Below are 56,282 nucleotides of genomic sequence, written 5' to 3' on the forward strand. Positions count from 1 at the left end.
ATCGACGTGATGCGGGCGAAGGGCGATGTGACGTCGGCCCGGATCTTCGAGGAGATCCTGGAGGACGAGGAGCACCACATCGACTACCTGGACACGCAGCTGGAGCTGATCGAGAAGATGGGCGAGGCGATCTATTTGGCCCAGCAGATCGAACAGCCGGACAGCTAGGACAGCCGAAGGCTAGGCAGCCAAAGCCTCATCATCAACGGCACCCGCACCGGCACCCTCGACAACGCCGACAACCCCACCCCGCCGCGGCGCACACCCCCCGCGCCCGAGCAACGCCTGTATCCGCCGCACGCACGACCCGCAGTCGGTACCGGCCTTGCAGGCGGAGGCGATCTGCCGCGGGGTGCAGGCACCGCCCGCGGCGTGCTGCTTGACCTGGTCCTCGGTAACTCCGAAACAGTTGCAGACGTACACGCGGGTTCACCTCCCGGTCGGGGTTCACAGGCATTGCCGCCCCGCCTGATCGGTGAGGCAAACCTAACCTTACCCGTCCGACCGGAAGCGCAAAAGCGCCGTGGGGCGCGGATCGCTGTGATCCGCGCCCCACGGCGTTCTACGGCGTTCTCCGCATTCGGCGCTTTACTGATCCCGGTACATCTCGGCGACGAGGAACGCGAGATCAAGCGACTGGCTACGGTTCAGCCGCGGGTCGCAGGCCGTCTCGTATCGCTGATGCAAATCATCGACGAAGATCTCGTCGCCACCGCCGACGCACTCGGTGACGTCGTCACCGGTGAGCTCGACGTGGATGCCGCCCGGGTGCGTACCGAGCGCCTTGTGGACCTCGAAGAAGCCCTTGACCTCGTCGAGCACGTCGTCGAAGCGACGCGTCTTGTGCCCGGAGGCCGCCTCGTACGTGTTGCCGTGCATCGGGTCGGTGATCCAGGCGACGGTGGCGCCGGAGGCGGTGACCTTCTCGACCAGCTCGGGCAGCTTGTCCCGGACCTTGTCGGCGCCCATGCGGACGATGAAGGTGAGCCGGCCGGGCTCGCGGTCGGGGTCGAGGCGCTCGATGTACTGGAGCGCCTCCTCGGCCGTGGTGGTCGGACCGAGCTTGATCCCGATGGGGTTGCGGATCTTGGAGGCGAACTCGATGTGGGCACCGTCGAGCTGCCGGGTGCGCTCACCGATCCAGACCATGTGGCCCGAGACGTCGTACAGGTTTCCCGTACGGGAGTCGACACGGGTGAGGGCCGACTCGTAGTCGAGGAGCAGCGCCTCGTGGGAGGCGTAGAACTCGACGGTCTGGAACTCGGCCGGGTCGGTGCCGCAGGCGCGCATGAAGTTCAGCGCGTTGTCGATCTCGCGGGCGAGCTGCTCGTAGCGCTGCCCGGACGGGGACGACCGCACGAAGTCCTGGTTCCAGGCGTGGACCTGGCGCAGGTCGGCGTAGCCGCCGGTGGTGAAGGCGCGCACGAGGTTCAGCGTGGAGGCGGAGGCGTGATACATCCGCTTCAGGCGGTCGGGGTCGGGGACCCGGGCGGCCTCGGTGAACTCGAACCCGTTGACGGAGTCGCCGCGGTAGGTCGGCAGGGTGAGCCCGTCGCGGGTCTCGGTCGGCTTGGAGCGCGGCTTGGAGTACTGGCCGGCGATGCGGCCGACCTTCACGACCGGCACCGAGGCGGCGTACGTGAGCACGGCGCCCATCTGGAGCAGGGTCTTCAGCTTGTTGCGGATGTGATCGGCGGAGACGGCGTCGAAGGCCTCGGCGCAGTCGCCGCCCTGGAGCAGGAACGCCTCTCCCTTGGCGACGGCCGCCAGTCGGGCGCGCAGCTGGTCGCACTCGCCCGCGAAGACGAGCGGCGGATACGACTCGAGGTCCGCGATCACATCGCGCAGAGCCTCGGCATCGGGGTACTCGGGCTGCTGCGCCGCGGGCAGGTTTCGCCAGGTGTTGCCAGCGCTGGCGCTGGTCTTAGCGTTCACGGTCACCTCGACAACATTACGGGGTCATGACGGGCGTCCAGGCCCCCGCTCATCTTTTGAGACAGGTGAGAGCCGGCCGCCCCACATGAGCCGGGGTTCGGGTACGGTTGCGCCCATGTTCGCGCAAGCGCTGACCCGCACCTGGTGGTGGACCGCAGATCCGGCGGCCCACTGACTGCGCGTTTCCGAACCGCGAAGGCCGCCCGAGGGGCGGCCTTCAGTCGTTGGTGACGCGGGCTGTTCCTCTCTCAGGAAGGAACAGCCAGCCCCATGTCCGTACTGCACGACATCATCGACGACACACGCCCGTTCGCCCTGCTCCGCAGGCGTGCGCCCGGCCATGACCACGACACGGTCGAGGTCCTGATCGGCCGGACCCGGGAGTACGACCGGCTCGCGGACATCCCGGAGGGCCTGGCCCTGGTCCCGTTCCGGCAGATCAGGGAGCGCGGCTTCGACGTGCGGGACGACGGCACCCCGCTGACGGTGCTGACACCGGAGGAAACACGGGAGATTCCCCTAGAAGAAGCGCTCGCCGCGCTCCCCCGCCACGACGTGACCGTCCGGGACGGCGCGTTCGACGTCGACGACGCCACGTACGCGGAGATCGTCGGGCGTGTCCTGGACGACGAGATCGGCCGGGGAGAGGGCGCGAACTTCGTGATCCGACGGACGTACGAGGGCGAGATCCCGGGTTTCTCACGGGCGGACGCGCTGGCGCTGTTCCGCCGCCTGCTCGACGGCGAGCGGGGCGCGTACTGGACGTTCGTCGTCCACACGCGCGACAGGACACTGGTGGGCGCGAGCCCGGAGGTCCATGTCCGCATGTCGGGCGGCACGGTGGTGATGAACCCGATCAGCGGCACGTACCGCTACCCGGCGTCCGGCCCCACCCCCGACGACCTGCTCGGCTTCCTCGCCGACGGCAAGGAGATCGAGGAGCTGTCGATGGTGGTGGACGAGGAGCTGAAGATGATGTGCACGGTCGGCGACATGGGCGGTGTCGTCGTCGGCCCGCGCCTGAAGGAAATGGCGCATCTGGCGCACACCGAGTACGAGCTGCGGGGGAAGTCGAGCCTGGACGTGCGCGAGGTGCTGAAGGAGACGATGTTCGCGGCGACGGTCACCGGGTCGCCCGTGCAGAACGCGTGCCGCGTGATCGAGCGCCACGAAGTCGGCGGCCGGGGCTACTACGCGGGGGCGCTGGCCCTGATCGGCAGGGACGCGGGCGGCGCGCAGACCCTGGACTCCCCGATCCTGATCAGGACGGCGGACATCGACGCGGCTGGCCGCCTCCGGGTGCCGGTGGGCGCGACGCTCGTACGGGGTTCGGACCCGGCGGGCGAGGTGGCGGAGACGCACGCGAAGGCGGCCGGGGTCCTCGCCGCGCTCGGCGTCCGGCCGGGGCGCCCGCGCGAGGAGTCCGCGCGGCCCGCGCTCGCCGACGACCCGCGCGTACGGGCGGCGCTCGACGGGCGCCGCGCGGCCCTCGCCCCGTTCTGGCTGCGGATGCAGGAGCGGGACGGGGAGCTGAGCGGGCACGCGCTTGTGGTGGACGGCGAGGACACGTTCACGGCGATGCTGGCGCACGTGCTGCGCTCCTCGGGTCTTGAGGTGACGGTGCGCCGCTACGACGAGGAGGGCCTGCGCGACGCGGTCCTCGCGCACGAGGGCCCGCTCGTGCTCGGCCCGGGCCCGGGGAACCCCTCCGACCTCACCGACCCGAAGATGCGGTTCCTGCGGTCGCTGGCGGCGGACGTGATCGCGTCGCACCGGCACGGCGTGCTCGGCGTCTGCCTCGGGCACGAGCTGATCGTGGCGGAGCTGGGCCTGGAGATCGTCCGCAAGGACGTGCCGTACCAGGGCGCGCAGACCGGCATCGACCTGTTCGGCCGGCCGGAGACGGTCGGCTTCTACAACAGCTTCGTGGCCCGCTGCGACGACGACGCGGCGCTCGAGCTGGCCGCGCACGACGTCGAGGTCAGCCGGGACGAGGCCACGGGCGAGGTGCACGCCGTACGGGGTCCGGGCTTCGCCGGGGTGCAGTTCCACCCGGAGTCGGTGCTGTCGCTGCGCGGCGCCGGGATCGTACGGGAGCTGATGGCTCAGCTCGCCACGGACGGCGCCTCGGCCGGGACGAGCACGTTCTCGGAGCGGCGCCCCGCGAGGTAGTCCAGGACGTTGCTCACGGTGGTCTCGACGATCTGCCCGACGGCGTCCGCCGTGTAGTACGCCTGGTGCGAGGTGACCAGCACGTTCGGGAAGGTGACGAGGCGGGCCAGGGTGTCGTCGTCGACGATCTCCAGGGACTTGTCGAGGAAGAACAGGCCCGCCTCGGCCTCGTACACGTCGAGGCCGACCCCGGTGAAGCGGCCCTCGCGCAGTTCGGCGACGAGGGCCTTGGTGTCGACGAGGCCGCCGCGGCTGGAGTTGACGAGGATCGCGTCGTCCTTCATGGCGCGCAGGGCGGCGGCGTCGACGATGTGCTCGGTGGAGGGCAGCAGCGGGACGTGCAGGCTGATCAGATCGGCCTCGGCGAAGAGCCGGTCCTTGTCGACGTACTTCATGCCGAGCCCGACGCACTCGGGGTTCTCGGCGACGTCCCAGCCGAGCAGGTTCATGCCGAAGCCGTGCGCGATGCGGGTGAAGGCGGCGCCGATCTTGCCGGTGCCGAGGACGCCGACGGTGCGGCCGCGCAGGTCGCGGCCGAGCAGCCCGTCGAGGCGGAAGTCGAAGTCGCGGGTGCGGTTGCTGGCGCGGACGATGCGCCGGTTGACGGCCATCGCGAGGGTCCAGGCGAACTCGGCCACCGAGTACGGCGAGTAGTACGAGACCCGCGCGACGGTGAGGCCGAGCCGCTCGGCGACCTCCAGGTCGATGTTGTTGAACCCGGTGGAGCGCTGGGCGATCATCTGCGTGCCGCCCGCGGCGAGGGTCTGGAGCACGTGGCGGTTGAGGGTCGCGTTGACGCTGGTGCAGATGACCTCGTAGCCGGCGGCGATGGGCGCGGTGTCCTCGTTGAGGAAGACGTCCAGGCAGCGGACGTCGTGGTGACCTTCGAACGCCTTCTCGATCAGCGGCTTCTCATCGGACTGCACACCGAACGCGAGGATCTCCATGGCGCGAGTGTATGCAGCGTCAGTTGGGACGGCACGTGGAAGCCCGCACCCGACTCCCCGCACCCGGCTCCTCTCAGCCGAAGAAGACGCCCACCTCTTCGTACAGCGCAGGATCAACGGTCTTCAGCCGCGCCGTCGCCTCCGCGATAGGCACCCGCACGATCTCCGTCCCCTGCAACGCGACCATCTTCCCGAAGTCCCCGTCCCGCACGGCGTCGATCGCGTGCAGCCCGAACCGGGTCGCCAGCCACCGGTCGAACGCCGACGGAGTCCCCCCACGCTGCACATGCCCGAGCACCGTGGTCCGTGCCTCCTTCCCCGTCCGCTTCTCGATCTGCTTGGCCAGCCACTCCCCCACGCCGGACAGCCGCACGTGCCCGAACGAGTCGAGGGACTCATCCTTCAGAACCACGTCCCCGTCCCGCGGCATCGCCCCTTCCGCGACCACCACGATCGGCGCGTACGACGACGTGAACCGCGAGGTCACCCAGGCGCAGACCTGGTCGAGGTCGAAGCGCTGCTCGGGGATGAGGATGACGTTGGCGCCGCCCGCGAGGCCGGAGTGCAGGGCGATCCAGCCCGCATGGCGGCCCATGACCTCGACGACGAGGACGCGCATGTGGGACTCGGCGGTGGTGTGAAGGCGGTCGATCGCCTCGGTCGCGATACCGACGGCGGTGTTGAAGCCGAAGGTGTAGTCGGTGGCCGAGAGATCGTTGTCGATGGTCTTCGGTACGCCGACGGCCTGGATGCCGTACTCGTCGGTGAGCCGGGCGGCGACGCCGAGCGTGTCCTCGCCGCCGATCACGATGAGGGCGTCGACGCCCTGTTCGGCGAGGTTCTCCTTGACGCGCCGGATGCCGTCCTCCGCCTGGAGGGGGTTGGTGCGCGAGGAGCCGAGGATGGTGCCGCCGCGCGGCAGGATGCCGCGGACCGCCGGGATGTCGAGCCGCACGGTGGCGTTCTCCAGGGGGCCGCGCCAGCCGTCCCGGAAGCCGACGAAGTCGTAGCCGTACTCCTGCACGCCCTTGCGGACGATGCCCCGGATGACGGCGTTGAGCCCGGGGCAGTCGCCGCCGCCGGTCAGTACTCCGACCCTCATCGCGTAACTCCCTTGTCACGGTGAGCAGTTGGAGCAACTGTCCCGCGCGGGGTCACTCGTCGTCCAGACCCCGTTCGATGGCGTAGCGGACGAGTTCGACCCGGTTGTGGAGCTGGAGTTTGCCGAGGGTGTTCTGTACGTGGTTCTGCACGGTGCGGTGGGAGATGACCAGGCGCTCGGCGATCTGCTTGTAGCTGAGGCCCTTGGCGACCAGGCGCAGCACCTCGGTCTCGCGGTCGGTCAGCTCGGGCGCCTTCGGCTCGTCGGTGTCGGGCGCCGGGGCGGGCTCGGAGGCGAGGCGCCGGTACTCGCCGAGGACGAGTCCGGCGAGGCCGGGCGTGAACACCGGGTCGCCGACGGCGGTGCGGCGCACGGCGTCGGTCAGCTCCTTGGTGGAGGCGGACTTCAGCAGGTAGCCGGTGGCGCCGGACTTGACCGCCTCCAGGACGTCGGCGTGCTCGCCGCTGGCGGAGAGGACCAGGACGCGGAGCGAGGGGTCGGCGCCGACCAGCTCCTTGCAGACCTGGACGCCGGGCTTGGCCGGCAGGTTGAGGTCGAGGACGAGGACGTCGGGGCCCGCCGCCCGCGCGCGGCGCACCGCCTGTTCGCCGTCGCCCGCGGTGGCGACGACGTCGAACCCGGCCGCGTCGAGGTCGCGGGCGACGGCGTCGCGCCACATGGGGTGGTCGTCGACGACCATGACCTTGATCGCGGGCCGCCCGTCGCCGCCGTTCCTGGACTGCTGCTCGTTCATCGCTCCGGCCCTGCCTTCCCCCGTGCTGTCACTACTGGTCACCACTGCTCACCACTGCTCACTACTGCTCGCTGCTGGTCACTTCTTCTTCGGCACGGTCAGCTCGACCTCCGTGCCCTGTCCCGGTACCGAGATCAGCTCGGCGGAGCCGCCGATGTCCCGCAGCCTGCCGCGGATGGACAGGGCGACACCGAGCCGCCCCTCGCCCTCGGCCTGGGCGAGCCGCCCCTCCGGAATGCCGGGCCCGTCGTCCCGTACGGTCACGATCACCGCGTCCGGGTCGTCCTCGACGAGGATCCACGCGTTCGCGTCCGCGCCCGCGTGGAGCCGCACATTGTCCAGCGCGGCACTGACGGCGGCGGCCAGTTCGCGGGCGGCGGCGGGCCGCATCAGGACCGGGGCGCCCGGCTCGGAGAAGGTGACGCGGGCACCCGCGTGCCCGGCGAGCAGGGGCCGCAGGTCACGCGGCTCCCCGGCGTCGGCGCCGCCGTCGTCCCCGGCCCGCTCGGGTTCGTACACCGTACGGACGACGGCTCCTCGCGCGGCGTCCTCGGAGGCGCGGGAGGCCGGGGCCAGACCGCCGGCGACCAGGGTGCGCAGGGCGACCTCCTGCTCGCCCGCCATCCGGCCGATCTCGGCGGCCTCGCCGCCCAGGGCGTTGCCGCGCCGCTGCACCATGGCGAGCACCTGGAGGACGCCGTCGTGGATGTCGCGGGCGAGGCGCTCCCGCTCCCGTGTCGCCGCCTCTATCTCCAGGGCACGGGCGAGGGTGCGCTCGGAGGCGCGGGCCACCTCGACCACGTAGCCGATGGCGATGGACGCGATGCAGACGAGCAGCACGTTGTGCAGGGTGCTGCGGCTCAGGACGCCGCGCTGGACCACATTGGCGACGCCGACGAGCAGGGACGCCGAGGCCGCCCAGCGCCAGCCGCCCTTGAGCGCCCAGGCGAGCACCGCGCCCGCCGTCCATATCGACGGCAGGGTCGAGCCGCCGGTGACCGCCCGCTCGTGGCCCGCGACCGGTGAGAGCACGATGCCGGCGACGGCGATCGTCAGGTCGGCGGCGAGGAACCGCTTGGTGCAGCGCCCGGCGCCCGACACCTGCGGCAGCGTCGCGAGGGTCCACACGGCCATGACGGCGAGGTAGCCGACGGCGACCCAGGGCCGCTCGTACACCTCGTACGCGCTGGCGAAGAGGCCGATCGCGTACAGCATGGTGAGGACGCGGTAGCCGAGCAGGGCGCGCCACAGCGGCTGCTCCACCGACATCCGTACGACCCGTTCGCGCCTGACCGTGCTCCCCATGATCCCTGCCCCCCGTGCACCGCTCGAACGGCGAGCGGCTACGCGCCGCCCCGCTCCTTCTGCGCATCCTTGTGCGCATCGTTCTGCGCATCCTTGTGCGCTTCTTTCTGCGCTTCCTTCTGTGCTTCCTTCTCGGCCTTCGCGGCCTCCGCGATCTGCCGCTTCGCGGCCGTCGCGTACATGTCGACGTACTCCTGGCCGGAAAGCTTCATGATTTCGTACATGACCTCGTCGGTCACGGCCCGCAGCACGAAACGGTCGCCCTCCATCCCCTGGTAGCGGGTGAAGTCGAGCGGCTTGCCGATGCGGATGCCGGGGCGCATGAACTTCGGCATCACCTTGCCCGGCGGCTGGATCTTCTCCGTGTCGATCATGGCGACGGGGATGACCGGCGCACCGCTGGCCAGCGCCACGCGCGCGAGGCCGCCCGGCTTGCCCCGGTAGAGGCGGCCGTCGGGCGAGCGTGTGCCCTCGGGGTAGATACCGAACAGCTCACCGCGCGCCAGGACCTCGAGGCCGCTCTTGACCGCGGCCTCGCCGGCTCCGCGCGACCCCGAGCGGTCCACGGGCAGCTGGCCGACGCCCTTGAAGAAGGCGGCCGTCAGCTTGCCCTTCACGCCGGGCGTGGTGAAGTACTCGGCCTTGGCGATGAACGTGACCTTGCGGTCGAGCATCGCCGGCAGGAAGAACGAGTCGGAGAACGAGAGGTGGTTGCTGGCGAGGATCGCTGCCCCCTCGGCGGGGATGTTCTCGATGCCCTCCACCCACGGCCGGAAACCGAGCTTCAGCGGCCCCCCGATGGCCACCTTCATTGCGCCGTAGATCAACCCACTGCCTTCCCTCGTCCGAGGTTCAGACCTTAACCCGCGGGGCCGCCCGGGGGCCCGACGACCCTGGTCGGTGTCAGTCCGGTCGCGTACGGTGAGGAGCACCTCTTTCCCTTGCTTCCACGCATTTCACGAACTGGAGACCGAAGGTGCCGGTCCTTCCCGGAGCCGAGCCGTACCGCCATGACGGCGGCGAGGTCGGCGTCCTCCTCTGTCACGGTTTCACCGGATCACCCCAGTCACTCCGCCCCTGGGCCGAACACCTGGCCGGGCGGGGCCTCACCGTCTCGCTCCCGCTCCTTCCGGGCCACGGCACGCGCTGGGAGGACATGGCGGTCACCGGCTGGCAGGACTGGTACGCGGAGGTGGACCGCGCCCTGCGCGACCTCACGGAGCGCTGCTCACAGGTGTTCGTCGCGGGCCTGTCGATGGGCGGCGCGCTCGCGCTGCGCCTCGCGGCCCGCCACGGCGACCAGGTGGCGGGCGTGGCCGTGGTCAATCCGGGCAACAAGGTGCACGGGCTCGGCGCGCACGCCCTCCCGGTGCTTCGGCACCTCGTCCCCTCGATCAAGGGCGTCGTCGACGACATCGCCAAGGAGGGCTCGCACGAGCTGGGCTACAGCCGGGTGCCGCTGCACTCCGCGCACCAGCTGCGCCGCTTCTTCCAGGTCGTGGACCGTGAACTGCCGCAGGTGACCCAGCCGTTGCTGCTGCTGCACAGCCGGGTGGACCATGTGGTGCCGCCCGCCGACTCCGCGCGCGTGCTGAGCCGCGTCTCCTCCAGGGACGTCACGGAGATCGTGCTGGAACAGAGCTACCACGTCGCGACGTTGGACCATGACGCGGACCGGATCTTCGAGGAGAGCCATGCCTTCATCGCCCGGCTCGCCCCCAGTGTCGGCAAGATCCCCAGCGAGGGCGTGAGCGGGCCCGGCGAGGGCGCGGAAGGGACGGCCAGCAGTGGCTGAGCAGGAGCGGCGGGAGCCGGGGAGCCCAGACAGCGCGGACAGCGCGGATGACTCGGGCAGCCCCGGCAGCCAGGACGGCGGCAAGGGGCAGGAGAGCGAGACGGCCGGGGAGTCCGGGCAGTCCGGGCGGGCCGAGGAGGAGCAGAGCGCGTTCCCGCTCGACGAGGACGCCGTGTGGGCGCAGATCGTCGCGGGGTACGGGGAGGAGCCGCCGGACCCGCCGGGCGCGAAGCCGTTCAAGTCGGTGGAGGACCTGGCGCTCCTGGAGCCCGACACGAACACGACCCCGTCGGCGGCCCCCGGCACGGCGGCCGAGGACGAGGCGGACGGACGTCCGAAGAAGGACCTGAAGGCAGGCAAGGACCGCAAGGACGCGGGCGACGCCAAGGGCCCGCTCGGCTCCTCGGTCTCCTTCGCCCCCGGCGTCGGCGGCGCCATGCCGGGCCCCCGCGACCACACCCCGGCGGAGCCGTCCGACGGCGACTTCGACGCGGACGACGAGGGCCACTTCGTACCGCCGGAGCCGCCACCGCTCCCGGAGACGGACGTGACGGCCCGGTTCGCCTGGCTGGCCGTGGTCGGCGGCCCGGTGCTGCTGCTCCTCTCGGTGCTGCTCGGCTGGTCGATGACGTGGTGGCTGGCGACCCTCTGCATCGGCGGCTTCCTGGGCGGCTTCGCCACCCTGGTCGCGCGGATGCAGTCGGACGACGACGAGGACGACGACCCGGGCCGTGGGGCCGTGGTCTGAGATCAGACGACCGCCGGAACTCTGAGGGCGGCCAGGACCGGCAGATGGTCCGTGGCCGCCCTCAGCTCGTCCTCGGGCAGGTCCGCGGGCACCCCGCAGCCGAGCACCTCGATGCCCTTGGTGGCGAGGATCGCGTCGATCCGCTGATGGGGGTCGGCCGGGGTCGAGGTGTACTCGCGCCCCCAGGGCCGGGTGGCCCAGGCGTCGTTCAGGGCGGCGGCGAGGCGCCGGAAGGTGCGTCCGTCGGGGCGCTCGTTGAGGTCGCCGCCCGCGACGACGTGCTCGACGCCCGCGTCCCGCATCGCCTCGACGCGGTCGAGCAGCAGCCCGCCCTGCGCGTACCGCTCCTCCTTCGACAGGCTCAGATGGCAGCTGACGACGCCGATCCTGGCGCCCCCGAACCGGACGACGGCGGTGGCGAAGCCGCGCCGGTGCAGTCCGGGGGTGAGCGGAAGCAGCACGTCCTCCGTGCGCTCCACGGTGGCCCGCAGCGAGCACAGCAGGGCCGGGCCCGCCGCACTGCCGCCGCCGGAGAGGTACACCAGGTCGGAGGCGCGGGCGAGCCCGGCGAGCTGCTTGCGCCAGCGGAAGAAGCGCGGCGCCTCCTGGATGAGGACCAGGTCGGGCGCGCACGCCTTCATGACGCGGGCCAGGGCGACGGGGCTGTCGCGCATCGAGCGGATGTTGTAGCTGAGGACGCGGATGACGGCCGAACCGTCGGGTTCGGTCCGGGAGTTGGGCAGCGTGCCGGAGTCCATGAAGATCAAGATACGCCGGTGCCCGCCGTCCCCGGAGGGAACGACGGGCACCAAAAGGCCGTGCACACGGTCGTGCGGGGTGTCACATGACGGGATCGGGCTCCCGCGCCAGGTCGGCGGCGCCGACCATGCCCGCCTTGTTGCCGAGCTGGGCGGCGATGACGTCGGCCACCGGGCGCCAGTTCCCGCCGACGAGCCAGCGCTTGTAGCTCTTGCGGATCGGGTCGAGGACCAGCTCGCCCTCGTCCGACAGGCCGCCGCCGACGATGAACGCCGAGGGGTCGAAGAGCGAGGCGAGGTCGGCGAGGCCCGCACCGGCCCAGCGGGCCAGCTCGCGGTAGGAGTCGACGGCCACCGGGTCGCCCTCGCGGGCGGCCGTGGAGATGTGCTTGCCCTCGATGTTGTCGGGGGTGCCGTCGCCGAGCGAGAGCAGGTACTCCGCCCGCTCCGGCGTCGCGTTCGCCCGCTGCTTCGCGTAGCGGACGAGGGCGCGCCCGGAGGCGTACTGCTCCCAGCAGCCCTGCGAGCCGCAGCCGCACAGCAGACCGTCCGGCACCATGCGGATGTGGCCGAACTCGGCGGCGACGCCGAAGTGACCGCGGCGCAGCTTGTTGCCGATGATGATGCCGCCGCCGAGGCCGGTGCCGAGGGTGATGCAGATGACGTTGCGGTGGCCCTTGCCGGCCCCGAACTTGTATTCGCCCCAGGCCGCCGCGTTCGCGTCGTTCTCCACGACGACGGGCAGGCCGACGCGCTCCTCGACCTTCGCCTTCAGCGGCTCCTGGCGCCAGTCGATGTTCGGCGCGAAGTACACGGTGGAGCGCTGACGGTTGACGTAGCCGGCGGCGCCGATGCCCACGCCCACGATCTCGTGCCCGGCCCTGGCACCTTCCACGGCCGAGGCGATCGCGTCCACGATCCCGTCAGGCGTGGAAGGCGTCGGCACCTTGAACGTGGAGAGGATGTTGCCCTCCTCGTCGACCACGCCGGCCGCGATCTTCGTGCCGCCGATATCGACGCCGATGGTGAGTCCCATGAATCCCTCAGTTCGGTCGAGCCCCGCTAGGGCCCACCGTACCTGAGCGGTGTTCAGTCGAGGTCGATGTGCTCGCCGCCGGGGCCTTCTTCCGTGGGCTTCCGCGGGGCCTGCGGGCCCTTCGCGTCCTCGGGCCCCTGCGGCGTCCGCGTCCCCTGGGTCCCCTGCGTCCAGCGGCGCTCCTGCGTCTCGACGGCGGAGCGGTACGCGGCGAGCAGCTCGGACCCGGCGGCGGCCAGATGGTCGAAGACGTCGGAGTTGCGCTCGATGACGGGCTCGACGACGGAGCGGGCCTGACGGACGAACTGCCGGGCGACCTGCTCGGCGGTGCCTTGCGCGACGGCGCCCAGGAACGGGGCCTGTATCCCGGACAGCTTGTCGGTGACCGCGTCGACGAGCTTGCGCAGCTCCTCGGCGGCCGAGCCGGGCGGCGCCCCGTACTCGGCCTTGCGGCGGGCCTTCTCCGCCGCGAGATCCTCGGCGCAGGCCTGCTCCCAGGCGTCGGCGTCGACCCGGGGTGCGGACTGCTCGGTGGCGTCGCTCATGACGGCTGACTCCTGCGGCAAGCGAAGACGTGACGGAAACGCTGACACCGTCGACGGTACCCGAACGGGTGCGGGCCGTTCACCGGTCGCGCGGCCACAGATCCGGGTCGGGTGCGAACCGCACGCGCAGCTCCCCGTCGACGAGCCCGGCCCCCGCGACGGTGCAGCGGCGCAGCGCCGAGGGCAGCGGAACGATACGGCGGAACGCTCCCGCGCCGACGACGATCTCGTCCCCGCGCCGGATCAGCGTCAGCTCCTCACGCACGGCGCCCGGCAGCGGAATCCGCCACACAAGCACCCCGTCACCGGCGATGCGATCCTCCACGGGCCAGGGGCCACGGGGGCCGGGGGCGCCCGGGGGCGGCACGTCGAGGGCGTCGAGGTCGGCCGGGCCGCCGGGGTCGTGACCGAGGTGAGGTATCTCGTACGCGCCCGGCCACTGGCCGGCGATCTTGCGCTGCCGGGCGGCGGCGTCGGCCAGCCACGGGTCGGTGGACCCGTCGGGCAGCATCCGGTTGGCGAGCAGCGCCTCGGTGCGCAGCCCGAGCAGGGCGAGCCCGGTGCCGGTGGCACGCAGGGTCTCGGCGGCGGCGAGGGTGGGTTCGGCGACCAGGCGGACGGAGGTGGTGGCGGCGTCGATCACGGCCTGCGCGGCGGCGAGCTCCGCGTCCCAGCGGGCGGCGGCCTCGTAAAGACCCTCCGTCGGCATCGGCACCCCGGCGAGCCGTCCGAGGACGGGGCGCAGGGCGCGGGCCGCCTGGCGCTCCGCGGGCAGGAGGCGGCGCAGGTAGCGGCGCAGCTGTTCGGGCAGGGCGAGCGCGGCGACGGCGCGCGGGGCGGCGGGCATGTCGACGACGACCAGGTCATGGTCGCCGTCGGCGCTGTCCCGCAGGGCGCGCAGCAGCGCGAGTTCCTCGCTGCCGGGCAGCGGGGTCAGTTCGTCGGCGTCCAGCTTGGCGGCCCCGAGCAGATCGAGCGCGGACCCGGCCCGCTGCTGGAGAGCGAGCAGGTCCTCACGGAACCGTTCGGAGGGGACGAGCCGGGTGACGGTGACGCCGGGCAGGTCCTGCCCCGGCAGGTCGTCCCCGCTGATCAACCGCGTACGCAACCCCCCGCGAGCGCCCTCCAGGGCGGTGGCCACGGCAACGGTGGTACACCCGGAACCACCGGGCCCGGTCACGAGAAGGGTGCGCATGACCCCTGAATCTACCTGGGCGTCAGCCCACCCAGGGGCGCGAGGAACCGCGCACCCGAACCGCAGCCGGCCCGCACGGAATCAGCGAACCCGCCGCAGACCTACGCCGGCCCGCCCGACTCCACCCGCTTCTTCAGCCCGGCCAGCGCCCGGTCGATGATGACCTTCTCCGCCTTGCGCTTGATCATTCCGAGCATCGGGATCTTGACGTCGACGGTGAGCGAGTACGTGACCTCGGTCCCGCCCCCGGCGGGCTTCAGCACGTACGACCCGTCGAGCGACCGCAGCATCTGGGACTTCACGAGCGTCCAGGACACCTCGTTCTCACCGGCCCAGGTGTACCTCAGCGTCTGGTCGTCCTTGATCGCCCCGGCGTCCATCACGAGGCGGACCTGCTCGGCGCGCCCGGCCTCGTCCGTCGCGAGGACCTCGGACTCCTTCACCTCGCCGGTCCAGTCCGGGTAGCGGGCGAAGTCGGCGATGACCCTCATGACATCGGCCGGCGCCGCCTCGATCGTGATGCTCGAGCTGGTGTGTTCCGCCATCGCGGTGGCTCCTCCAGATGCGGTCCGGCGTGCGGGCGTGTGTCTCGCACAGGTGCGGTGCAGTGCAGGTTATCGCGCGGGGAAGGCCCCGCCGTCACCACTCCAGGGCCCAGGGCCGCCCCGTACGCGCGAAGTGGCCGACATTGACGCACTCCGTGGAGCCGATCCGCATGCGCCGGACGAGCGGCTGGTGGACGTGGCCGAACAGCGAGTAGCGCGGCTTGGTCCTGCGGATGGCCTCCAGGACGGCCCGGCTGCCGCGCTCGAACCGCCGCGCGACCGTGTCGTACACCAGTTCCGGCACCTCCGGCGGGATGTGGGTGCAGAGCACGTCCACCTCCCCGACGGCCTCGATCTTGGCGGCGTACTCCTCGTCGGAGATCTCGTACGGGGTGCGCATCGGGGTGCGCAGGCCGCCGCCGACGAATCCGAAGACCCAGCCGCCGATCTCCACCCGCTCCCCGTCGAGCACGGTCGTGCCCGGGCCCGCGTACTCACTCCACAGCTGCGGCATGTCGACATTGCCGTAGGTGGCGTACGTCGGGGTGGGGAACGCGGCGAACATCTCCGTGTACTGCTTGCGGACCGCTTTCTCGATGGCGGGGCGCCGGTCGATGCCCGCCCACAGTTCGGCCCCGAGGGCGCGGGCCTCCTCGAAGCGGCGGGCGGTGCGCAGCTCTACGAGCCGGTCGGCGTTCGCCTCGCCGAACAAGTCGGGGAAGATGCCGCGCGAGTGATCGGCGTAGTCGAGGAAGAGGACCAGGTCACCGAGGCAGACGACGGCGTCGGCGCCGTCTCCCGCCCGTGCGAGGTCGGTGGAGTTTCCGTGCACATCGCTGACCACATGAACGCGCATGTGATCACCCTAGGACGATGGGCGGACCACTCGAAAGTGGGTGGGCGGATGTGATCACAAGGCCCGGACCTGCGGTTACTTCCGAGTCGTCGGACACGTGGACTAGTCTGCGCTGAGCACCGCCGTGACGTGTGACGCAGCGAACATCTGGCTCGGACCCCCTACCGAAAAAGCAGTACTGGTGGGTAACGTCCGGGCAGTCCAGTCGTGCTCAGTTCAATCAACGAGTCGTCAGACCGACCGATCAGTCTGTCGGCGTCTTCAGGTGAGGCACTGAGCACCTGCCCGATCTTGGACCGCACCGACGCATCGCACAGAGTCGTGGCGCCGGCGCCTTATGAGGAGCAGCAGTCTTGCGCGAGTTCAGCCTTCCGGCTTTGTACGAGGTCCCTGCGGACGGCAATCTGACCGATATCGTCCGCAGAAACGCCGCGCAGCATCCGGACGTCGCCGTCATCGGCCGCAAGGTCGGCGGCGCCTGGCAGGACGTCACCGCCGTCGAGTTCCTCGCCGATGTGCGGGCCGCCGCGAAGGGCCTGATCGCCGCGGGCGTCCAGGCGGGCGACCGGGTCGCCCTGATGTCCCGTACGCGCTACGAGTGGACGCTGCTCGACTTCGCGATCTGGAGCGCGGGCGCGATCACCGTCCCCGTGTACGAGACCAGCTCGGCCGAGCAGATCCAGTGGATCCTCGGCGACTCCGGCGCCGTCGCGATCGTCGTCGAGTCCCCGGCGCACGCCGCGTCCGTCGACTCCGTACGCGGACGCCTGCCGGAGCTGCGGCACGTCTGGCAGATCGAGGGCGGCGGCGTCGACGAGCTGCGCCGCGACGGGGCCGAGGTCTCCGACGCGACCGTGGAGGAGCGCAGCGGCGTCGCGAAGGCGGACGACCCGGCCACGATCGTCTACACCTCCGGCACCACGGGCCGCCCCAAGGGCTGCGTGCTCACCCACCGCAGCTTCTTCGCCGAGTGCGGCAATGTCGTGGAGCGCCTGAAGCCCCTGTTCCGTACGGGCGAGTGCTCGGTGCTCCTCTTCCTCCCGGTCGCGCACGTCTTCGGGCGGCTCGTCGAGGTGGCGTCGCTGATGGCGCCGATCAAGCTCGGGCACGCGCCGGACATCAAGAACCTCACCGACGAGCTGGCGGCGTTCCGTCCGACCCTGATCCTCGGTGTGCCGCGCGTCTTCGAGAAGGTCTACAACTCGGCGCGGGCCAAGTCGCAGGCCGACGGCAAGGGCAAGATCTTCGACAAGGCCGCGGACACGGCGATCGAGTACAGCCGGGCCCTTGACACCCCGAAGGGCCCGTCCTTCACGCTGAAGCTCAAATACAAGACGTTCGACAAACTGGTCTACAGCAAGCTGCGCGCGGTGCTCGGCGGGCGCGGCGAGTACGCGATCTCGGGCGGCGCCCCGCTGGGCGAGCGGCTCGGCCACTTCTTCCGCGGCATCGGCTTCACGGTCCTGGAGGGCTACGGCCTCACCGAGTCCTGCGCCGCGACCGCCTTCAACCCGTGGGACCGGCAGAAGATCGGCACGGTCGGGCAGCCGCTGCCGGGGTCCGTCATCCGCATCGCCGACGACGGCGAGGTCCTGCTCCACGGCGAGCACCTGTTCACCGGGTACTGGAACAACGAGGGCGCCACGGAGGAGGCCCTCGCCGACGGCTGGTTCCACACCGGTGACATCGGCACGCTCGACGAGGACGGGTACCTCCGGATCACCGGGCGCAAGAAGGAGCTCATCGTCACGGCGGGCGGCAAGAACGTCGCCCCGGCGGTCATCGAGGACCGGATCCGGGCGCATGCGCTGGTCGCGGAGTGCATGGTCGTCGGGGACGGGCGGCCGTTCGTCGGCGCCCTCGTCACCATCGACGAGGAGTTCCTCGGCAAGTGGGCCACGGACCACGACAAACCGGCGGATTCCTCCGTGGCCTCCCTCCAGCACGACGCGGATCTGCTGGCCGCGATCCAGACGGCGGTCGACGACGGCAACGCGGCGGTGTCCAAGGCGGAGTCGGTCCGCAAGTTCCGCATCCTGGGCACGCAGTTCACCGAGGACTCGGGCCATCTGACCCCCTCGCTGAAGCTGAAGCGAAACGTTGTGGCAAAGGACTACGCGGACGAGATCGAGGCGATCTACCGGGGGTGACCGGGTAGCCGCCCACGCGCCGTGGGCGACTCCGCCCGCCGAGCGGCCACCGCTCTCGTCGTGGTTGGTCGCGCAGTTCCCCGCGCCCCCGAGATGCGCACTGCGTGCGCCATCTCAGCGCCCCTGGGGCTGCGGCGGAGCCGCATGCTCCAGGGGCGCGGGGAACTGCGCGCCCAGCCACGACGAGACCCGCACCCGTAAGACGGGACCCGTAAGACGGGAGGAATGCCGCACGAAGTGCGCATTCCAGGGGCGCGGGGAACGGCGCGACCAGCCACGACGGCGGCGCGCCCGGGAGCGTTACAACAGCCCCCGCAACCTCTCCGCCAGCAGATCCCACCGCCACCGCTCCTCCACCCACGCCCGCCCCCGCGCCCCCATGCGCCCGCGCAACTCCGCATCCGACAGCAGCGCCACAATCCGGTCCGCCGCCTCCTCAGGCACACCCCCGCGCACGACCCACCCCGTCTCCCCGTCCAGAACCGCATCGGGCGCGCCCCCGGAGTCCCCGGCGACCACGGGCAGCCCCGTGGCGGACGCCTCCAGGTAGACGATCCCGAGCCCCTCCACGTCCAGCCCCCCACGCCGCGTCCGGCACGGCATGGCGAACACGTCACCGGCCCCGTAATGCGCGGGCAGCTCCGCCCACGGCACCGCCCCCGTGAACCGCACGGAGTCCGCGACCCCGGTCGACTCCACGAGCTCCCGCAGCTCCTTCTCGTACGGCCCCCCGCCCACGATCAAGAGCACCGCATCCGGCACAGCGGCCAGAATCCGCGGCATCGCGAGGATCAGCGTGTCCTGCCCCTTGCGCGGCACGAGCCGCGACACACACACGACGACCGGCCGCTCCGAGAGCCCGAGCCGCGCCCGCACCTCGTCCCCACCGGACCCCGGGTGGAACGTCTTCTCGTCGACGCCGGGAGGCAGTTGCACCATCCGCCCGGCCGCCGCGGACGTCAGCGCCGCCGCGATCCGCGACCGCGTGTACTCCCCGAGGTAGGTGATCGTGTCGGTGGACTCCCCGATCCGCCGCAACAGCCCGCGGGAAGCGGGCAGTTGCGCCCACCCCGCCTCGTGCCCGTGCGTCGTCGCGACGATCCGCCGCGCCCCCGCCCGGCGCAGGGCGGGCGCCATGAGGCCGAGCGGCGCGGCGGCCCCGAACCACACCGACGTACAGCCGTGCTCCCGCAGCAGACCGACCGCGCGCCGCGTCACACGCGGCGTCGGCAGCAGCATCGTCGTACGGTCGCGTACGACGGTGAACGGCTGCTCCGCGTCGAACGCGGCGGTCGCCTCGGCCCCCTCCCGGCCCCGCTTCCACGTGGACGCGTAGACGACGAGCCGCTCGGGGTCGAGGCGCAGCGCCATGTTGTGCAGGAACGCCTGGATGCCGCCGGGCCGGGGCGGGAAGTCATTGGTGACGACGAGCGTCTTGTTGTGGTGCATCGCCGCCGACAGTACCGAACGGCCCCCGCGCGCACGCCACGCCGTCCCGCTCCATGGCCTCCGCACAGTTCCGCCCGGCATGATGGTTCGAATGAAGACGCGAAATTCCGCGGCGGCCCTCGTCGCCTGGGCGCTGACCAGGACGCTGTTGCTGCTGTGCGTCTTCAAGGTCGTGGTCGTGCCGGGCCCGGACGTGACGAGCGACGTGTCCGTCATCTACCAGGGCTGGTACGACGTCCTGCGCACGGGGACGTTCCCCCTTGACGACGTCACTTGGCAGTACCCGCCGGCCGCCGCGGTCGCGATCCTCTCCCCCGCGCTGCTGCCGTTCCTCGCCTACCCCTCGGCCTTCTTCCTCCTGGCGTTCCTCGCGGACGCGGCGGTCCTCCTGATGCTGCTGCACGTCACCGAGCGGCGCGGCATGGACCGGCGGGGCCTGTGGGTGTGGGTGGCGGGCCTGCCGCTGCTCGGGCAGACGGTGTACGCGCGCTACGACGTGATGGTCGCCGCCGTCGCGGTCGCGGCGCTGCTCGCGGCGGCCCGGCATCCGAAGGCGGCCGGTGTCGTGGCGGCGGTCGGCGCGATGCTGAAGGTGTGGCCCGCGCTGCTGCTGCTCGGCGTCCGGCGCGGCCGGGCGACCCGGGAGGCGTGGGGCGCGGCGGCGCTGACGGCGGGCGGGCTCGCGGTGGCGTTCGCCGTCGCCATGCCGGGCGCCTTCGCGTTCCTGACGTTCCAGCGGGACCGGGGCACGGAGGTCGAGTCGCTCGGCTCGCTCGTGTTCCATGTGGCGCGGTGGTTCGGCTGGTCGGGGACGGTGCAGCTGAACTACGGCTCGGTCGAGTTCCTCGGCCCGTACGTGGACGTGGTGAGCGCGCTCGCGCAGGCGCTGACCGTGGCCGCGTGCGCCTGGCTGGTGCTGTGGCGGCTGCGGGCGCGGTCCTGGCAGCCGGCGACGCTCGCGGACGCGGCGCTGACGGCGGTGCTCCTCTTCACGACGACGAGCCGGGTGATCAGCCCGCAGTACATGCTGTGGCTGGTCGCTCTCGCGGCGGTGTGCCTGCTGTTCCGCGACAGCCGGATGGCGCTGCCGGTGTGGCTCGTGCTCGCCGCGACGCTGGTGACGTTCCTGGAGTTCCCGATCTGGTTCGCGCACGTGGTGGCCAGCGACGCCCTGGGCGTCACGCTCCTCCTCGTCCGCAACGGCCTGCTCGTCGCCGCCACCCTGACCGCCTGCCACCGCCTGTGGCGCGCGACGGTGACCGAACCCCGCCGGGCCGCCCACCCGGCTCTCCCGCCTCAGCCGTCCCGCGCCGGCCTCGGCGACGCGACGTCCGCCTCCCCGTCCTCCTGAGGAAACTCGGCGCCTAGGCTGCCAACTGCGTCCGTACATACGTCCGCCAGCGCGCCACGAAGTCCTGCTCGTCGATGCCGAGAACGTTCTGGAGGGCGCCGTCCACCGCGCCCGCCCGCTGCTCGCGCTCGCCGACCGCGCGGTAGAAGGCGTTGAGCTTCGCCTCGCCCCACCGCTCCGCGATCATCCGGCAGGCCAGCCACCCGGACTCGTAGGCCTGCGCGAGCTTGCTGGAGTCGCCGCTGAACCCGAAGTCGGCGTCCTCGGGCAGCGTGGCGGGCGGTGTGCCCTCCTGCACGGCCCGCTGGAGCTCGGGCGCGGCCTGTCCGGCGGTGCGGCCGGTGGAGCGGTAGCCCGTCCAGTCCGCGTACCCCTCCGACAGCCACAGCGGCGTCGCCGGTGAGGTCACGGCGCGGGTCGCCACGTGCGCGGTCTCGTGGGTGAGGACGACCTGCTTGCCGAAGGCGCCGAGGACGCCGTACGCCTCCGGGTTGATGATCACCCGGTCCGCGGGGGCGCTTCCCGAGCCGCCCGCCTCGCCCGTGGTGACCGCGGCGATGCCCTGGTAGGCGGAGGCGGGCGAGCCGAGGAGCCCGCCCATGCCCTCAAGGCTCTTGGGGACCAGGACGACGACCTTGCGGGCCCAGCCGGTCCCCCAGGCGTCGGTCACCGCGGGCACGGCGTCGTCGGCGAGTCCGGCGTAGGAGGCGAGGACCGACCGCTGCTGGCCGACGCCGAGCACGAGGCTGTGCGCGCCCTTCACGGCCGTGACCCTCCCCTGCTCCCACAGCTGCTGCCCGGACTTCTCGGCGGGCTCGTCGTCCACGACGCGCCAGCGGCCGTCCTCGCGCGTCAGGGTCAGCGTCCGGTCGGCGACGACCGGCGCCTTGTCGTACCCGCCGACGCGGTAGCGCAGCTCGGCCGAGGCGCTGACCCGCGCCCCCGACCCGTCGAGCCGCGTGAGCTTGTACGTCCAGGAGTCCAGCGGGACCGCGGCCAGGTCGAGCAGCAGGTACGGGTCGGCGCCCCCGGTCGCCCGGTACGCGGCGGAGTCCTTCGCCAGGACGGCGGCGGCCCTGCGGTCCAGGACCTGCTGCACGGCGGCCGTACGGGTGTCCGTGGGCGCGGGGTCCGCACCGCATCCGGCCAGCCCGGCGAGCAGGGCGCCGAGGGTCACGAACCACCCCGCCCTGCTCACCGCACGCCGTCGACCAGCCATCTTCCCGATCGTACGGCGTGCGGGGCGGACCCGGCGCGGCGCGATTCAGACCCGGGTGACCGAGGAGACCGGCATCATGCCCACGGGGTCGTAGCGCACGGGGGCGCCCGGGTAGGGCGCGTGGATGACCTGGCCGTTGCCCGCGTAGATGGCGATGTGGTGGGCGTCGGAGCCGTAGGCGACGAGATCGCCGGGGCGCGCCGCGGAGAGCGGCACCTGCTGCCCGGCGTACCGCTGGGCCTGCGAGGTGCGCGGCAGGCCGACCCCGGCCTGCCCGTACGACCACTGCATCAGGCCCGAACAGTCGAAGCCGGTGGGGCCGTTGGCGCCCCAGATGTAGGGCTTGCCGAGCGCGGACTGGGCGGCGGCGAGCGCGGCCGCGGCGCGGGACGAGGAGGCCGGTCCCGCGCCCGCCAGGTCGGGCCGGTCGCCGCCGCGCGAGGCCCGCTCGTACGCGGCGCGGTCGTCGTCCTTCATCGAGTTGAGCACCCGCCGCGCCTTGGCCAGCTTCGACTCGACGGTCCGCTTGTGCTTCGCCACCGACTTGCGGCTCTCGACCAGCTGGGCCAGCTGACGCCCGGCCTCGGCGCGCTTCTGGGCCAGTTCGCGCTGCGCGCCCTGCAGTTCGGCCAGGTCACCGGCCTGACGGGCGCTGATCCGGTCGATGGCGCTGGCCCGCTCCAGGTAGGACTCCGGGTCGGAGGAGAACATCAGGGCGAGCGAGGGGTCCATGCCGCCCGAGCGGTACTGGGCCCCGGCGACCATGCCGAGCGCGTGCCGCATCCTGCTGATCCGCTCCTGGCCCCGGGCCACCTGGTCCTGCGTACGGGCCAGTTCGGCGTGGAGCTTGTCGGCCCGCTCGTCGGCCTTGTTGAACGCCTCGGTGGCGTTCTCCGCCTGCTCGTACAGGCGGTCCACCTCGGCCTTGGTGCCGGCCGGCCGGTCCTGCGGCGCGGCGTCCGCGGGGACCGCGCCGAGGGCGGCGGCGGCCGAGGCGGCGGCCACGGTCAGGACAGTGGCGCGGGTGCTCCGCTCGGGACCCGCAGGACCGGGGTGCGCGGTGCGGCGATGGGACCCCACAGGCAGCCGTCTCCCTTCCGCTGGCGAAAGCGCTGATGAGCGCGGTCGGAGCGCGGACGCCCCTGGCGACACGCTCGCGATCCCCGTGGATCGGGGAATGCGCGCCGACAGTAGCCGCGCGATCACCGGGCGGCCAACGGCCGTTCGGGGGCGCACAACCCGACGCCCCGCCTATGACGCAGGTCATGGGCGGGGCGCGGGGTCAGCGGAGGGAACCTGAATTCGCCCGAACGGGCGCGTTTTCAGGTGGCGTCGGCGTGGGCCGACAAGAAGGTCAGATGCGGACGCCGAACTGGAACGAGCCGATCGTGCTCATCGACTCGTAGCGGACGACGGCGCCCGGGTGCGGGGCGTGCAGCACCTGGCCGTTGCCCGCGTACAGGCCCACGTGCGCGAGGCTGTTGAAGAAAACGAGGTCGCCCGGCTTGAGCTGGCTCATGCCGATCTTGGGACCGTCGTTCTGCTGGGTGTAGGTGGTGCGGGTGATACCGACACCGGCCTGGTTGTACGCCCACTGCGTGAGGCCCGAGCAGTCGTACGAGTTGGGGCCCGTGCCGCCGGACACGTACGGCTTGCCGATCTGGGTGGCGGCGGCGCTGAGGGCGGCGGCGCCGCGCTGGGAGGCGGGCACCTCGTTGCCGAGGTCGACGCGGCTGGAGGCGCTGCGGCTGGCGCGGGCGTCGTCCTCGGCCATCTTCTGCCGCTCCTGGGCGGTCAGGGTGTTGAGCAGCTTCTGCGCGGCGCCGAGCTTGCTCTGGACTTCCTTCTTCTTCTTGCCGAGCTCCGTACGGGTGTCGGCGAGGTCCTTGAGCTTCTCGGACGCCTCGGCGCGCTCCTGGGCGAGGGTGCGCTGCTTGTCCTGGACCTTCTTGAGCGACTGCAGCTGCTGGGCGCTGAGCGAGTCGATCGTGGACGCCTTGTCGAGGTAGTCGTCCGGGTCGGAGGAGAGGAAGAGCTGGAGGGAGGGGTCGATGCCGCCGGAGCGGTACTGCTCGCTGGCCATCGTGCCGATGCCCGTGCGCAGCTCGTTGAGGTCCTCCTGGCCGCGGGCGACCTTGTCCTGGAGCTCGCCGATCTCCTTCTCGAGCTTCTGCTGCTTCTCCTTGGCCCCGTTGTAGAGGTCGGTGGCCTTCTCCGCCTCTTCGTAGAGCTTGTCGACCTTGGCCTTGACCTCGGCCTTGTCGGCCTTCGGAGCGGCGTTGGCCGCCTGCGAAGTGAGTGCCACGGCAGCGGCGGCGGTCGCGGTGAGCACGGTCACGCGGGTGCGGCTCGGCTGCTTGGGTCGACGGTGGGACGCCACGGAGGCGAGCTCCTTCTTCCTCCAGCCGCCCACGAACCCCCGGTGGGCGGTGCCCCTCCGCCGTCACACACCTCATGTGAGTGATCACCCGAGCGGAGGTTCGAGGCCTGACCCTAGTGATGTTCTTGTGATCAGTTCAAATCCTGACGAGCAAAATCTCGGTCGCTCGCTGAGTTCTTTTCCACACAACTCACGTGCAGTGATGTCGTTTTGACGCTCGGTTGCGCAAAGGTTTCACCAATCCGGGCATAGAGCACGGAAGTTACGGGTGACACGTATGGGACGCGAGGGCGCCAAGCACGTCAACCGCGCGAGAGCCGCTTCAGGAGCATGACGGACGCAACCGGACGCGCGCCCGCCTTCGCGACGCCGTCGGCGACCTCGCGGTCCGTGGAGGCCACGATCACGGGCCGGCCCGGCGGCTCGGCGCGCACGAGCTGGCGAATCAATTCGTCAGCCGTGACGCCCGCCTTGGAGAACAGCACCCGCACCCCGCGCGGCGGCGCGAGCAGCACGGGCGCGGCCAGCTCGGCCCCGTCGAAGACACAGGTCACCTCGGCGCCGGTCTGGGCGGCGAGCTGGGACAGGGAGCCGAGAAGCCGCAGCCGCTGCTTCTCCAGCGGCATCGTGGGATAGCCGGTCTTGGTCACGTTGTACCCGTCGACCACGAGGTGGGCCTGCGGCAGCGCCAGCAACTGGTCGAGGATGGCCGGGTCGTGCTCGTGCAGCGCCCGCGCCGCGATGTCCTTCGGCGTCATCCGGCCCGGCTCGACGGCGTCCACGGAGTCGGCGGGCCGCGCGGAGACGGGCGGCAGCGCCAGCTCCCTGCGCAGCCCCTGAGCGGCCTCCAGAACGGTGTCGAGGAGCAGCCGTACGCGCATGTCCTCGACGCTGCGCCCTTCGCGGGCCGCCCGGCGCGACGCCTCCAGGTTCGCCTCGGCCTCGCCGAGCCGCGCCTTGAGCCGCCGCGTCTCGCTCTCGGCGGCGGAGACCTGCGCCTGGCTCTCGGCCCGTACGGCGTCGGTCTCGGCCTGCGCCTTGCGCACGGCGGCCTCGCCGCGCTTGACGTCGCTGAGCGCGGCCCGCAGCTTGCGGTGCACGGCGTCGGTCTCGCGCTTGGCGGCGTCCAGCTCGGCGCGCAGCCGCTCCGTCTCGGCCTTGGTGCTCGCCTGCGCCTCGGCGAGCCGGTCGCGCAGGGCCTTGAGCTCGGCCCGGGTCTCCTCGTCGATCCGCTCGGCGTCGGCCCGCTGGGCCTCCTCGCCTGCGGCGGCGACCAGCTTCACCCAGCCGACGGGGCGCAGCACGTACGCGGCCGCGGCCACGTCCAGCGGGTCGGCGGCGGGCGGCGGCGACCCGGCGTCGAGCGCCTGGCACAACTCGGGCTGGGCCTCGCGGAACCGCTCGGCGATCCGCTGCCGGAAGAGCGTCTCACTCTCCACGGCCGCGGCCATCGCGTTCCCGGCGAACTTCATCCGCCGGGTCGGGGTGAAGCGCGCGTACTGCCGGAGCTGCGGCGGGAGTTCACCGACCGTGAGACCGCCGAAGCCGTCCGAGACGATCTGCACGACCCGCCGCCGGACGCCCTCGGGCAACGGCCGGTCGAGCACCTCGGCGGCAGGCTGCTCGGCGTGCCCGGCCTCCCCGCCCGTGCTCTCCACCATCCGTCACCCCAAAGTCGCTGTGGGCCGCTCCGTTCAGGAGTCGGCGCCCGGCCTGTCCACGAGTTCCACCTGGTCGACCGCGTTGCACCAGCGGCAGCGGACCGACTCGATCGTCTCACTGACCACGTCGCGCTCCTCGACCTTCGGCTCACCGGCCAGGTCCAGGTGCACGTACTCCACGACCTGTGAGGAGCGGGTCACGTCGAACCGCGTCAGGTTGCCGCAGAGCGTGCAGCGCCAGCGGGTGGTGGCGGTCGGCAGGGGAACCGTCATCGGACTGTCGCCTCCGTGGTGCGTGATGCTTGGCTTTATTGCCCGTAACCCTACGGCCTGCCGTGCACCGCCCGCTCCCCGCCTTGCGTCATGCTCTCCTTCATGATCGGCAACGGACGCGGCGTGATCGGCAGAGCGACCGCTTTCCTCAGAGGACATCCGGCCCCGGTCACGTACGCGCTCATCGCCGTCTGCTGCGTGACCTTCGTGCTCTCCCCGTCGTCGGGGCTCAACCCGTCCTACGGCACCGGCGACCATCTGCTCACCGCGCAGGCCGCCTACTTCGAACGCTGGGGCGTCCTGCCCGCCGAACTCTTCACCGGATCACCCCGGGCCGCCCTCACCCCGGCCACAGCCCTGTTCGTGCACGGCAGCTGGGTGCACCTGCTCGGCAACATGCTCTTCCTCTACGTGTTCGGGGCGATGGTCGAGGAGCGCATGGGCCATCTGCCGTACCTGCTCTTCTACCTGGTCAGCGGCTACCTGGCACTCCTCGGGTACGCGATCGCGCACGCGGGCTCCGAACAGACCCTGGTCGGCGCGTCCGGGGCGATCTCGGCGGTGCTCGGCGCGTTCTTGTACCTCTTCCCCGACGCGCGCGTGACGAGCGTCTTCCCCTTCCTCCTCTTCCTGCCGCTGCGCTTCCCGGCGTGGGTGGTCCTGCCGTTCTGGGTCGCGCTGCAATGGGCCGCCGCCTACCAGGACAGCCAGGGGCCCGGGGTCGCCTACCTCGCCCACCTCATCGGGTTCTCGCTCGGGTTCCTCTACGCGTGGGGGCGGTATCGGGGCCCGGCTAAGGTGAAGGTTGCCCCAGCCACGGCCACCGAGGGAGACAGCCAGCCGTGATCACCGCGATCGTGCTCATCAAGACCAGCGTGGACCGGATCCCCGAGATCGCCGAGTCGATCGCGGCGCTCGACTCCGTCAGCGAGGTCTTCTCCGTCACCGGCACGTACGACTTGATCGCCATGGTTCGGGTGGCCCGGCATGATGATCTTGCCGAAGTGATCCCCGGCAAGATCAGCAAGATCCCCGGGGTCGAGGGCACGGATACGCATGTGGCTTTCCGCACGTATTCCCAGCACGATCTGGAGGCCGCCTTCTCCATCGGGCTGGACAGCTAAGACCCCGCTCAGGGGCGCGGGGAACTGCGCGACCAGCCACCGAAAAGCCGCGGACGCGTCTGCTCGTGTCATGAGCAGACGCGTCCGCGGCTTTCGTCGTGGTTGCTCGCGCAGTTCCCCCCGCCCCTAGGCGGCTGGGACGCAGCGGCCCTGTTCCGTGCGGTAGGTCCACTTGGCGCCGTCCCGGACGAGTTCGGCAACAGCCCCGATGAAACGCTCGACGTGCTCGTCAGGCGTACCCGCGCCGAAGCTGACCCGGATCGCGTTCAGCGACTTCTCCCCCGGCGCCGCCTCAGGCGCTCCGCACTCGCCCTGGGTCTGCGGGTCCGAGCCGAGCAGCGTCCGCACCAGCGGGTGGGCGCAGAACAGACCGTCCCGCACCCCGATCCCGTACTCGGCGGAGAGCGCCGCGGCGAAGTGCGAGGAGTTCCAGCCCTCGACCACGAAGGAGAGGACGCCGACGCGCGGGGCGTCGTCCCCGAACAGCGAGAGCACCTTCACCTCGGGCACCTCGGCGAGCCCGTCCCGCACCTTCTGGATCAGGTGCTGCTCGCGGGCGACGAGGCTGTCGAACCCGGCCTCGGTCAGCGCCTTGCAGGCGGAGGCGATGGAGTAGACGCCGATGACGTTCGGCGAACCGGCCTCGTGGCGGGCGGCGCTGTCGTGCCACTCGACGTCCACGCCGCCGTCGACCCGGCGGGCGACCTTGCGCGAGGCGCCGCCACCGGCGAGGTACGGCTCGGCCGCGCGCAGCCAGTCGGAGCGCCCGGCGAGCACGCCCGAGCCGAAGGGCGCGTACAGCTTGTGGCCGGAGAAGGCGATCCAGTCGACGTCGAGGTCCTGGACGGAGACGGGGTGGTGGGGCGCGAGCTGGGCGGCGTCGAGCACGATGCGGGCACCGTGCGCGTGAGCGGCCGCCGCCAGCTCGCGCACCGGCCAGAGTTCACCGGTGACGTTGGAGGCACCGGTGACGCAGACGAGGGCCGGACCGTAGGGGTCGCGCTCGGCGAGGGCACGTTCGAGGGTGTCGACGGCCTGGGCCGGGGTGCGGGGCGCGTTGAGGTAGGTCACGCGGGCGTCGCGCCAGGGCAGCAGCGAGGCGTGGTGCTCGGTCTCGAAGACGAACACCTGGCAGTCGGCGGGCAGCGCGGCGGCGAGCAGGTTGAGCGAGTCGGTGGTGGAGCGGGTGAAGACGACCTGGTCGTCGGCGCGGCAGCCGAGGAACTCCGCGACCGTGGCGCGGGAGTTCTCGAAGAGGTCGGTGGAGAGCTGGGAGAGGTAGCCGGCGCCGCGGTGCACGCTGCCGTAGTAGGGGGCGTAGGCGGCGACGTCGTCCCACACGCGCTGCAGGGCGGGCGCGCTGGCGGCGTAGTCGAGGGCGGCGTACGTCACCTCGCCACCGGTGACGAGCGGCACGGTGACGTCGCGGCCGAGCACGGGCAGCGGCGCGCCGCAGGCGGGGTCGGCGGCGGACTCGGCGGGAACGGTGGTGGCGGTGGCGGTGTGAGCGGGCATGGCTGTCTCCCGGCAGGACAAGTCAGGGCGTGGCGAAGTGGCGTACGGGCCCGCACGGCAGCCGTCAACAACGGCTTTGCGGCGTACGGGAGTTGACCTCAGCGCACGAGAAACGTGCGGAGGGTGTTGGAGATACCGAAGAAGGGGCCGACAGGCCCTAGCACATTCGCTGGCTCACGAGACTGCTCCCTCAAACGACCCAGGACCCCTGGAAAGTTCGCGAGGGGTCCGCGCTTGCCGCGAGCCTTGCTGCTCGCGGCCTGGTCTTCACCCGGGGCACCCCGCCACGGACGGAGGGTTGCCGGACAGCCGGCCGGGGCCGATCACGCTGTCACTCATGACCTTGAAAAGCATCCTGCCACATGTTCCGGATACGGCAAGAGCGCGGTCCGCTTCCTGAGACGGGCCGCGCTCCGTGCCACCGGCTTCCTAGCGGTTGGTGGCCGCCACCCACCGCTCAAGCGTCGCCTTCGCCGCGCCCGAGTCGATGGACTCGGCCGCGCGGTCCATGCCGGCCCGCAGCTGCTCGGCGAGCGTGCCCGTGCCGGGGCGTACGGCGACGAGGGCGGCGGCCGAGTTGAGGAGCACGGCGTCGCGGACCGGGCCGCGCTCCCCGTCGAGCAGGCGCCGGGCGACCTCCGCGTTGTAGGAGGCGTCCGCGCCGCGCAGCGCCTCCACCGGGACCAGGTCCAGGCCCACGTCGCGCGGGTCGAAGGTCTCCTCGCGCACGGTGCCGTCGCGGACGACCCAGACGCGGGAGGTCGCGGTGGTGGTCAGCTCGTCGAGGCCGTCGTCGCCACGGAAGACGAGCGAGGAGTTGCCGCGCTCGGCGAAGACACCGGCGACGACGGGCGCCATGCGGGCGTCGGCGACCCCGACGGCCTGGGCGCGCACCCGGGCCGGGTTGGTGAGCGGCCCGAGCAGGTTGAAGACGGTGCGGATGCCGAGCTGGCCGCGCGCGGCGCCCGCGTACCGCAGCGCCGGGTGGAACTTCACGGCGAAGCAGAAGGTGATCCCGGCCTCCTCCGCGATCTGCGGGACCCGGGCGGGCGTCAGCTCCAGGTTCACCCCGAGCTTCTCCAGGACGTCGGAGGCGCCGGAGGCCGAGGAGGCGGCGCGGTTGCCGTGCTTGACGACCTTGACGCCCGTACCGGCGATGACGATGGCGGACATCGTGGAGATGTTCACCGTCTTGGCGCCGTCGCCGCCGGTGCCGACGATGTCGACGGTCTCCCCCGGCACCTCGATCACGTTGGCGTGCTCGTACATCGTCCGGACGAGACCGGAGATCTCCTCGACGGTCTCGCCCTTGGCGCGCAGCGCGACGACGAACCCGGCGATCTGCGCCTCGGTCGCCTCCCCGCGCATGATGCGGTCCATCGCCCAGGCGGTGTCGTCGGCGCTCTGGTCGCGGCCCTCCAGGAGGCCGTTGAGTACGGCGGGCCAGGAACGGCCCGCCGCGGTGTCGCCTCCAGCGGGGTGCAAAGCGCTCATGGCCGCTCCAGTTGTGTCAGTGGGATTACGCGGCTCCACCTTATCCAGCGGCGGAGACGGCAAAGAGCCCCCGTCCAGTGCCTGGACGAGGGCTCCTGCCGTGGCGGACAGCTGTCGGCTCAGCCGATCAGGGATCAGTGGTGGCCGTGGCCGCTGGTGATCTCCTTGTACTCCTCTGCCGTGGGCTTGGGGATCTGGTTGTTCTCCCCGTAGAAGCCCTTCGACAGCTTGGCGCGGGTCTTCTGCAGACGCGACTGCTTGCGCTCCACGCCGTTCTCGTCGACCGTCGGGCCGAGCTCGAGCGGCTCGTACTGCTCGTGCGCGGTGAGCGCGTGCAGCGACTCCTGGTCGAGCGGTTCGTGCACCTCGATGAACTCACCGTGCGGCAGGCGCTTGATGATGCCGGACTCGCGTCCGTGCAGCACCTTGTCCTTGTCGCGGCGCTGGAGGCCGAGGCAGATCCGCTTGGTGGCGATGAAGGTGAGGACCGGCACGACGAAGAAGCCGATGCGGACGAACCAGGTGATCGCGTTGATCGACAGGTGGAAGTGCGTGGCCCAGAGGTCGTTGCCACCACCGACGAGCAGGACGAAGTACCAGGAGATCCACGCGGCGCCGAACGCCGTACGCGTCGGGACGTTGCGCGGGCGGTCCAGGATGTGGTGCTCGCGCTTGTCGCCGGTGACCCAGGACTCGATGAACGGGTAGACCGCGATCGCGACCAGGACCAGCGGGAAGATGACCAGCGGGACGAACACGCCCAGGACGAGCGTGTGGCCCCAGAGGTTGATCTCCCAGCCCGGCATCGTACGGATCAGGCCCTCGGAGAAGCCCATGTACCAGTCCGGCTGGGCGCCGGTGGAGACCTGGTCGATGCGGTACGGGCCGATGGCCCAGATCGGGTTGATCGAGGCGATGGCCGCGACGACCGCGATGACACCGAAGACCAGGAAGAAGAAGCCGCCCGCCTTGGCCATGTAGACCGGGAGCAGCGGCATGCCGACGACGTTCTTCTCGGTCTTTCCGGCACCCGCGAACTGCGTGTGCTTGTGGTAGAAGACCAGGATCAGGTGGGCCACCATCAGGCCGAGCATGATGCCCGGCAGCAGCAGGATGTGGACCGAGTAGAACCGCGCGACGAAGTCGCCGCCCGGGAACTCGCCGCCGAAGAGGAAGAACGACAGGTACGTGCCGACGATCGGCACGGACAGGACCGCGCCCTCCATGAAGCGGACACCGGTGCCGGAGAGCAGGTCGTCCGGGAGCGAGTAACCGGTGAAGCCGGTGAACATGCCGAGGACGAACAGCAGGAAGCCGAACAGCCAGTTGATCTCACGCGGCTTGCGGAACGCGCCCGTGAAGAACACGCGCATCATGTGCACGAACATGCCGGCGAGAAAGATCAGCGCCGCCCAGTGGTGGATCTGCCGGATCAGCAGACCACCGCGCACATCGAAGGAGATGTGCATGGTCGAGTTGAACGCCTCCGACATCAGCTGCCCCTGGAGCGGGACATAGCTGCCGTGGTACGTCACCTCGTTCATGGACGGGTGGAAGAACAGCGTCAGGTACACACCCGTGAGGATGATGATGATGAAGCTGTACATGCAGATCTCGCCGAGCATGAAGGACCAGTGGTCCGGGAAGATCTTGCGCATGTTGGACTTGGCCAGGGAGTAGATCCCGAGGCGGCCGTCCGCCCAGTCGGCGACACGCTCGCCGGCCGGTGCCTTCTCACGAGAAGGCGCGTCATTGGTGGTTGCAGTACTCATCCGCGCTCCCAGAAGGCAGGACCGACGGGCTCGGCGAAGTCGCCCTGCGCCACGAGGAAGCCCTCGTCATCGACGTCGATGTGCAGCTGCGGCAGTGCGTGACCGGCGGGGCCGAAGATGACCCGCGCACCGTCGGAGAGGTCGAAGGTGGACTGGTGGCACGGGCAGAGGACGTGGTGCGTCTGCTGCTCGTACAGGGAGATCGGGCAGCCCACGTGGGTGCAGATCTTCGAGTACGCGACGACGCCCTCGTGCGACCACTCGAGCTCGCGCTTGTCCTTGATGTTCTCCGGCTGGATCCGGACGAGCATCAGCGCGGCCTTGCCCATCACCTGCTGGAAGTCCTCGTCGTGCTCCTCCACGCCCTCGGGCTTGGCGAAGGTGAGCGAGCCGACCGTGATGTCCGAGGCACGGAGCGGCTCGTTCGTGTTCATGTTGACGAGCTTCTTGCCCTTCTTCCACGCCGTGTGACGCAGCTTCGTCTCCGGCAGCGGGCCGAGGTCACGAAGGAGGACGACACCGGAGAGCGGCACCAGGGCGAGGGCGCCGAACAGGGTGTTGCGGATCAGCTTGCGGCGGCCGAACTGCGACTCGCGCGCGCCGTCGGCGAAGTCCGCCAGGACCTGCGCCTTGACGTCGGGGGCGGCCTCGATCGGGTGGCGCTCGGAGGCGACCTCGACGTCCGACATCAGGGTGCGGGCCCAGTGGACCGCGCCCGCGCCGATGCAGAACAGCGCCACACCGAGGGTCATGCCCAGCGCGAAGTTGAGCGCGCTGATGTGACCGAGCGGGAAGATGTAGACGCTCTTGTCGACGTCGATGGTGACGTACGAGGCGATGAAGCCGACGGTGGCCAGCATCGAGATCGTGAACAGCATCGCCACGACGCGCTCGGACCGCTTGGCGGCCCGCTCCTCGATGTCCTGGATCCGGTGCTCGTGCTCCGGCAGCCCCGGGTCGGCGAAGGGGTTGTCCTTCACCGCTACCGAGCCGTGCCCGGTCTCCTGCTCGGTGGGCAGGTTCTCTTCTGGAATGTCTTGGCTACTCATGACTTCTTGGCCTTTGCGGTCCGAGCGGCGACCCAGATGGCGACGGCGATGAGGGCACCGAGACCGAAGATCCAGGCGAACAGACCCTCACTGACCGGGCCGAGCCCGCCCAGCTTGAGGCCGCCGGGGCTCTCCGACTTGTCGCCGTTGACCGCGTCGAGGTACGCGATGATGTCCTTCTTGTTCTGCTTGGTCATCGTCGTGTCCGGGAAGGACGGCATGTTCTGCGGGCCGGTCTGCATGGCCTCGTAGATGTGCTTCGGCGAGACGTCCCCGAGGTTCGGCGCGAACTTGCCGTGGGTCAGGGCGCCGCCCTCACCGGTGAAGTTGTGGCACTGCGCGCAGTTGGTGCGGAACAGTTCACCGCCCTTGGCGATGTCCGCGCCTTCCGGGTTGTAGTCCTTGGAGGTCGGCGTGACCGGACCGGCACCCAGCGAGGCGATGTAGGCCGCGAGCTGGTCGATCTCGGACTGCGTGTAGATGACCTTCTTGCGCGGGATCTGAGCGCCCGGCTGCTGGGCCGGCATCCGGCCGGTGCCGACCTGGAAGTCGACGGCGGCGGAGCCGACGCCCACCAGGCTCGGGCCGTCAGTGGTGCCCTGACCGCCGGTTCCGTGGCAGCTGGCGCAGCCGACGGAGTAGAGCTTCTTGCCCTCGTCGATGGCGAGGGACTGGGCGGTTTCATCGGCCTGCGCCTTGCTCGCGGGCGCGAACGCGGCGTACAGCCCCCCGGTGGCCGCCAGCGCGAGGAGTAGGACGACGACCGCCGCCAGCGGATGGCGTCGTCGTGCGGAGAGCTTTTTCACGGATTACCCCGGTGTCAGGATCTTCTGCGTCGGTGCTGCGGGAATGTGTCGGGTTCTGCGCCCGATGCTGTGATCTTCGAACTACTTGATCAGGTAGATCGTGGCGAAGAGGCCGATCCAGACGACGTCCACGAAGTGCCAGTAGTAGGACACGACGATGGCGGCGGTCGCCTGCTCATGGGTGAACCTCCGGGCCGCGTACGTCCTGCCGAGGACGAACAGGAAGGCGATGAGCCCGCCTGTCACGTGCATGCCGTGGAAGCCGGTGGTCAGGTAGAAGACCGAGCCGTACGGGTCCGAGGAGAGCGAGAGCCCGTCCTTCTTGACCAGCTCGGTGTACTCGTACACCTGACCGCCGATGAAGATCGCACCCATGATGAAGGTGACGATGAACCACATTCTGAGCTTCTTCACGTCGCCGCGCTCGGCGGCGAACACGCCGAGCTGACAGGTCAGAGAGGAGAGCACCAGGATCGTGGTGTTCGTCGCCGAGAACGGAAGGTTCAGGCTCTCGGCCATTTCCTTCCAGTGCTCCGGTCCCGTCACCGATCGCAGGGTGAAGTACATCGCGAAGAGGGCCGCGAAGAACATCAGCTCGGAACTCAGCCAGATGATGGTTCCGACGCTGGTGAGGTTCGGTCGATTGACCGACGGGTGCGCGTGCCCGGTTTCTACTGTCGTTGCTGTCGCCACGACCGACATTATGTCGGTCGCTTATCTCGCCCTCACTCCGGGGGGTGCCGTTCGGAGTGTCTGAGGGGTGTGTCCAGCCCATATGGCCCATCGGGAGCGTGTACGAACCGGTGTTGACGGGCTGTCGGGAGGGGTAGGCTCCGCGCCAGGTACGCCCCTTGGACGCCGAAGTCTCTCGGAGGAACGATGCAGTCGACCGCGACGGTCCTGGTCTACAGCGACGACGCCAACACGCGGGAGCAGGTCCGGCTCGCGACCGGCCGGCGCCCCGCGGCCGACGCGCCCGAGGTGCGGTTCGTGGAGTGCGCGACGCTCCCCGCGGTCCTCAAGGAGCTGGACAAGGGCGGCATCGACGTCTGCGTCCTGGACGGCGAGGCGGTGCCCGCGGGCGGCATGGGCGTGTGCCGGCAGATCAAGGACGAGGTGTTCGACTGCCCGCCCGTGCTGCTCCTGATCGGCCGCCCGCAGGACGCCTGGCTCGCCACGTGGAGCCGGGCCGAGGCCGCGGTGACGCTGCCGGTGGACCCGGTCGAGTTCGCGAACGCCCTGGCCGGGCTGCTCCGCGCGCGGAAGGCCGTCTCCGCCTGAGCCGCGCTGTGGGGCCGGCTCAGACCGCTGGGCTGAGCCGGGCCTGGACCGCCGGGTCGGCCTTGCCCTCGGGGGTGAGGGCGCTGCCCGCGCGCCACTTCTTCCAGCTGAGGTTCCAGTCGCCGAAGCCGTTGCCGAACGGGTCCATCTCCTGGCCGTAGCTGTTGACGACCTTGACGATGTCGCCCTCGCGGACGGTCTTGAAGAACCAGGCGGCGTTGGAGGTGCTCATGCCGGTGCAGCCGTGGCTGACGTTGGCGGCGCCCTGCGAGCCCACGGACCAGGGCGCGGCGTGCACGTACTCGCCGCTCCAGGTCACCCGGGTGGCGTAGTACACCGGCAGGTCGTAGGAGTCCGAACTGCCCTCGGAGATGCCGATGCTGGTTCCGCGCATCCGCACGAAGTACTCCTTGCCGAGCACGACCTTGACGCCGTTGCGGGTCTCGAAGCCGGCCTTGCCGGTGGTGACCGGGATCTCGTTGATGGCCTCGCCGTTGCGGTAGACCGTCATGGAGTGCGAGCCCGCGTCGGTGATCGCCTCGATGCGGTCGCCCGTGGAGATGGTCAGCGCCTTGCTCGCGCCGCCCCAGAGGGTGTCGGTGACCTTCAGCCCCTTGAGGTTGCTGCGCGCCGTGATGGTGGCGTGGGCGGGCCAGTACTCCTTCGGGCGGTAGTGCAGCGTCTTGCTGTCCACCCAGTACCAGGAGCCGCCGTCCGCCTTGGGCTTGGAGTCGACCGTCAGGGCGCGCTCCACGATGGCGCGGGACTTGTCGTCCTTGACGGCCTTGTTGAGCGTGGCGGTGATGGGCTGGCCGACGCCGTACGTGCCGCGGTCCGGCCCGAACGTGACCTTGAGCGCCTTCTCGCTGCTCGGGTTGCCCGTCTCGAAGGTCAGGACCTTGCGGCCCGGCGCCCCGTCCTCGTCCTCGGTGCTGACGCGGACCGTGTACTGGGCCTCTGCGGCCAGCGGGGAGGTCGTGTGCCACCTGCGGCCGTCGGCGGAGAGTTCGCCCGCCACGTAGCGCCCCATGGCGTCTGTGGCGGTCACGTCGGTGATGCGCCCCTCGTCGCCCTGTGAGGTGACTTCCAGGGGCTTGTCCGGGTTCGCCTTCCGGCCCTTGTCGGGGCCGCTGAAGGAGATCTGGCTCGCCGCGTCGTACGGCTTGGCGGAGAGCGGGTGGCCGGAGCTGCCGCAGGCCGTGACGCCCGCACCGAGCGCGGCCACAAGGAGGGTGCAGCCCATGACCGTACGGGTGCGCGGTGAGTGGTCCATACGGCCACGGTAAGAAGGTTCGGCGCGTCCGGCGCGGCGGAGTGCGCCGCTCGGGGCACGGGCGCGACACGCCGAAGGGCCCGGACCCTCCCTCAGGAGTGTCCGGGCCCCTCACGTGCGGGGTTTCAGGAACGCGGTGTCACTGCGTCCGGTTCTCGCCGCGGTAGTACTCGAAGACCCAGCCCCACAGGCCGAACAGGATGATCGGGGCCGAGAAGTACAGCAGCCACCAGCCGAAGACGACGCCCATGAAGGCGAGCGCGCCACCGACACCCAGGGAGAGCGGCTGCCAGGAGTGCGGGCTGAAGAAGCCCACCTCGCCGGCGTCGTCCGCGACGTCGGCCTCCTTGTTGTCCTGCGCACCGGTGTCGACACGCCGGGCCGTGAAGGCCAGGTAGTAGCCGATCATGATGCAGAGGCCGAACGCCAGGAAGAGCGCCGTCGTACCGGCCGGCTCCTTCGACCACACGCCGTACACAGCGGCCATGATCAGGACGAAGAGGCTCAGCCAGATGAACATCTTGCCTTGGACCTTCACTTGCCGGCCTCCTTGCTGCCAGCCAGCGCCTTGTCACCGTGGCCGGAGTTCTCCAGCTGGTCCAGGGCCGCGATCTCAGGGTGATGCAGGTCGAACGCCGGCGATTCGGAGCGAATGCGCGGCAGGGTGAGGAAGTTGTGCCGCGGCGGCGGGCAGGACGTCGCCCATTCGAGCGAACGGCCGTAGCCCCACGGGTCGTCGACCTCGATCTTCTTGCCGTACTTGGCGGTCTTCCAGACGTTGTAGAGGAACGGCAGGATCGACAGGCCGAGGACGAACGAGGAGATCGTCGAGACCGTGTTCAGCGCGGTGAAGCCGTCGGCCGCGAGGTAGTCCGCGTAACGACGCGGCATGCCCTCGACGCCCAGCCAGTGCTGCACCAGGAACGTGCCGTGGAAACCGATGAACAGCGTCCAGAAGGTGATCTTGCCGAGCCGCTCGTCGAGCATCTTGCCGGTGAACTTCGGCCACCAGAAGTGGAAGCCGGCGAACATCGCGAAGACGACGGTGCCGAACACCACGTAGTGGAAGTGCGCCACCACGAAGTACGAGTCCGAGATGTGGAAGTCCAGCGGCGGGGCCGCCAGGATCACGCCGGTGAGACCACCGAAGGTGAAGGTGATCAGGAAGCCGATCGCCCAGAGCATCGGTGTCTCGAAGGACAGTGAGCCCTTCCACATCGTTCCGATCCAGTTGAAGAACTTCACGCCGGTCGGTACGGCGATCAAGAACGTCATGAAGGAGAAGAACGGGAGCAGCACGCCGCCGGTGACGTACATGTGGTGCGCCCACACGGTCACGGAGAGACCGGCGATGGCGATCGTCGCGCCGATGAGGCCCGAGTAGCCGAACATCGGCTTGCGGGAGAACACCGGGATGACTTCGGAAATGATTCCGAAGAACGGCAGGGCGATGATGTACACCTCTGGATGGCCGAAGAACCAGAAGAGGTGTTGCCACAGCAACGCGCCGCCATTCGCGGCATCGAATACGTGGGCACCGAATTTACGGTCCGCCTCCAGGGCGAACAGCGCGGCGGCGAGCACCGGGAAGGCGAGCAGGACCAGCACACCGGTGAGCAGCACGTTCCACGTGAAGATCGGCATGCGGAACATCGTCATGCCGGGGGCGCGCATGCAGATGATCGTGGTGATGAAGTTGACCGAGCCGAGGATCGTGCCGAAGCCGGAGAAGGCCAGACCCATGATCCACATGTCGGCGCCGACACCCGGCGAGCGGACCGCGTCCGACAGCGGGGAGTAGGCGAACCAGCCGAAGTCGGCCGCGCCCTGCGGCGTGAGGAAGCCGGCGACCGCGATCAGCGAGCCGAACAGGTACAGCCAGTAGGCGAACATGTTCAGCCGCGGGAACGCCACGTCGGGCGCGCCGATCTGCAGCGGCATGATCCAGTTGGCGAAACCGGAGAACAGCGGCGTCGCGAACATCAGCAGCATGATCGTGCCGTGCATCGTGAACGCCTGGTTGAACTGCTCGTTCGACATGATCTGCGTGCCGGGACGGGCCAGTTCGGCGCGCATGAAGAGCGCGAGCAGGCCGCCGATGCAGAAGAACGCGAACGACGTGACCAGGTACAGCGTGCCGATCGTCTTGTGGTCAGTGGTGGTCAGCCACTTGATCACGGTGGCGCCGGGGCTCTTGGGCCGAGCCGGCAGCTCCTTGACGTGCGTCTCGTCAGCTGCCGCGGCACCCTTGGGATCGTTGAGGATGCTCACAGGTTGTTCGTCTCCCGGTTCTTCTCGTGTTCCGTCTGGGCGATGCCAGACGGGACGTAACCGGTCTGCCCCTTCTTGGCAAGGTCCTTGAGGTGCTGCTCGTAGCGCTCAGGAGAGACGACCTTCACGTTGAAGAGCATCCGGGAGTGGTCGACGCCGCAGAGCTCGGCGCACTTGCCCAGGAAGGTCCCCTCCTTGTTGGGGGTCACCTCGAACGCGTTGGTGTGGCCCGGGATGACGTCCTGCTTCATGAGGAACGGCACCACCCAGAAGGAGTGGATGACGTCACGCGAAGTGAGGACGAACCGGACCTTCTCGCCCTTGGGGAGCCAGAGGGTCGGGCCGGGGTTGTTGGTCTGCGGGTTCCGCTCGCCCGGGGTACCCACCTCGTAGACGCCGCCGGCGTTCGCCGGGAAGTCGTCCTTGAAGCGCTGGGGGATCGCCGAGAGCTCCTTGGAGGTCTTGGCGTCACCGTCGACACCCGGCACGTTCTCGACGTAGTTGAAGCCCCAGCTCCACTGGTAGCCGACCACGTTGACGGTGTGCGCCGGCTTGTCGTCGAGCTTGAGCAGCTTCGACTCGTCGCGCGCGGTGAAGTAGAAGAGGACCGACACGATGATCAGAGGAACGACCGTGTACAGGGCCTCGAGCGGCATGTTGTACCGCGTCTGCGTCGGAACCTCGATCTTGGTGCGGCTACGCCGGTGGAAGATGACGCTCCACAGGATCAGCCCCCACACCAGCACGCCCGTGGCGAGCGCTGCCGCCCACGAGCCCTGCCAGAGGGAGAGGATCCTTGGGGCCTCCTCCGTCACCGGGGTGGGCATACCAAGACGGGGGAAGTCCTTGTATGTGCAACCGGTAGCGGTTACCAGGATCAGGCCCGCAGTCAGCACCTGCGGCAGCTTCCGCCGCATCGGGCGCCGCGACGAGCGGTCGGAGCCGTTGGGACTCACGTAGCGCCTTCCCGAGAGTCTCGCCCGCGCTGGTTGGCTACGGCCGTCTCGCTGGTCGCTCGCCGCCCTGGCACACGGGCAGGGGTTTGGATGTTTATGCGGAGCAAACCCTACTGGACGCTATTTGGGGTCGCGCGGGGAGGGTGCCTAACGCGCCGCGGGTCACTCCGAAGGGTGGGATCCGGGCCCGCTGGGGGTTTCTGACGGGGTCTCGGTGCGCCATCCGGGGGCGCAGGATCCATTGAGTGGCGGCTGCCCGTGCGTCGTGGTTGCTCGCGCAGTTCCCCGCGCCCCTGCGGGGCACTTTAAGTTTGGCGGCGTGGGTTACTTCGATGTTGCTTCTTCTGCTCCTCTTCATCCTGTTGCTCTGCAGGCGCTTCAGGCGTCGCTCGATGAGGGGTGGGCCGATCCTGCGCGGTTGTACCGGGAAGGGCGGCGGGCCCGGCTGTTGCTGGACGCCGCCCGGGAGGCCGCCGCCGAGGCGGTGGGGTGCCGTTCCGACGAGCTCGTCTTCACCTCTTCCGGGACGCGGGCCGTGCACGACGGGGTCGCCGGTGCGCTCGCCGGACGTCGGCGTGTCGGGCGGCATCTCGTGGTCTCGGCGGTGGAGCACTCGGCGGTACTCCATTCAGCGGCGGCCCATGAAAGGGCCGGCGGGACGGTGACCGAAGTGGGCGTGGGGCGGGAGGGCGCCGTGGCCGTTGCGTCGTATGCGGATGCCCTGCGGCCCGACACCGCCCTTGCCTGTCTTCAGTCCGCCAACCATGAGGTGGGGACCGTGCAGCCGGTCGCCGAGGTGGCCGAGGCGTGCCGGGCGGCGGGCGTGCCGCTGCTCGTGGACGCGGCGCAGTCCCTCGCGTGGGGGCCGGTGGAGGGTGACTGGTCGCTGCTCACCGGGAGCGCCCACAAGTGGGGAGGGCCTGCCGGGGTCGGGCTCCTTGTCGTCCGGAAGGGCGTGCGGTTCGCGCCGCAAGGGCCCGCCGACGAGCGGGAGTCCGGGCGCGCCGCCGGGTTCGAGAACATCCCCGGCATCGTGGCCGCCGCCGCCTCGCTGCGGGCCGTGCACGCTGAGGCGGCCGGGGAGGCGGCGCGGCTGCGGGAGCTGACGGAGCGGATCCGGGCGCGGGTGCCCGGGCTCGTGCCGGACGTGGAGGTCGTCGGCGATCCGGTGCGGAGGCTGCCGCATCTGGTGACGTTCTCTTGTCTCTATGTCGACGGGGAGACGTTGCTGCACGAGCTGGACCGTGCCGGGTTCTCCGTGTCGTCGGGCTCGTCCTGCACGAGCAGCACGCTGACACCGAGCCATGTGCTGCGCGCGATGGGGGTGGTGAGCGAGGGCAATGTACGGGTGTCGCTGCCGCTCGGGGTGGAGGAGGCGGAGGTCGAGCGGTTCCTGGCGGTGCTGCCGGGGCTCGTCCGAGGGGTGCGGGAGAAGCTCGGGGTGACGCTTGCGCCGGAGGCGGGTGTGGAGGAGGCCGTGACTGTCGACGCGGTGGGCATGACCTGCCCGCAGCCGGTCATTGAGCTGGCCCGGGCGATCGCCCTTGTCCGGGCGGGGGGAACGGTGACTGTGGTTGCCGATGACGAGGTTGCCGCCGTTGATATTCCGGCCTGGTGCTTCACGCAGGGGCACGCGTATGTGGGGTCCTCCCCCGGGCCCGGCCAGGCCGTCACCTATGAGGTGCGGAGAGGGCATTAAGGGGCGCGGGGAACTGCGCGCTCAGCCGAAGAAAGACCGCGGACGCGTCTGCTCATGCACCGAGCAGACGCGTCCGCGGCTTTCGTCGTGGCTGGTCGCGCAGTTCCCCGCGCCCCTGGCGGGGTTCTAGTTCAGGTAGGACTCGACCTCGGCCGCGGCCTCGTCGCCATAAGCCTTGCGGAAGCGGTCCATGAACGGCGCCCGGCGCAGCGCGTACTCCTGGGTGCCCAGGGTTTCGATGACCAGGGTGGCGAGCATGCAGCCGACCTGGGCGGCACGCTCGAGGGAGACGCCCCAGACCAGGCCCGAGAGGAAACCGGCCCGGAACGCGTCGCCGACACCGGTCGGGTCGACCTTGGCGTCCTCCTCCGGGCAGTGCACCTCGATCGGGTCGTCGCCGACCCGCTCGATGCGGACGCCGCGCGCGCCGAGCGTGGTGACCCGGTGTCCGACCCGGCCGAGGATCTCCGCGTCGCTCCAGCCGGTCTTGGACTCGATGAGCCCCTTCTCGTACTCGTTGGAGAAGAGGTACGTGGCGCCGTCGAGGAGGCGGCGGATCTCGTCGCCGTCCATGCGGGCGATCTGCTGGGAGAAGTCGGCGGCGAACGGGATGTTCCGGGCGCGGCACTCCTCGGTGTGGCGGGTCATCCCCTCCGGGTCGTCCGCGCCGATCAGCACCAGGTCGAGGCCGCCGACGCGGTCGGCGACGGTCTTCAGCTCGATGAGGCGGGCCTCGCTCATCGCGCCCGTGTAGAAGGAGCCGATCTGGTTGTGGTCGGCGTCCGTGGTGCAGACGAAGCGGGCGGTGTGCAGGGTCTCGGAGATGCGGACGGAGTGGGTGTCCACGCCGTGCCGGTCGAGCCAGGCGCGGTACTCGTCGAAGTCGGAGCCCGCCGCGCCGACCAGGATCGGGCCGGTGCCGAGCTGTCCCATGCCGAAGGCGATGTTGGCGCCGACGCCGCCCCGGCGGACGTCGAGGTTGTCGACGAGGAAGGAGAGGGAGACCGTGTGCAACTGGTCCGCGACGAGTTGGTCGGCGAAGCGGCCGGGGAAGGTCATCAGGTGGTCGGTGGCGATGGAGCCGGTGACTGCGATTCGCACGGCGAGGTCACGCTTCCTGAGGAGGGAGGGGTTGACGGTTCACGCTATCGGGTCGAACACCCTGTCCTGAAGTGGGGAAACTACCCGATAGTAGGGCTTTTTTCCTGAGACGTGTCGTGCTTACGGTGCGGATATGACCTACGACGTGTCTTTCATGACCCAGGACGGGCTCGCGGCGCTGCGCGGCGACTGCGCGCGGATGGTGCCGCACTGGGTGCTGCCCCGGGCGCCCTGGGAGACGGACCGGGCGGACCGGACCGTGGGCGCGGTCGGCGCGTCCGGCATCCACGGGGTCCACGTGCCCGCGACGTCGGTCCGGCTCATCGACGCGATGGCGGACTTCGGCTACTGAGAATCCGCCCCGGGCGCGCGAGGGAACCGCGCGCTCCCCTGTCACGTCCCATCGCTGTCCCCTTCCGCTCTCCCGCATCGAGGGGACACGGGACATGACGCGACAGGTGTAAGGAGCGATGCCGTGAGCACCGAAGAGCAGACGCAGGATCGGCACCCGCGGCGGCGCACGCTCGCGGTCGCCTCGGTCGCGGCGGCTGTGCTGCTCGCGGGGGGCGGTGGCGCGTACCTCGCGGCGCACAACACGTCGGGGAGCGGCGGTGAGCCCCGTACCGACGGCGCCGGCGGTCACGGCACTCCCCCGCCGCTCGCCCTCGACGGGTACGCGCAGGGCGGCAAGCCGGGGACGACGAACGGGATCGCGCCCGGTGAGCCCGACCCGAACGGCACGCGGTACCGGGCCTCCGGTGATCTGCCGGAAGGGCCCGGCGAGGCCCCGGTCTTCCGGGCCGAGGGGCAGGTGACGGCCGCCGAGGTGGCCGCGCTCGCCAAGGCCCTCGACGTCGACGGCACGCCCGAACTCGACGGCGGCGCCTGGCGGTTGGGCCCCGCGAAGGACGGCTCGGGGCCCTCGCTCCAGGTGACCCGGGAGGCGCCGGGGACCTGGACGTACGCCCGGTACGCGCCCTCCGCCGGGAACAAGTGCGCGAGCGGGACGAAGTGCGCCGACCCGGCGACCGGCGGCAGCGAGCAGGACGCCGTCGGCGAGGCCGAGGCGAAGAAGAGTGCGGCCCCCGTCCTCAAGGCGCTCGGCGAGGACGACGCGAAGCTGGACGCGACGCAGCTCATGGGCGCCACCCGGGTGGTCAACGCCGACCCGGTGATCGGCGGGCTGCCCACGTACGGCTGGTCGACCGGCCTCCAGATCGGTCCGGACGGGCAGGTCAGCGGCGGCAGCGGGCAGCTGAAGGCGCCGGTCGAGGGCGCCACGTACCCGACGGTCGGCGCGAAGGAGACGATCGAGCGGCTGAACAGCTCGGCGGCGGGCGACCGCGCGGAGGTGGGCGGATGCGCGAGCGCGGTGCCGCTCGACGGGGGCGGATCGGGCAGCGCGGAGCAGGGCGCCGGGTGCACGCCGTCGTCGCCGAGGCCGCCCGCGGCCACGACCGTCGCCGTCACGAAGGCCACGTTCGGGCTCGCCGCGCACTACGTGGAGGGGAAGCAGGCGCTGGTGCCGTCGTGGCTGCTCCAGGTGGAGCCGGCCGGGCAGGCGGAGGCGTTCACGGTGACGCATCCGGCGGTGGAGCCGAAGTTCCTGGCGGCGCCGAGCACCTCCACCCCGCCGCCCCCGTCCCCGTCCACGAGTACGGAGAAGGGGACGCAGACCCGTGACGTACGGGTGCAGGGGTACCGGGCCGAGGGGCGGACGCTGACGCTGCACTTCTCCGGCGGCGTGTGCGCGACGTACGCGGCGTCCGCGCGGGAGTCCGGCGACGAGATCACCGTGCGGGTCACGTCGACCGAGGAGAAGGGCACCGTCTGCGTCGAGATGGCCAAGTTCTACACGCTGCCCGTGACGCTGGAGAAGCCGCTCGGCGACCGTGAGGTCGTACGGACCGGGGGCGGCGCCGTGCCGCTCGCGGAGAAGAACGGGCCCGGCGGGGCCGCCCCTGTGGCACCTCGGGACTGAGACGACTGAGACGACTGAGACGACTGAGGCACGGAAAAGGGCGGTCACCCCACTCGGGGTGGCCGCCCTTCGCCGTACTGGCTTACCGGCTCGCTCTAGCTGAACGAGTCGCCGCAGGCGCAGGAGCCCGTGGCGTTCGGGTTGTCGATCGTGAAGCCCTGCTTCTCGATGGTGTCGACGAAGTCGATGGAGGCGCCGCCCAGGTACGGGGCGGACATGCGGTCGGTGACGACCTTGACGCCGCCGAAGTCCTTCACGACGTCACCGTCGAGCGAGCGCTCGTCGAAGAAGAGCTGGTAGCGCAGGCCGGAGCAGCCGCCGGGCTGAACGGCCACCCGCAGAGCCAGGTCCTCGCGGCCTTCCTGCTCGAGCAGCGCCTTGACCTTCGCCGCGGCGTTGTCGCTCAGGATGATGCCGTCGCTGACGGTGGTGGTCTCGTCCGATACGGACATCTACATCTCTCCCGGGTTGTACGGAGACTGCTTGCCGACCATTGCAACCGGCAAAGGCCCGGATCCATTCCGGATCGTCGGGACGTTTCGCGCTTCTCTTTCATGCTCGCACACCCGCGCCGGGACGGGCACGGGGCGGCCGGGGCGGATTGCGTCACATCGACGACATCGCCATCGTCAAAGTGACGTGAAGGGGATATGATAGATAGCGTCATTTCGACGAGAAGTGACGTCAAGCGATGCGAAGTATCGAGAGAAGTCTCGTTCCGCGAACAAGAAAGGGTGCGTGACGTGACCACGGCCCAGACCCCCCAGGCAGTCGTCGACCTGGACGTTTCGCCGACGCCGCTGGCGCTCCTGCTGCTCGGCCGGGAGGCCGACGCGGCGAGCGAGCGCGGTGTCGACTGCCCCGGTGACCTGCCCTCGCCCTCCGACCCCGACCTGGTGGAGCGGGCCCGCGCGGCGAAGGAGAAGCTCGGCGACAAGGTGTTCGTGCTCGGGCACCACTACCAGCGCGACGAGGTCATCCAGTTCGCGGACGTCACCGGCGACTCCTTCAAGCTCGCCCGGGACGCCGCCGCGCGCCCCGAGGCCGAGTACATCGTCTTCTGCGGTGTGCACTTCATGGCCGAGTCCGCCGACATCCTCACCGGCGACGACCAGAAGGTCGTGCTTCCCGACCTCGCCGCCGGCTGCTCCATGGCCGACATGGCCACCGCCGAGCAGGTCGCCGAGTGCTGGGACGTGCTCACCGACGCCGGGATCGCCGAGCAGGTCGTGCCGGTCTCGTACATGAACTCCTCCGCCGACATCAAGGCGTTCACCGGCAAGCACGGCGGCACGATCTGTACGTCGTCGAATGCCGAGCGGGCGCTGAACTGGGCGTTCGAGCAGGGCGAGAAGGTGCTGTTCCTGCCCGACCAGCACCTCGGGCGGAACACCGCCGTACGGGATCTGGGCATGTCGCTCGACGACTGCGTCGTCTACAACCCGCACAAGCCGGGCGGCGGCCTGACCGTGGACGAGCTGCGCGCCGCCAAGATGATCCTCTGGCGGGGGCACTGCTCCGTGCACGGCCGCTTCTCGCTGGAGTCGGTCAACGACGTGCGCGAGCGCATACCGGGTGTCAATGTCCTGGTGCACCCCGAGTGCAAGCACGAGGTCGTGGCCGCGGCGGACTACGTCGGGTCGACCGAGTACATCATCAAGGCGCTCGAAGCCGCGCCCGCCGGGTCCAAGTGGGCCATCGGGACCGAGCTGAACCTTGTGCGGCGGCTCGCCAACCGGTTCGCGCCCGAGGGCAAGGAGATCGTCTTCCTCGACAAGACGGTGTGCTTCTGCTCGACCATGAACCGGATCGATCTGCCGCATCTGGTCTGGGCGCTTGAGTCCCTGGCCGAGGGCCGCCTGGTCAACCGCATCGAGGTCGACCGCGAAACGGAACAGTTCGCCAAGCTGGCCCTCGAGCGCATGCTTGCCCTGCCGTAACCAAGCCCCGTCAGGGGCGCGGGGAACTGCGCGCTCAGCCGACGAAAAGCCGCAGTCGCGTCTGCTCATGTACCGAGCAGACGCGACTGCGGCTTTGTCGTGGCTGGTCGCGCAGTTCCCCGCGCCCCTAGGGGGTCAGACCCCGGCCCGCTCCGACTCCGAGGGCACCGCCTGGGCAGGCACCCTCTTCGCCGCACGCTTGGTGGCCCGGCGCTCCTTGCGGAGCTCAAGCATCGCGTACAGCGTCGGCACCAACAGAAGCGTCAGCAGCGTCGAGGTGACCAGGCCGCCGATCACGACCACCGCGAGCGGCTGCGCGATGAAGCCGCCCTCGCCCGTGACCCCGAGCGCCATCGGCAGGAGCGCGAAGATCGTGGCCAGGGCCGTCATGAGGATCGGCCGGAGACGGTGACGGCCGCCCTCGACCACGGCCTCGACCACGCCGAGCCCCTGGGCCCGGTACTGGTTGATGAGGTCGATGAGCACGATCGCGTTGGTGACGACGATGCCGATGAGCATCAGCATGCCGATCATCGCGGGCACCCCCATCGCCGTACCGGTGATGACCAGCAGACCGATCGCACCGGTCGCCGCGAACGGGATGGAGACCAGCAGGATCAGCGGCTGGGCCAGCGACCGGAACGTGGCGACGAGCAGCATGAAGACGATCGCGATGGCCGCGAGCATCGCCAGGCCGAGGTTCTTGAACGCGTCGTCCTGGTCGGAGGTGACACCGCCGATCGACGCCGTCGCCCCCTCGGGCAGGTCCAGCTTGTCGATCTTCTTCTGGAGGTCGGTGCCGACCGCGCCCGTGTTGTCCCCGGTCGGCTTGGCCGTGATCGTGGCGGCGCGGGCACCGTCGATGCGGGTCATGGAGACCGGACCGTCGACCAGCCGCACCGTGGCGATGTCGCCGAGCGTCACGCCGCCCGGGCCCATCGGCAGCTTCTTCAGCTCGTCGATCGTCGTCGCCGGCTTCGCCGACTTCACGACGACGTCGCGCTCGGTGTCGTCGAGGATCGCCTTGCCGCTGGTGGTGCCGCGCACCGCCTGGGCGACGGCGGCGCCGAGCGTCGTGTCGTTGAACCCGGCCGCGGCGGCCTTGTCGTTGGCGCGGACCGAGATGCGCGGCACCGACTGCGACAGGTCGCTGTTGACGTCGGTGACGTCGTCGAGCGAGGCGACGGCCTTGCGGACCTGCTCGGACGCCTTGTCGAGGACGGATCCTTCGGCGGCCTTGACGACGACACTGAGGTCCTGGCTGCCGAAGCCGTCACCGGCGGAGATCCGCGTGGTGCCGATGCCGGACAGCTTGCCGAGCTCGCGCTCGATGCGGTCCTGCGTGTCCTCGTAGGACGCCTTGTCCTTGAGGGTGACCTGGTAGGACGCCTGGTTGGTGTCGGTGCCGCCGCCGAAGGCGGCCATGAAGCCGGACGAGCCGACGGTGACCTGGTAGTCCTCGATCTCGTCGAGGGACGTGAGCACCTTCTCGACCTTGCGCGCCGCGGCGTCGGTCGCGGCCAGGCTGGTGCCGGGCTGCATCTCCTGCTTGATGGAGAGGACTTCCTGCTCGCCCTGGTCGAAGAAGTTCGTCTTGAGCAGCGGCGCCATGCCGAACGTGCCGAGCAGGACGACGACGGCGATGAGCAGGCTCGTCGCGCGGCGCCGTGTCGCGAAGCGCAGGACCGGGACGTAGATCCGCTGGAGCCTGGAGCGCGCCTCCTTCTCCTCGGCCTTGCGGCGGGCCTCCTCCGGGTCGACGCCCTGGATCGCCTTCGGCGGGCGCAGGAACCAGTAGGAGAGGACCGGGACGACGGTCAGCGAGACGAGGAGGGAGGCGAGCAGCGCCGCCGTCACCGTCAGGGAGAACGAGCCGAACAGCTCGCCGACCATGCCGCCGACCAGACCGATGGGCAGGAAGACCGCCACGGTCGTCAGGGTCGAGGACGTGACCGCGCCCGCGACCTCGCGAACCGCCTTGAGGATGGCCTCGTGGCGCTCCTCCCCGTAGCCGAGGTGGCGCTTGATGTTCTCCAGGACGACGATCGAGTCGTCGACGACGCGGCCGATCGCGATGGTCAGCGCGCCGAGCGTGAGCATGTTGAGCGACAGGTCGCGGGTCCACAGGACGATCAGCGCGAGGACCACCGAGAGCGGGATGGAGACCGCGGTGACGAGGGTCGAGCGCACCGACGCCAGGAAGACCAGGATGACGATGACCGCGAAGAGCAGGCCGAGCGCGCCCTCGGTGGTCAGACCCGAGATGGACTTGGAGACGGCCGGGCCCTGGTCGCTGACGACCGTCAGCTCGGCGCCGGAACCGAGGTCCTTGCGGAGGTCGTCGAGCTTGTCCTCGACCGCGTCGGAGATGGTGACGGCGGAGCCGTCGTGGTCCATGGTCACGGCGACGGCGAGGCTGGGGCGGCCGTCGGTGCGGGTGATCGAGTCCGCGGTGGACTGCTCCTGCTTCACCGTCGCGATGTCGGCGAGGCGGACGGGCTTCTTCACGCCCTGACCGGTGACCATCAGGTCCTCGATCTGCTGGAGCGAGGTGAAGCCGCCGCCGACCTGGACCGTACGGTTCTTGCCGTCCTCGGCGAAGGAGCCCGCGGGCAGGGTGGCGCCGCCGGCCTGGAGGGACTGGCTGAGCGTCTGGACGTTCACGCCCGCCGCGGCCATCTTCCTGTCGTCCGGCGTGACGTTGACCTGGAGGTCGCGGACGCCGTCGACGCTGACCTGGCCGACGCCCTCGATGTCCTTGAGGGCCGGGACGACGGTCTTGTCGAGCTGGTCGGCGAGGGCCTGCTGGTCCTTGTCGGAGGTGACGGCGAGGACGACGGTCGGGATGTCGTCGGTGGAACCGGCGACGACCTGCGGGTCGACGCCGTCGGGCAGCTGCGCGCGGGCCCGGTTGACGGCCTGCTGGACGTCGGCGACGAGCTGCTTGGAGCCGCCCGCGCTGCCGTAGTCGAACTGGGCCATCACCAGCGCGTTGCCCTCGGAGGCCGTGGAGGTGACGCCGGTGATCCCGTCGACGGCGTCGATGGAGTTCTCCAGCGGCTCGACGACCTGCTTCTCCACCACGTCGGGGGACGCGCCCTGGTACGGGGCCAGGACGGAGACCATGGGCAGTTCGATGGTGGGAAGGAGCTGCTGCTTGAGCTGGGGGATCGCTATCGCGCCGAAGACGAGCGCGATGATGGACACCAGCCCGATCAGGGCACGTTGAGCGAGGCTGAATCTCGACAGCCAGGACATGGGGCGGGGTTCTCCAGGGGCGTGAGGGGTGGATGGCGGCCCTTGGCGCGGACATGCGCTCGGGCCCGCCTACACCCTCGGCCACAGGAAGGGCCCGGTTCGTCGCTCCCAGGTCCCGTTCTTACGCGGCGCCTACTGCGGCCGTAGTACGTACGGCGGTGAAGTCACTCCACCCTTGGACGGACGAGGCCCGATTCGTAGGCAATTACCACGAGTTGAGCCCGGTCCCGGGCGCCGAGTTTGGCCATGGCGCGATTCACGTGGGTCTTGACGGTGAGCGGGCTGACTTCGAGCCGCTCGGCGATCTCGTCGTTCGACAGGCCGCCCGCGACCTGGACCAGGACCTCGCGCTCGCGCACGGTGAGCGCGGCGAGCCGCTCCGCGTGGGCGCCGCCCGCGGGCGAGGCGTCGTCCGAACCGTCGCTCTGCGCGAGGAACTTGGCGATCAGGCCCTTGGTCGCGGCGGGCGAGAGCAGCGCGTCCCCGGCGGCCGCGACGCGGACGGCGCCGAGGAGCTCCTCGGGTTCGGCGCCCTTGCCGAGGAACCCGGAGGCACCGGCCCGCAGCGACTGCACCACGTACTCGTCGACCTCGAACGTCGTCAGCATCACCACGCGGACGTGCGCCAGTGCGGGGTCGGCGCTGATCTCGCGGGTCGCGGCGAGGCCGTCGGTGCCGGGCATCCGGATGTCCATGAGAACGACGTCCGGCCGCTCGGAACGGGCCAGGCGCACCGCCTCCGCGCCGTCGGACGCCTCCCCCACGACCAGCATGTCGGCCTCGGAGTCGACGAGGACCCGGAAGGCGCTGCGCAGCAGGGCCTGGTCGTCGGCGAGCAGCACCCTGATCGTCCGGGTGGCGTCGTCGGTCGTGCCGCTCGTCATGGCGTGGCATCCCCTGGTGTGGTCGTGCGGGCGTCGACCGGAAGGATCGCATGGACGCGGAAACCGCCGCCGTAGCGCGGTCCCGTGGTGAGGCGGCCGCCGAGCGCGGTGACGCGTTCGCGCATGCCGAGCAGGCCGTGGCCGCCGTTCTCGTCGAGGCGGTCGGCGGGTACGGGCTGCGCGCCGGGCCCGTTGTCGATGATCGTGATCTCCACGTCCCGGCCCACGTGCACGACGCTGACCTCGGCCTTCGCATCCGGCCCCGCGTGCTTCTGCACGTTGGTCAGCGCTTCCTGGACGACGCGGAAGGCGGCCAGGTCGACGGCCGCGTGCAGCGCCGGGGCCGACGCGGCGCGGGCCACCTCCACGGGCAGGCCCGCGTGGCGGAAGGTGGCGACGAGGTCGTCGAGCCGGTCGAGCCCTGGCGCCGGTTCGGTCGGCGCCTCCGGGTCGCCGCTCTGGCGCAGCAGGCCGACGGTGGCGCGGAGTTCGTCGAGCGCGGAGCGGCTGGCCGTACGGACGTGTGACAGCGCTTCCTTGGCCTGGTCGGGCCGCTTGTCCATGACGTGCGCGGCGACCCCGGCCTGCACGTTGACCAGGGCGATGTGGTGGGCGACGACGTCGTGCAGGTCGCGGGCGATGCGCAGCCGTTCCTCGGCGACGCGCCGTCGCGCCTCCTCCTCCCGGGTCCGCTCGGCCCGTTCGGCGCGCTCGCGTATGGCCTGGACGAAGGCGCGCCGGGAGCGGACCGCGTCGCCCGCCGCCGCGGCCATCCCGGTCCAGGCGAAGATCCCGATGTTCTCCTGCGCGTACCAGGGCAGGGGTCCTGCGAGCATGGCGATGGCGGTGAGGACGGCCATCGTGGCGAGGCCGACGCGCCAGGTGGTGGGCCGGTCGGTGGTCGCGGCGACGGTGTAGAGCGCGATGACGGCGGACATCACGACAGGCGCCCGTGGCTCGCCGGTGACGAGTTCGACGACGGAGACGGCCGAGGTCGCGCCCAGTACGTGCATGGGGGCGGCCCGCCGGAAGACGAGCGCGGCGGCGCCGAGCACCATGAGCAGCAGGCTGAGCGCCTCCGGGGTGCGGGCGCCCCAGACGTACGACCCGTCGGGGCCGTGGGGGTCGACGAAGGATCCGGCGACCATGGCGACGAGAACGCCGAGGGCGACGAGGGCGTCCAGGGCCAGGGGGTGCGCCCTGGCCCACCGTACGAGGGGGGTCACCGGGTTCACGGTAGCCGTCCCCCGTACCGCGGCGCGGGTCAGCCCGGGATCAGGCCGTCGTCGCTGAGCATGTCCCGGACCTCGTCGAGCGTCGCGTCCTCGGCGGGCAGGATCAGCTCGGAGGGTTCAAGCGCGTCGTCGGGGAGCGGGGTGCCGAGGCGGCGCACGGCGTCGAGGAGCGCGGCGAGTGTGCGCCGGAAACCGGCCTCGTCGCCGCCCTCCATCTCCTCCAGCAGTTCATCGTCCAGCTTGTTGAGCTCGGCGAAGTGGCTGTCGGCCAGCTTCACCTGGCCCTCCCCCATGATCCGTACGATCATGACGCCCTCCTCGGGCTGTTCACCGGCTGCTGTGGACTACTGCTTGTCGAAGCGCGGGGTGTCCTGCGGCTGCTGCTGCGCCTGCTGGCCCTGGCCCGCGCCGCCCTCGATCGCCTGCTGCGACGGCGAGGAGCCCCCGGCCAGCTCGGCCTTCATGCGCTGCAGCTCCAGCTCCACGTCCGTACCTCCGGAGAGGCGGTCCAGCTCGCTCTGGATGTCGTCCTTGGCGAGCCCCGACGGGTCGTCGAGGGCGCCCGAGGCGAGCAGCTCGTCGATGGCGCCGGCCCGCGCCTGGAGCTGGGCCGTCTTGTCCTCGGCGCGCTGGATCGCCATGCCGACGTCGCCCATCTCCTCGGAGATGCCGGAGAACGCCTCGCCGATCCGGGTCTGCGCCTGGGCCGCGGTGTAGGTGGCCTTGATGGTCTCCTTCTTCGTACGGAAGGCGTCCACCTTGGCCTGGAGCCGCTGGGCCGCGAGGGTGAGCTTCTCCTCCTCACCCTGGAGCGTCTGGTGCTGCGTCTGCAGGTCCGTGACCTGCTGCTGGAGCGCGGCGCGCCGGGACAGCGCCTCACGGGCGAGGTCCTCGCGGCCGAGCGCGAGCGCCTTGCGGCCCTGGTCCTCCAGCTTCGAGGACTGGCCCTGGAGCTGGTTGAGCTGCAGCTCCAGGCGCTTGCGGCTGGTCGCCACGTCGGCGACGCCGCGGCGCACCTTCTGCAGCAGCTCCAGCTGCTTCTGGTACGAGTAATCGAGGGTCTCGCGCGGGTCCTCGGCCCGGTCAAGGGCCTTGTTCGCCTTCGCGCGGAAGATCATCCCCATACGCTTCATGACACCGCTCATGGGCTTCGCGCGCCCCCTTCTGACAGATCCGACCGGCCGTTCCAGCTCCAGCACTGCGACAGAATCCACAGTACGGGTCCTGCATCTATTACCGCACTGTTCAGGTGCGGATGCGCTCATCCCCAAGGACGACTGCGTGCTGCTCCGCTCCGGCGTGAGGAGTAGGAGGGTCCCTACGGATGTGTCCCTGCGGTGCCCCTAGGGACGCACGACGTTGCCGGATCGTTCCCCACGGGCCTGTGGTCCATGCACGCCCACCGCGTACCCTTGGCTTTTGTGTTCCGTAGCCGATCCAAGGACGACAAGGCCGCTGCCGCCAAGGCCCCGGTGACCTCCTCGTCCACGCAGACCCGAGACCCGCAGGCGCCCAAGGGCCGCCCCACGCCCAAGCGCAGCGTGGCCCAGTCGCAGCGCCGCAGCGTGGCCAACACGAAGATGACGCCGAAGGAGGCCCGCTCCCGCCAGCGCGAGGAGCGCCGCACCGCGATGGAGCGCCAGCGCGCCGCGCTCGCCAGCGGTGACGAGCGTTATCTGCCGGCCCGCGACAAGGGTCCCGTGCGCAAGTACGCGCGCGACTTCGTCGACTCGCGGTTCTGCATCGCCGAGTACTTCCTGCCGATGGCGGTGATCATCCTCGTCCTGAGCATGGTCCGCGTCGGCTCGCTGCAGAACATCGCGCTGCTGCTCTGGCTGTTCGTGATCGTCGCGATCGTGATCGACTCCGCCATCACCGGCTTCCGCCTGAAGAAGAAGCTGGCGGAGAGGTTCCCGGACGAGCGCCGCAAGGGCGCGGTGGCGTACGCGCTGATGCGCACGCTGCAGATGAAGCGCCTTCGTCTGCCGAAGCCGCAGGTCAAGCGCGGGGAGCGACCCTGAGCACGGAGTCCTTCACCGGGGACGCCGCGCGCGCCTGGCAGGCGAAGCTGGGCGGTCTGCGCAATGTCGTACGGCAGGAGCTGACGGCCCGGCAGCTCGACGAGCAGATAGCCGGCCGGTTCCCCGTCGGGCAGCGGCTGCGGGTGCTCGACGTGGGGATGGGCCAGGGCACGCAGGCGCTGCGCCTGGCCAGGGCCGGGCACAAGGTGACCGGCGTCGAGCAGGACCCCGGGATGATCGCGGTGGCCCAGCAGGCGCTGGCCGCGGAGCCCGAGGGGGTGCGCGAGCGGGTACGGCTCGTCGAGGGCGACGGCCGGGAGACCGGCGTGCACTTCCTGCCCGGCAGCTTCGACGTCGTGCTCTGCCACGGCGTCCTGATGTACGTGGAGGAGCCGGACGCGCTGCTCGCGGGCCTCGCGCGGATGCTGGCCCCGGGCGGTCTGCTCTCGCTGCTCGTGCGGAACGCGGACGCGCTCGCCATGCGGCCGGGGCTCGCCGGCGACTGGGTCACGGCGCTCGGCGCCTTCGACTCGGTGAACTACCGCAACCGCCTCGGGCTCGACGTCCGGGCCGACCGGCTGGCCCGCCTGACGGACACGCTCGCCGGGATCGGCGCCCCGCTGCACGCCTGGTACGGGGTGCGGATCTTCACCGACCAGGCCGAGGACGACGCGGAGCTGCCGGACCGCGGCGAGCTGCAGACGCTGCTCGCCGCGGAGGAACGGGCGGGGCGCACGGACCCGTACCGGCGGGTGGCGGCGCTGCTGCACCTGTGCGGAGTGCGCGGCTGAGCGCCTGTCCGGCGCGCGGGGCGGGCTGCACGGCGGGAGCATGGCTGACGCCTGTTCGGCGGCGCGGGGCGGGCGCCCGGCCTGCGCGAACGTGACAATCCGGGCATGAATGCCTCTCGCGCGGCTGCGCGCCGTACTCCGCTGACCGTCGCCGTCGTGTGCGCGGCGGCTCTCGCCTCGGGTTGCTCGGGCTCCGCCTCGCAGTCCGCGTCACCGGCCGGGCCATCGATCGGATCCACCGCGCAGGCGGCACCCGCGGCGGCCGACAGCCTCCAGGACGACTACCAGCGGGTGATCAAGGACGTCCTGCCGTCGGTCGTCCAGATCCAGGCGTCGTCCGACCTCGGCTCCGGGGTCGTCTACGACGGCCAGGGGCACATCGTGACCAACGCGCACGTCGTCGGCGACGAGAAGACCTTCAAGGTCACGACGGCCAACAGCACGGAGGCGCTGACCGCGGAGCTGGTCTACGCGTACCCGGAGCAGGACCTGGCCGTCATCAAGCTGACGAAGCGTCCGGAGGGGCTGCGGGCGGCCCGGTTCGGGGACTCGGCGAAGGTGGCGGTCGGCCAGATCACCCTGGCGATGGGATCACCGCTCGGGCTCTCCTCCAGCGTTACCCAGGGCATCGTCTCGGCGACCGGCCGCACGGTGAGCGAGAGCCGGTCCGGCGGCGGTACGGGGGCGACGATCGCCAACATGGTGCAGACGTCCGCCGCGATCAACCCGGGCAACAGCGGCGGCGCCCTCGTCAACCTCTCCGGCGAGGTCATCGGCATCCCCACCCTCGCGGCGACCGACCCGGGCCTCGGCAACAGCTCGGCCCCGGGCATCGGGTTCGCGATCCCCGCGTCGATGGCGAAGACCGTCGCCGACCAGGTCATCAAGGACGGCAAGGTGACCGACTCCGGCCGCGCCGCCCTCGGCATCACCGGCCGCTCGGTCCTGGACGACGGCTACAAGCCCGCCGGGGTCGCCGTGGTGACGGTGACGAACACGGGCGGCGCCCGCGAGGCCGGCCTCGAACCCGGCGACATCATCACCCGCTTCGACGACACGGACGTCCGGACGATGCAGTCCCTCTCCGAGGCCCTGGCGGAGAAGCGGCCCGGGGACAAGGTGACGCTGACGTACCTCAGGGACGGCGCGGAGAAGAGGACCGAGGTCACGCTGACGGAAATCTGACCCGGCCTGGGGGGGCTGCTGCGAAGCCGCACCCCCCAGGGGCGCGGGGAACTGCGCGCCCAGCCACGACGAGACCCGAGGCCGGGCTCCCACCCGGGCGGGGCAGGGCCCGGCCCGCGCCCGCTACTCCTGCGGAGCACCCGCCTCGGCGTGCAGGCTCATCGGCCCATAGATCACCGCGTTGTCCTCGGACAACGTGACCTGATCCGCACCGCCCTCGGCCAGCGCCTTCCAGTGCTCGCCGATCCAGGACTCGGCATCACCCTGGGTCGTGAACTCCTCCGGCTGCACCGCCGGAGGCACCTCCGTGCCGTCGGACTTCTCGAACCGCCACGTCCATGCCGCCATGTCAGCCTCCCGGTACCGGATGTCCGATGTCGTGCTCTGTGTCCTGCTGTCCTGCTGCCCTGCTGCCCTGCTGTGATGTCCCTGGAAGCGTAGCCGGGCGCGCGGCCCGTGCGGGGGCGCGG

53 protein-coding genes and 1 riboswitch (1 of these 54 running past the window's edge) are annotated in these 56,282 nt (G+C 70.7%); of the genes, 16 read left to right on the forward strand and 37 right to left on the reverse strand.

Going from position 1 to position 56,282, the window contains the following annotated elements:
* A protein-coding gene (bfr, locus tag N5I75_RS09175) for a bacterioferritin (RefSeq protein WP_476676120.1) crosses the window boundary here: on the forward strand, positions 1-168 show its 3' portion. 312 nt of this gene lie to the left of the window's left edge; only the last 168 of its 480 coding nucleotides appear in the window; the start codon falls outside the window, past its left edge; its stop codon occupies positions 166-168.
* Positions 169-180: 12 nt separating this feature from the next.
* Here bfr and N5I75_RS09180 read toward each other — a convergent pair whose 3' ends face one another.
* Both N5I75_RS09180 and N5I75_RS09185 read right to left on the reverse strand, forming a co-directional pair.
* Complete coding sequence (locus N5I75_RS09180) at positions 181-423, reverse strand: (2Fe-2S)-binding protein (RefSeq protein WP_476676121.1); 243 nt, start codon at positions 421-423, stop codon at positions 181-183.
* Positions 424-588: 165 nt separating this feature from the next.
* Positions 589-1,941 carry a class II 3-deoxy-7-phosphoheptulonate synthase gene (locus N5I75_RS09185; RefSeq protein WP_476676123.1) on the reverse strand — a complete coding sequence of 451 codons (1,353 nt, stop codon included), beginning with the start codon at positions 1,939-1,941 and terminating at the stop codon, positions 589-591.
* Between the two features lie 264 nt (positions 1,942-2,205).
* Between N5I75_RS09185 and N5I75_RS09190 the strand changes: the two genes are divergently transcribed.
* Complete coding sequence (locus N5I75_RS09190) at positions 2,206-4,107, forward strand: anthranilate synthase family protein (protein ID WP_476676125.1); 1,902 nt, start codon at positions 2,206-2,208, stop codon at positions 4,105-4,107.
* Here the strand turns inward: N5I75_RS09190 and N5I75_RS09195 are convergent.
* From N5I75_RS09195 to N5I75_RS09215, 5 genes are all read right to left on the reverse strand, one after another.
* Positions 4,041-5,054, reverse strand: coding sequence for a 2-hydroxyacid dehydrogenase (locus N5I75_RS09195; RefSeq protein WP_476676127.1), 1,014 nt, complete (start codon positions 5,052-5,054; stop codon positions 4,041-4,043). The genes N5I75_RS09190 and N5I75_RS09195 overlap by 67 nt on opposite strands.
* Positions 5,055-5,127: 73 nt before the next feature.
* On the reverse strand, positions 5,128-6,156 hold the full coding sequence (locus N5I75_RS09200; protein ID WP_476676129.1) for a 6-phosphofructokinase: 1,029 nt from the start codon (positions 6,154-6,156) through the stop codon (positions 5,128-5,130).
* A gap of 52 nt (positions 6,157-6,208) precedes the next feature.
* Positions 6,209-6,910, reverse strand: coding sequence for a response regulator (locus N5I75_RS09205; protein WP_476676131.1), 702 nt, complete (start codon positions 6,908-6,910; stop codon positions 6,209-6,211).
* Between the two features lie 78 nt (positions 6,911-6,988).
* Entirely contained in the window at positions 6,989-8,215 is a 1,227-nt protein-coding gene (macS, locus tag N5I75_RS09210) for a MacS family sensor histidine kinase (protein WP_476676133.1), read from the reverse strand.
* Between the two features lie 38 nt (positions 8,216-8,253).
* On the reverse strand, positions 8,254-9,042 hold the full coding sequence (locus tag N5I75_RS09215) for a lysophospholipid acyltransferase family protein (protein WP_476676997.1): 789 nt from the start codon (positions 9,040-9,042) through the stop codon (positions 8,254-8,256).
* 149 nt (positions 9,043-9,191) lie between these two features.
* Between N5I75_RS09215 and N5I75_RS09220 the strand changes: the two genes are divergently transcribed.
* Together N5I75_RS09220 and N5I75_RS09225 are read left to right on the forward strand one after the other, a co-directional pair.
* On the forward strand, positions 9,192-10,010 hold the full coding sequence (locus tag N5I75_RS09220) for an alpha/beta hydrolase (protein ID WP_476676135.1): 819 nt from the start codon (positions 9,192-9,194) through the stop codon (positions 10,008-10,010).
* Positions 10,003-10,758 carry a hypothetical protein gene (locus tag N5I75_RS09225; RefSeq protein WP_476676136.1) on the forward strand — a complete coding sequence of 252 codons (756 nt, stop codon included), beginning with the start codon at positions 10,003-10,005 and terminating at the stop codon, positions 10,756-10,758. The genes N5I75_RS09220 and N5I75_RS09225 overlap by 8 nt, the downstream gene beginning before the upstream one ends.
* 2 nt (positions 10,759-10,760) lie before the next feature.
* On the opposite strand, the gene N5I75_RS09230 is transcribed toward N5I75_RS09225, so the two are convergent.
* The 6 genes from N5I75_RS09230 to N5I75_RS09255 all read right to left on the reverse strand — a co-directional run bounded on the left by N5I75_RS09230 (position 10,761) and on the right by N5I75_RS09255 (position 15,693).
* Positions 10,761-11,516, reverse strand: coding sequence for an endonuclease/exonuclease/phosphatase family protein (locus tag N5I75_RS09230; RefSeq protein WP_476676138.1), 756 nt, complete (start codon positions 11,514-11,516; stop codon positions 10,761-10,763).
* Positions 11,517-11,598: 82 nt separating this feature from the next.
* Positions 11,599-12,552 (reverse strand): ROK family glucokinase, encoded by a 954-nt coding sequence (locus N5I75_RS09235; protein ID WP_476676139.1) that lies wholly within the window; start codon positions 12,550-12,552, stop codon positions 11,599-11,601.
* 53 nt (positions 12,553-12,605) lie between these two features.
* Positions 12,606-13,097, reverse strand: coding sequence for a DUF5304 domain-containing protein (locus N5I75_RS09240; RefSeq protein ID WP_476676141.1), 492 nt, complete (start codon positions 13,095-13,097; stop codon positions 12,606-12,608).
* A gap of 79 nt (positions 13,098-13,176) precedes the next feature.
* Positions 13,177-14,292 (reverse strand): ArsA family ATPase, encoded by a 1,116-nt coding sequence (locus N5I75_RS09245; protein ID WP_476676143.1) that lies wholly within the window; start codon positions 14,290-14,292, stop codon positions 13,177-13,179.
* A gap of 101 nt (positions 14,293-14,393) precedes the next feature.
* Positions 14,394-14,837 (reverse strand): SRPBCC family protein, encoded by a 444-nt coding sequence (locus tag N5I75_RS09250; RefSeq protein WP_476676145.1) that lies wholly within the window; start codon positions 14,835-14,837, stop codon positions 14,394-14,396.
* Positions 14,838-14,931: 94 nt separating this feature from the next.
* Complete coding sequence (locus N5I75_RS09255; RefSeq protein WP_476676147.1) at positions 14,932-15,693, reverse strand: metallophosphoesterase family protein; 762 nt, start codon at positions 15,691-15,693, stop codon at positions 14,932-14,934.
* A gap of 353 nt (positions 15,694-16,046) precedes the next feature.
* On the opposite strand from N5I75_RS09255, the gene N5I75_RS09260 reads away from it, so the two are divergent.
* Positions 16,047-17,843: an AMP-dependent synthetase/ligase gene (locus N5I75_RS09260; protein WP_476676149.1), complete on the forward strand. Its 1,797-nt coding sequence runs from the start codon at positions 16,047-16,049 to the stop codon at positions 17,841-17,843.
* Between the two features lie 300 nt (positions 17,844-18,143).
* Here N5I75_RS09260 and N5I75_RS09265 read toward each other — a convergent pair whose 3' ends face one another.
* Entirely contained in the window at positions 18,144-19,292 is a 1,149-nt protein-coding gene (locus N5I75_RS09265; RefSeq protein WP_476676151.1) for a glycosyltransferase family 4 protein, read from the reverse strand.
* Between the two features lie 91 nt (positions 19,293-19,383).
* On the opposite strand from N5I75_RS09265, the gene N5I75_RS09270 reads away from it, so the two are divergent.
* Positions 19,384-20,643, forward strand: coding sequence for a glycosyltransferase 87 family protein (locus tag N5I75_RS09270; RefSeq protein WP_476676153.1), 1,260 nt, complete (start codon positions 19,384-19,386; stop codon positions 20,641-20,643).
* A gap of 13 nt (positions 20,644-20,656) precedes the next feature.
* Here the strand turns inward: N5I75_RS09270 and N5I75_RS09275 are convergent, their stop codons facing one another.
* The 5 genes from N5I75_RS09275 to N5I75_RS09295 form a co-directional block, all read right to left on the reverse strand.
* Positions 20,657-21,862: a hypothetical protein gene (locus N5I75_RS09275; RefSeq protein WP_476676155.1), complete on the reverse strand. Its 1,206-nt coding sequence runs from the start codon at positions 21,860-21,862 to the stop codon at positions 20,657-20,659.
* A gap of 45 nt (positions 21,863-21,907) precedes the next feature.
* A complete protein-coding gene (locus N5I75_RS09280; protein WP_476676157.1) occupies positions 21,908-22,942 on the reverse strand; it encodes a C40 family peptidase in 1,035 nt (344 codons plus the stop codon).
* A gap of 274 nt (positions 22,943-23,216) precedes the next feature.
* A complete protein-coding gene (locus N5I75_RS09285; protein ID WP_476676159.1) occupies positions 23,217-24,242 on the reverse strand; it encodes a C40 family peptidase in 1,026 nt (341 codons plus the stop codon).
* 302 nt (positions 24,243-24,544) lie between these two features.
* Positions 24,545-25,903: an NYN domain-containing protein gene (locus N5I75_RS09290; RefSeq protein WP_476676161.1), complete on the reverse strand. Its 1,359-nt coding sequence runs from the start codon at positions 25,901-25,903 to the stop codon at positions 24,545-24,547.
* A 33-nt stretch (positions 25,904-25,936) separates the two neighbouring features.
* Positions 25,937-26,176: a hypothetical protein gene (locus N5I75_RS09295; RefSeq protein ID WP_361081491.1), complete on the reverse strand. Its 240-nt coding sequence runs from the start codon at positions 26,174-26,176 to the stop codon at positions 25,937-25,939.
* Positions 26,177-26,278: 102 nt separating this feature from the next.
* Between N5I75_RS09295 and N5I75_RS09300 the strand changes: the two genes are divergently transcribed.
* Complete coding sequence (locus N5I75_RS09300) at positions 26,279-27,022, forward strand: rhomboid family intramembrane serine protease (protein ID WP_476676163.1); 744 nt, start codon at positions 26,279-26,281, stop codon at positions 27,020-27,022.
* Complete coding sequence (locus tag N5I75_RS09305) at positions 27,019-27,300, forward strand: Lrp/AsnC family transcriptional regulator (protein ID WP_394434833.1); 282 nt, start codon at positions 27,019-27,021, stop codon at positions 27,298-27,300. The genes N5I75_RS09300 and N5I75_RS09305 overlap by 4 nt, the downstream gene beginning before the upstream one ends.
* 126 nt (positions 27,301-27,426) lie before the next feature.
* Here N5I75_RS09305 and N5I75_RS09310 read toward each other — a convergent pair whose 3' ends face one another.
* The 6 genes from N5I75_RS09310 to ctaE form a co-directional block, all read right to left on the reverse strand.
* On the reverse strand, positions 27,427-28,815 hold the full coding sequence (locus N5I75_RS09310; protein WP_476676165.1) for an aminotransferase class V-fold PLP-dependent enzyme: 1,389 nt from the start codon (positions 28,813-28,815) through the stop codon (positions 27,427-27,429).
* Positions 28,816-29,040: 225 nt separating this feature from the next.
* Positions 29,041-29,158: riboswitch (SAM riboswitch) on the reverse strand.
* Between the two features lie 86 nt (positions 29,159-29,244).
* Entirely contained in the window at positions 29,245-30,309 is a 1,065-nt protein-coding gene (gene trpD, locus N5I75_RS09315) for an anthranilate phosphoribosyltransferase (protein WP_476676167.1), read from the reverse strand.
* A 134-nt stretch (positions 30,310-30,443) separates the two neighbouring features.
* A complete protein-coding gene (gene qcrB / locus N5I75_RS09320; RefSeq protein WP_476676169.1) occupies positions 30,444-32,081 on the reverse strand; it encodes a cytochrome bc1 complex cytochrome b subunit in 1,638 nt (545 codons plus the stop codon).
* A complete protein-coding gene (qcrA, locus tag N5I75_RS09325) occupies positions 32,078-33,130 on the reverse strand; it encodes a cytochrome bc1 complex Rieske iron-sulfur subunit (RefSeq protein WP_476676171.1) in 1,053 nt (350 codons plus the stop codon). The genes qcrB and qcrA overlap by 4 nt, the downstream gene beginning before the upstream one ends.
* Positions 33,127-33,936: a cytochrome bc1 complex diheme cytochrome c subunit gene (gene qcrC, locus N5I75_RS09330; RefSeq protein ID WP_476676173.1), complete on the reverse strand. Its 810-nt coding sequence runs from the start codon at positions 33,934-33,936 to the stop codon at positions 33,127-33,129. Before qcrC ends, qcrA begins: the two co-directional genes overlap by 4 nt.
* Before the next feature lie 81 nt (positions 33,937-34,017).
* Positions 34,018-34,638: an aa3-type cytochrome oxidase subunit III gene (gene ctaE / locus N5I75_RS09335; RefSeq protein WP_394434827.1), complete on the reverse strand. Its 621-nt coding sequence runs from the start codon at positions 34,636-34,638 to the stop codon at positions 34,018-34,020.
* 177 nt (positions 34,639-34,815) lie between these two features.
* On the opposite strand from ctaE, the gene N5I75_RS09340 reads away from it, so the two are divergent.
* A complete protein-coding gene (locus N5I75_RS09340) occupies positions 34,816-35,217 on the forward strand; it encodes a hypothetical protein (protein WP_476676175.1) in 402 nt (133 codons plus the stop codon).
* A gap of 19 nt (positions 35,218-35,236) precedes the next feature.
* Here N5I75_RS09340 and N5I75_RS09345 read toward each other — a convergent pair whose 3' ends face one another.
* The 4 genes from N5I75_RS09345 to ctaC form a co-directional block, all read right to left on the reverse strand.
* Positions 35,237-36,490: a L,D-transpeptidase gene (locus N5I75_RS09345; protein ID WP_476676177.1), complete on the reverse strand. Its 1,254-nt coding sequence runs from the start codon at positions 36,488-36,490 to the stop codon at positions 35,237-35,239.
* Between the two features lie 139 nt (positions 36,491-36,629).
* The gene (locus tag N5I75_RS09350; RefSeq protein WP_476676179.1) at positions 36,630-37,028 is read right to left on the reverse strand and encodes a cytochrome c oxidase subunit 4; all 399 of its coding nucleotides are present in this window, start codon (positions 37,026-37,028) and stop codon (positions 36,630-36,632) included.
* The gene (gene ctaD / locus N5I75_RS09355) at positions 37,025-38,761 is read right to left on the reverse strand and encodes an aa3-type cytochrome oxidase subunit I (protein WP_476676181.1); all 1,737 of its coding nucleotides are present in this window, start codon (positions 38,759-38,761) and stop codon (positions 37,025-37,027) included. Before ctaD ends, N5I75_RS09350 begins: the two co-directional genes overlap by 4 nt.
* Positions 38,758-39,717, reverse strand: a complete 960-nt coding sequence (ctaC, locus tag N5I75_RS09360; protein WP_476676183.1) for an aa3-type cytochrome oxidase subunit II — start codon at positions 39,715-39,717, stop codon at positions 38,758-38,760. Before ctaC ends, ctaD begins: the two co-directional genes overlap by 4 nt.
* A gap of 319 nt (positions 39,718-40,036) precedes the next feature.
* Here ctaC and N5I75_RS09365 point away from each other — a divergent pair, with 319 nt between their 5' ends.
* A complete protein-coding gene (locus N5I75_RS09365; protein ID WP_476676184.1) occupies positions 40,037-41,416 on the forward strand; it encodes an aminotransferase class V-fold PLP-dependent enzyme in 1,380 nt (459 codons plus the stop codon).
* A 126-nt stretch (positions 41,417-41,542) separates the two neighbouring features.
* Here N5I75_RS09365 and N5I75_RS09370 read toward each other — a convergent pair whose 3' ends face one another.
* The gene (locus N5I75_RS09370) at positions 41,543-42,517 is read right to left on the reverse strand and encodes a carbohydrate kinase family protein (RefSeq protein WP_476676186.1); all 975 of its coding nucleotides are present in this window, start codon (positions 42,515-42,517) and stop codon (positions 41,543-41,545) included.
* 133 nt (positions 42,518-42,650) lie between these two features.
* Between N5I75_RS09370 and N5I75_RS09375 the strand changes: the two genes are divergently transcribed.
* On the forward strand, positions 42,651-42,869 hold the full coding sequence (locus N5I75_RS09375; protein ID WP_476676188.1) for a hypothetical protein: 219 nt from the start codon (positions 42,651-42,653) through the stop codon (positions 42,867-42,869).
* 123 nt (positions 42,870-42,992) lie between these two features.
* Entirely contained in the window at positions 42,993-44,498 is a 1,506-nt protein-coding gene (locus N5I75_RS09380; protein ID WP_476676190.1) for a hypothetical protein, read from the forward strand.
* 95 nt (positions 44,499-44,593) lie between these two features.
* On the opposite strand, the gene N5I75_RS09385 is transcribed toward N5I75_RS09380, so the two are convergent.
* A complete protein-coding gene (locus N5I75_RS09385; RefSeq protein ID WP_361068990.1) occupies positions 44,594-44,950 on the reverse strand; it encodes a HesB/IscA family protein in 357 nt (118 codons plus the stop codon).
* A 282-nt stretch (positions 44,951-45,232) separates the two neighbouring features.
* Between N5I75_RS09385 and nadA the strand changes: the two genes are divergently transcribed.
* Entirely contained in the window at positions 45,233-46,438 is a 1,206-nt protein-coding gene (gene nadA / locus N5I75_RS09390; protein WP_476676192.1) for a quinolinate synthase NadA, read from the forward strand.
* Between the two features lie 135 nt (positions 46,439-46,573).
* On the opposite strand, the gene N5I75_RS09395 is transcribed toward nadA, so the two are convergent.
* From N5I75_RS09395 to N5I75_RS09415, 5 genes are all read right to left on the reverse strand, one after another.
* Positions 46,574-49,696: an efflux RND transporter permease subunit gene (locus tag N5I75_RS09395; RefSeq protein WP_476676194.1), complete on the reverse strand. Its 3,123-nt coding sequence runs from the start codon at positions 49,694-49,696 to the stop codon at positions 46,574-46,576.
* 164 nt (positions 49,697-49,860) lie between these two features.
* The gene (locus tag N5I75_RS09400; RefSeq protein ID WP_476676196.1) at positions 49,861-50,580 is read right to left on the reverse strand and encodes a response regulator; all 720 of its coding nucleotides are present in this window, start codon (positions 50,578-50,580) and stop codon (positions 49,861-49,863) included.
* Positions 50,577-51,806, reverse strand: a complete 1,230-nt coding sequence (locus N5I75_RS09405) for a sensor histidine kinase (RefSeq protein ID WP_476676198.1) — start codon at positions 51,804-51,806, stop codon at positions 50,577-50,579. Before N5I75_RS09405 ends, N5I75_RS09400 begins: the two co-directional genes overlap by 4 nt.
* Positions 51,807-51,844: 38 nt before the next feature.
* Positions 51,845-52,123 carry a PspA-associated protein PspAA gene (gene pspAA, locus N5I75_RS09410; protein ID WP_476676200.1) on the reverse strand — a complete coding sequence of 93 codons (279 nt, stop codon included), beginning with the start codon at positions 52,121-52,123 and terminating at the stop codon, positions 51,845-51,847.
* A gap of 36 nt (positions 52,124-52,159) precedes the next feature.
* Positions 52,160-52,960, reverse strand: a complete 801-nt coding sequence (locus N5I75_RS09415; protein ID WP_476676202.1) for a PspA/IM30 family protein — start codon at positions 52,958-52,960, stop codon at positions 52,160-52,162.
* Positions 52,961-53,206: 246 nt separating this feature from the next.
* On the opposite strand from N5I75_RS09415, the gene N5I75_RS09420 reads away from it, so the two are divergent.
* From N5I75_RS09420 to N5I75_RS09430, 3 genes are all read left to right on the forward strand, one after another.
* Positions 53,207-53,836, forward strand: coding sequence for a DUF3043 domain-containing protein (locus N5I75_RS09420; protein ID WP_476676204.1), 630 nt, complete (start codon positions 53,207-53,209; stop codon positions 53,834-53,836).
* Between the two features lie 47 nt (positions 53,837-53,883).
* Positions 53,884-54,627 carry a class I SAM-dependent methyltransferase gene (locus N5I75_RS09425; protein ID WP_476676998.1) on the forward strand — a complete coding sequence of 248 codons (744 nt, stop codon included), beginning with the start codon at positions 53,884-53,886 and terminating at the stop codon, positions 54,625-54,627.
* Positions 54,628-54,732: 105 nt separating this feature from the next.
* Complete coding sequence (locus N5I75_RS09430; RefSeq protein ID WP_476676206.1) at positions 54,733-55,812, forward strand: S1C family serine protease; 1,080 nt, start codon at positions 54,733-54,735, stop codon at positions 55,810-55,812.
* Between the two features lie 123 nt (positions 55,813-55,935).
* On the opposite strand, the gene N5I75_RS09435 is transcribed toward N5I75_RS09430, so the two are convergent.
* On the reverse strand, positions 55,936-56,160 hold the full coding sequence (locus N5I75_RS09435) for a hypothetical protein (protein WP_476676208.1): 225 nt from the start codon (positions 56,158-56,160) through the stop codon (positions 55,936-55,938).
* Between the last annotated feature and the right edge of the window lie 122 nt (positions 56,161-56,282).

Source organism: Streptomyces sp. R818, assembly GCF_056172735.1.

Bases quoted from the DNA above. Each gene is read 5' to 3' on its own strand.
- N5I75_RS09190 (WP_476676125.1), top strand. From the start codon at position 2,206: ATGTCCGTACTGCACGACATCATCGACGACACACGCCCGTTCGCCCTG.
- N5I75_RS09195 (WP_476676127.1), bottom strand. From the start codon at position 5,054: ATGGAGATCCTCGCGTTCGGTGTGCAGTCCGATGAGAAGCCGCTGATC.
- N5I75_RS09200 (WP_476676129.1), bottom strand. From the start codon at position 6,156: ATGAGGGTCGGAGTACTGACCGGCGGCGGCGACTGCCCCGGGCTCAAC.
- N5I75_RS09205 (WP_476676131.1), bottom strand. From the start codon at position 6,910: ATGAACGAGCAGCAGTCCAGGAACGGCGGCGACGGGCGGCCCGCGATC.
- macS (WP_476676133.1), bottom strand. From the start codon at position 8,215: ATGGGGAGCACGGTCAGGCGCGAACGGGTCGTACGGATGTCGGTGGAG.
- N5I75_RS09230 (WP_476676138.1), bottom strand. From the start codon at position 11,516: ATGGACTCCGGCACGCTGCCCAACTCCCGGACCGAACCCGACGGTTCG.
- N5I75_RS09235 (WP_476676139.1), bottom strand. From the start codon at position 12,552: ATGGGACTCACCATCGGCGTCGATATCGGCGGCACGAAGATCGCGGCC.
- N5I75_RS09240 (WP_476676141.1), bottom strand. From the start codon at position 13,097: ATGAGCGACGCCACCGAGCAGTCCGCACCCCGGGTCGACGCCGACGCC.
- N5I75_RS09245 (WP_476676143.1), bottom strand. From the start codon at position 14,292: ATGCGCACCCTTCTCGTGACCGGGCCCGGTGGTTCCGGGTGTACCACC.
- N5I75_RS09250 (WP_476676145.1), bottom strand. From the start codon at position 14,837: ATGGCGGAACACACCAGCTCGAGCATCACGATCGAGGCGGCGCCGGCC.
- N5I75_RS09255 (WP_476676147.1), bottom strand. From the start codon at position 15,693: ATGCGCGTTCATGTGGTCAGCGATGTGCACGGAAACTCCACCGACCTC.
- N5I75_RS09265 (WP_476676151.1), bottom strand. From the start codon at position 19,292: ATGCACCACAACAAGACGCTCGTCGTCACCAATGACTTCCCGCCCCGG.
- N5I75_RS09270 (WP_476676153.1), top strand. From the start codon at position 19,384: ATGAAGACGCGAAATTCCGCGGCGGCCCTCGTCGCCTGGGCGCTGACC.
- N5I75_RS09275 (WP_476676155.1), bottom strand. From the start codon at position 21,862: ATGGCTGGTCGACGGCGTGCGGTGAGCAGGGCGGGGTGGTTCGTGACC.
- N5I75_RS09290 (WP_476676161.1), bottom strand. From the start codon at position 25,903: ATGGTGGAGAGCACGGGCGGGGAGGCCGGGCACGCCGAGCAGCCTGCC.
- N5I75_RS09295 (WP_361081491.1), bottom strand. From the start codon at position 26,176: ATGACGGTTCCCCTGCCGACCGCCACCACCCGCTGGCGCTGCACGCTC.
- N5I75_RS09300 (WP_476676163.1), top strand. From the start codon at position 26,279: ATGATCGGCAACGGACGCGGCGTGATCGGCAGAGCGACCGCTTTCCTC.
- N5I75_RS09310 (WP_476676165.1), bottom strand. From the start codon at position 28,815: ATGCCCGCTCACACCGCCACCGCCACCACCGTTCCCGCCGAGTCCGCC.
- trpD (WP_476676167.1), bottom strand. From the start codon at position 30,309: ATGAGCGCTTTGCACCCCGCTGGAGGCGACACCGCGGCGGGCCGTTCC.
- qcrB (WP_476676169.1), bottom strand. From the start codon at position 32,081: ATGAGTACTGCAACCACCAATGACGCGCCTTCTCGTGAGAAGGCACCG.
- qcrA (WP_476676171.1), bottom strand. From the start codon at position 33,130: ATGAGTAGCCAAGACATTCCAGAAGAGAACCTGCCCACCGAGCAGGAG.
- ctaE (WP_394434827.1), bottom strand. From the start codon at position 34,638: ATGTCGGTCGTGGCGACAGCAACGACAGTAGAAACCGGGCACGCGCAC.
- N5I75_RS09340 (WP_476676175.1), top strand. From the start codon at position 34,816: ATGCAGTCGACCGCGACGGTCCTGGTCTACAGCGACGACGCCAACACG.
- N5I75_RS09345 (WP_476676177.1), bottom strand. From the start codon at position 36,490: ATGGACCACTCACCGCGCACCCGTACGGTCATGGGCTGCACCCTCCTT.
- N5I75_RS09375 (WP_476676188.1), top strand. From the start codon at position 42,651: ATGACCTACGACGTGTCTTTCATGACCCAGGACGGGCTCGCGGCGCTG.
- N5I75_RS09385 (WP_361068990.1), bottom strand. From the start codon at position 44,950: ATGTCCGTATCGGACGAGACCACCACCGTCAGCGACGGCATCATCCTG.
- N5I75_RS09395 (WP_476676194.1), bottom strand. From the start codon at position 49,696: ATGTCCTGGCTGTCGAGATTCAGCCTCGCTCAACGTGCCCTGATCGGG.
- N5I75_RS09400 (WP_476676196.1), bottom strand. From the start codon at position 50,580: ATGACGAGCGGCACGACCGACGACGCCACCCGGACGATCAGGGTGCTG.
- pspAA (WP_476676200.1), bottom strand. From the start codon at position 52,123: ATGATCGTACGGATCATGGGGGAGGGCCAGGTGAAGCTGGCCGACAGC.
- N5I75_RS09415 (WP_476676202.1), bottom strand. From the start codon at position 52,960: ATGAGCGGTGTCATGAAGCGTATGGGGATGATCTTCCGCGCGAAGGCG.
- N5I75_RS09420 (WP_476676204.1), top strand. From the start codon at position 53,207: ATGCACGCCCACCGCGTACCCTTGGCTTTTGTGTTCCGTAGCCGATCC.
- N5I75_RS09430 (WP_476676206.1), top strand. From the start codon at position 54,733: ATGAATGCCTCTCGCGCGGCTGCGCGCCGTACTCCGCTGACCGTCGCC.
- N5I75_RS09435 (WP_476676208.1), bottom strand. From the start codon at position 56,160: ATGGCGGCATGGACGTGGCGGTTCGAGAAGTCCGACGGCACGGAGGTG.